This is a genomic window from Rhodococcus sp. USK10 (assembly GCF_019378875.1).
GTDB lineage: Bacteria > Actinomycetota > Actinomycetes > Mycobacteriales > Mycobacteriaceae > Rhodococcus_F > Rhodococcus_F pseudokoreensis.
In genome coordinates this window covers 1305560-1362851 of record NZ_CP076048.1, presented here as the reverse complement: position 1 = coordinate 1362851, position 57292 = coordinate 1305560, and the positions used below count along the sequence as shown (strand labels likewise).

Here is a 57292-nt window from a genome sequence, read left to right as displayed (position 1 = left end):
GCGGCGGGGGAGAGCACCTCGAACCGGGCGCCGGTGATGCCGTCCGCGAGGACCTGCATGACCGACGGCGGGGTGGACGGATCCTCCTCGCCCGCGATCACCAGTGTCGGTGCGCTGATCCGGGCGAGGTCGGCGGTGAAGTCCCAGTCGGCGAGGGCGTCGCAGCACGCGGCGTATCCCTCGGGCGACGTCGACGCGATCATGTCGCGGTAGTGCCGGACGAATTCGGGGTCCCGCTTGGCCAGGCCCTCACTGAACCAGCGTGCGACGACGGCATCGGCGAGCGACTCGGGGCCGTCGGCGCGCGACGCGGCGGCCCGTTCGATCCATCCCTGCGGTTCGCCGAACTTCGCGGCGGTGCACAGCAGCGACAGCGACAGCACCCGCCGCGGGGTGTTCGCGCCGAGCCACTGGGCGATCGCGCCGCCCATGGACAGTCCGACGAAGTGGGCGGCGTCGACTCCGAGGGAGTCGAGCAGGGCGAGAACGTCCTCGGACAGTTCGCGGACGGAGTACGGCCCGTCCGGTGCGGGCGACTCGCCGTGGCCCCGCTGATCGACGGCGACGACCCGGCATTCGTCGGACAGCGCCGCGATCTGCGGGTCCCACATGGACCGGTTGGAGCCGAGCGATCCGAGCAGGACGACGACGGGGGCGTCGGCCGCGCCGCTGCGGGGTCCGGAGATTTCGTGTGCGAGTGCGACTGTCATCGCGTTCCTTCCCGGCCGCGGGCCACTGTCTCCAGTGCGCGGTCGACGATGTCGTGGGCGTGGCCGAGGTACCCGGCAGGGTCGAGCAGGGCGCGGATCTCGTCCGCAGGCAGGTATTCGAGGAGCCCCGGATCCTCGTCGAGACGGTGCCCGCTCCGGCAGGCGGCGGTGACGAGGTCCCGCGCGTTGTCGGTGTGGGCGGACAGGGCTCCGGTGACCCGTTCCGCGAGGAGCAGGCCGCCGGTGATGTCGAGGTTGCGGGCCATCGCGTCGGGGTGGACGTTCAGTCCGCCGAGCGAGTCGGCGATCCGCGCGACGGCGCCACCGGTGAGGCGCAGCAGGTCCGTGAGCGTTTCCCACTCGGCATGCCAGGCGCCGGCGGCGCGCTGCTGCTCGTGATCCATCGAGCCGAGGATCGTCGCGACAAGTCCCGGGGTGCGGCGGGCCGCGGCGCGGGCGGCGATCGCGGCCACCGGATTGCGTTTGTGCGGCATGGCCGAAGAACCGCCGGGCGACCCTTCGCTGACCTCGGCGACCTCGGTGGACGACAGGAACACGAGGTCGGTGGCGATCTTCGACACCGCGCCCGCGGCCGTTCCGAGCGCCGACGCGAGCAGCGCGATGCGGGTGCGGTCGGTGTGCCAGGGCACGTCCTGGCGTGCGAGTCCGAGTTCGTCGGCGAGCACGTCGGCGACGTCGAGGCCGTGCGGGTAGAGCGCGGCGGACGTGCCGGCCGCGCCGCCCAATTGCACGGGAAGGCCGTCGAGTGCGTCGAACAGTGCGCGAGAAGCCCTGTGCAGTGCGGTCATCCACCCGGCGGCGAGGACGCCGAACGTGGTGGGCAAGGCCTGCTGGCCGAGGGTGCGGCCGGCGATCGGGGTGCCGCGCTGGGCCCGCGCGAGGGCCTCGGCGCACAGCACCGCCTCGTCGAGGGACGCCAGGACGTGCGCGCCCGACCGGCGGCACAGCAGCATCAGGGCCGTATCGAGAATGTCCTGACTCGTGGCGCCCTTGTGCACGTGGCCTCCGGGCACCCCGGCCTCGGTGGCCGCGACCTCGCTGCGGAGCAGTTTCACCAGCGGGATCACCGGATTGCCACCCGCGGCCGACGCGTCGCCGAGGGCCCCGACGTTCACGGAGCCGTCGGCGACGATGCGCGCGAACACGGAGGAGATCGCGTCGGCGGACGCGGCGGGGATGACGCCGCACTTCGCCTCCGCCCGGGCCAGTGCCCCCTCGACCTCGACCATCGCGGTGACCCACGCCCGGTCGGAGAGCAGCGCCGACAACTCGCCGGCACCGAACGTCGGATCGAACAGGGCACCCCGGGAGGTCTCCGGAGAGTTCACACGCGACACCTTTCTGGGTTTGCGGCCGATTACAGGGCGAAGAACGGGGTTTCCCGTCCGTCCGTGTTCTGCACGTGGATCGTCAGGTGGTATCCGCGATCGGTCTTCTCCGCGATCAGCTTGGGGCGGTCGGCTTCCGGGACTGCGGCGAGCACGGGGTCCGACGCGTGGGCGTCCGTGTCCTCGGGGAAGTAGAGGCGCGTGTACAGGCGCTCGAGCATGCCGCGGGCGAACAGTCCGACGTTGATGTGCGGGGCCTCGACTGCGCCGTCCTCGGCGGGGAGGGTGCCCGGTTTGACGGTGTGCACCACGATCGTGCCGCTCTCGTCGGCGAACACGCGTGCCAGGCTGCGGAATCCGGCGGGGGTCGCCTCGGCGGCACCGCGCGGGTCGGCAGGACTGTCGAACCGTCCCGCGGCGTCGGCTTGCCAGGTTTCGATCATCGCGTCGCCGATGGGCTGATCGGCGCCGTCGATGACGTTGAAGGACACGGTGATTCGTCCGGGAGCATCCTCGGGGACGGCGTCGCCGCTGTTCTCCCACGTGGGGAACAGGCCGATGTGGACGTACGGTCCGACGGTCTGGGACGGGGTGACACCGAACGGCACCTCGTCCTGGCTCCGGGCGAAAACCGGGTACCGCGGGGCGTCCGGGTTCTGGGTGTCGATCATCAGTGGCCTTCCGCATCTTCGAACGGGGTCGCGTCCTGGCCGCGCAGGACGATGTCGAACTTGAATCCGACGGCCCAGTTCTCCCGGGTCTGGTCGTAGTCGAACGTGCTGATCATCCGCTCGCGCGCCGCTTCGGGCACCGAGTTGTAGATCGGGTCCTGGAAGAAGAACGGATCGTCCGGGAAGTACATCTGCGTGACCAGGCGCTGGGTGAACGCCTGACCGAAGAGCGAGAAGTGGATGTGCGCGGGCCGCCACGCGTTGTGGTGGTTGCCCCACGGGTACGCGCCCGGCTTGATCGTCGTGAACTCGTAGTGGCCCTGCTTGTCGGTCAGGCAGCGCGCGACACCGTTGAAGTGGGGATCGAGCGGCGCGGGCCAGGAATCGTTCTTGTGACGGTAGCGGCCGCCGGCGTTGGCCTGCCACACCTCGATGAGGGTGTCGGGGATGGGCTTTCCGGCGCTGTCGAGGACCCGGCCGTGGACGATGATGCGCTGACCCTGGGCCTCGCCGCCGTTGGCGCGGGTCATGTCGTTCTCACCCTTGGTGACGTCGGCGTCACCGAAGACCGGACCGGTGATCTCGCCGAGTCGCTGCGGGACCAGGATCAGGTCGTTCTTGGGGCTGCGCAGCCGAGTCGTCTTGTACTCGGGGAACAGCAGCGGGGCATTGGCTTCGTGCCCGGCTTGGTAGTGGGCTGGCAGATGCAGCATGGAAGAAGATCCTCACGTTCTCGATGTGAACAGTCGGCCGCTATTCGCACATAGTAGTCGCGTTCTGTGATGGGGCCAACAGGCGGGGCGCAATTTGTTCGCAATGTGGATGGGTGTTCACTACTCGAACATTTTGCGGTAGCCTGGGTCACATGGTCAACAAAGTCTTCGCAACGGCGGCCGAGGCCGTTGCCGACGTCCCCGACGGAGCGTCCCTCGCAGTGGGTGGCTTCGGCCTCGTCGGTATCCCCTCGGTCCTCATCGACGCCCTCCTCGCACAGGGTGCGACCGACCTCGAGACGGTCAGCAACAACTGCGGCACCGACGGATTCGGTCTGGGGCTGCTCCTCGAGCAGCACCGGATCCGGCGCACCATCAGCTCGTACGTCGGCGCCAACAAGGAATTCGCGCGGCAGTATCTCAGCGGCGAGCTCGAGGTCGAGCTCACCCCGCAGGGCACGCTGGCCGAGCGCATGCGCGCCGGGGGAGCGGGCATCCCCGCCTTCTATACCCCTGCCGGTGTCGGAACACAGGTCGCCGACGGCGGTCTGCCGATCCGCTACGACGGCAAGGGCGGCATCGCGGTCGCCAGCAAGCCCAAGGAGACCCGCGAGTTCGACGGGGAGGCCTTCGTTCTCGAACGCGCCATCCGCACCGACTTCGCGCTGGTCCACGCGTGGAAGGGCGACCGGCTCGGCAACCTCGTGTACCGCGAGACCGCCCGCAACTTCAACCCCGACGCCGCGGGCGCCGGTCGTATCACCATCGCGCAGGTCGAACACCTCGTGGAGCCCGGCGAGATCGACCCCGCCGAGGTGCACACCCCGGGCATCTTCGTCCAGCGCGTGGTCGAGGTCGGCAAGCAGGAAACGGGAATCGAGAACAGGACGGTGCGGGCATGAGCTGGACGCGTGACGAGATGGCGGCCCGGGTCGCGGCCGAACTCGAGGACGGACAGTACGTCAACCTCGGCATCGGCATGCCGACCCTGATCCCCGGCCACATCCCGGCGGGCAAGGACGTCATCCTCCATTCGGAGAACGGCATCCTCGGCGTCGGGCCGTACCCCACCGAGGACGAGGTCGACCCCGAACTGATCAACGCGGGCAAGGAAACCATCACCGTGGAGGCCGGCGGCGCATTCTTCTCCTCGTCCGACTCCTTCTCGATGATCCGCGGCGGCAACGTCGACGTGGCCGTTCTCGGCGCGATGCAGGTCAGTAGCCACGGCGACCTGTCCAACTGGATGGTCCCCGGCGCCATGGTCAAGGGAATGGGCGGCGCGATGGACCTCGTCCACGGCGCAGGCAAGGTCATCGTGATGATGGATCACGTCACCAAGAAGGGTGAGCACAAGATCCTCGAGGAGTGCACGCTGCCGTACACCGGCAAGCGCTGCGTCCAGAAGATCGTCACCGACCTCGCCGTCATCGACGTCACCCCCGACGGACTGCGGCTCGTCGAGACCGCACCCGGTCACAGCGTCGAGGACGTCCAGGCGGCGACCGGCGCGAAACTTCTCGTCGACGCCACCGTCTAGAACAGGCCACCCGTCCCCCCCCCGACACGAACCACGGGCGGCGGCCGGTCGTTCCGGCGCGCAGCCGTCATTGGCCCGTACCCTCTGGGCATGGGTGTGAGCGTGCGGGCCGCGATCAAATCCGACATCCCCCAACTGACGCGGGTCCTCGCGGACGCGTTCTTCGACGACCCCGTCATGGTGTGGATGTGGCCGGATCCCGAGCGCAGGCGGCGCGGCCTGCCGAGACTGTTCGGGGTGGAGATCCGCCACCACCATCTCGCCGGCGGCGGTGCCGAGGTCGCCGAGGGCGACGACGGCGTGATCCGTGGTGCCGCCATGTGGGATCCGCCGGGCGGCTGGAAGCAGTCGACGTGGTCTTCGCTCGTCAGCCTGCCAGGCCTGATCCGCGCGTTCGGTCCGCGATTGGGCGTCGGTGCCGCGGTCAGCGGAACCGTCGAGGACGCGCACCCGGTCGATCCCGTGCACTGGTATCTGGCGACGATCGGAACGTCGAGCGCCGGGCGGGGCGGCGGCTACGGAACAGCGCTGCTGCGGTCGCGGCTCGACCGGTGTGACGCCGACGGGATCCCGGCGTACCTGGAGTCGAGCAAGAAGGACAACATTTCGTACTACCAGCGGTTCGGCTTCGACGTCACCGGTGAGATCCGGATCCCGGACGGCGGGCCGACGCTGTGGGCGATGTGGCGGGAGCCCGTCCGCGCGAACCCTTAGGCTAAGCTCGGCAAGCCTTACCTAAGTGGATCGGACAACCTGGTAGACGAGAGGGTCGCCGCATGAACGTGGGACAACAGAGGATCGGCGTCAGCCGACGCGGATTCCTCCTGGGTACCGGGGGAGCGCTGCTCGCGTTCGCCGCGGCCTGCAGCAGCTCGGACAGCGGCGACAGTGGCAACGGCAACGCGCCCGACGGCCCCGTCGTCGCCCACAAGTACGGCGAGACCCAGGTGCCCACGGACCCGCAGCGCATCGTCAGCGTCGGCTACAACGATCAGGACACGATCCTCGCGCTCGGCGGCCCCCTGGCCGGCACGTTCGACTGGTACGGCGACTACCCCTACGGCGTGTGGCCGTGGGCGCAGGACCTCCTCGGCGACGCGAAGCCGGAGATCGTCGGCACGGCCTCCACCAACATCGACTTCGAGAAGGTCGCGGCCGCCGCCCCCGACCTCGTGGTCGGCACCTACTCCGGCCTCACCCAGGCCCAGTACGACAAGCTCAGCGCCATCGCGCCGACGGTCGCGCAACCCAAGGAGTTCGCCGACTACGGCGTCCCGTGGCAGGACCAGACGCGGATTCTCGGCGACGCGCTCGGCAAGAAGGACAAGGCCGCCGAACTGGTGTCCGGTGTCGAGACGCAGTTCGCCGACGTCCGGGCCGCCAACCCCGCGTTCGCGGGCAAGACGGTCCTCGTCGGTGCGCTCAAGGGGCCGGGGCAGTTCGGTGTGTACGGCCCGGAGGACCCGAAGGTCCGCTTCTTCACCGAACTCGGTTTCGTGAACCCCCCTGTGACGGAACAGATCACCGGCAACTTTGCAGAGATCAGCACGGAGCAACTGTCGCTCGCGAACGTCGACCTCCTCGTCTGGTATGCGGGCGGCGGCTACGGCGACAAGCTGCGCGCGGAACTCGACAAGACGCCGATCTATCAGGAACTCGACGTGGTGAAGGCCGGCCGCACGATCACGCTCGAGGACGCCGCCGCCGAGGCGATGGCGTGGAGCACCGTACTGAGCCTGCCGTACGCGTTGAACGAGATCCCGCCGCGGGTCGCGCCCCTGCTCGCCTGAGACGCGGATGTCCGACGGCGTGAGCCCGGTTCGTGATACCAACGACTCGTGACCGCCATTCCTGAACTCCACGCCGGAACTCCGTTCGACGACCTCGACGACTATCTCGCGCTCGGTCGCGTCGGCGGCCTCGCGCTGTCGGCGGACGGGCGAAGGCTCGTCGTCGCGCAGTCGACGCTCGACGAGAAGTCGACGAAGTACGTCACCGCCCTGTGGGAGATCGATCCCACCGGCGAGTTCGCGGCGCGTCGGCTCACCCGGGGACGCACCGGGGAGTCCAACGCGACGTTCACCAGCGACGGCGACCTGCTCTTCACGTCCTCCCGGCCGACGCAGGACGAGGACGACCTCCCCGACGACCTGTGGCGACTGCCCGCGCGGGGCGGCGAAGCGGTGATCGTCGCGCGACGCGGCGGCGGCATCACCGGGGTGCGTGCCGCACGGTGCGCCCCGCGGTTCGTCGTCACCACCGGCGTTCTCGGTGGATCCGGCGACGCCGCCGACGACGAGCGGGTGCGTGCCGAGCGCAAGGAGAAGAAGGTCTCGGCGATCCTGCACACGGGCTACCCGATCCGCTACTGGGACCACGATCTCGGTCCCGACGTGCCGCACCTGCTGTCCGCCCCGCTGGACGCGCTCGCGGAGAACGGTCACGAGCCGCAGCTCACCGATCTCACACCGATGCCGGGTCCGGCGCTGCGGGAGGCGAACTACGCGCTGAGCGACGACGGCGCGTTCGTCGTGACGTCGTGGACGGTTCCCGGTCCGCTGGCATCGATCCGGAACATCCTGGTGCGCGTCGACACCGAGACGGGGGCGCGCACCGTCCTCGTCGACGACGGCGACGCCGACCTGTCTGACCCGGTGATCTCCCCGGACGGACGGCACGTCGTGTTCACGCGGGAATCGCATGCGACACCCGACTCCGCGCCGCGATTCACGCTGCACCGGTACAGCTTCGACACCGGCACCGTCACCGACGTGGCGCCCGGGTGGGACCGGTGGGCCACGTCCGTGGTCTGGTTGTCCGATGGCTCGGGTCTCCTCGTGACCGCCGACGACCGCGGGCGCGCACCGATCTTCCTCCTCCGCGACGGCGCGGACCCCACGCCGGTCACGACCGACGACTCCGCATACACCGACCTGCAGATCGCTCCGGACGGATCCACGGTGTTCGCGCTGCGGGCGTCGTACGCGGCGCCGCCGCACCCGGTGCGCATCGACATCACCACCGGCGCCGTGTCGCTGCTGAAGGCGCCCGCGGACCTCCCCGAACTCCCGGGCACGCTGACGGAGGTCGAGACGGTCGCCGCGGACGGCGCAGTGGTGCGTGCGTGGCTCGCGGTGCCGACCGGTGCCTCCGCCCACGCGCCGGTGCCGCTCGCGCTGTGGGTGCACGGCGGCCCCCTGGGTTCGTGGAACACCTGGTCGTGGCGGTGGAACCCGTGGCTGCTGGTGGCGCGGGGATACGCCGTGCTGCTGCCGGATCCGGCTCTGTCCACCGGCTACGGACAGGAGTTCGTCGAACGCGGCTGGGGCAAATGGGGCAAGGCGCCGTTCACCGACCTCATGTCGATCACCGACGCCGCGGTGGCGCTGCCCGAGATCGACGAGAAGCGCACCGCGGCGATGGGCGGATCGTTCGGCGGATACATGGCAAACTGGATCGCCGGCCACACCGACCGGTTCAAGGCGATCGTCACCCACGCGAGCCTGTGGGCGCTGGACCAGTTCGGCCCCACCACCGACGCCGCCTGGTACTGGCAGCGGGAGATGACCCCCGAGATGGCGGTGGAGAACTCACCGCACCTGTACGTCGCGGACATCGTGACGCCGATGCTGGTCATCCACGGCGACAAGGACTTTCGCGTCCCGATCGGCGACGGGCTGCGGCTGTGGTTCGAGCTGCTGTCCGAGTCGGGGCTGCCCGCGGACGACGACGGGGTCACCGACCACCGCTTCCTCTACTTCCCGGACGAGAACCACTGGATCCTCACCCCGCAGAACGCGAAGGTCTGGTACCAGGTGGTGCTGTCGTTCCTCTCGGAGCACGTGCGGGGCGAGGACGTCGCGCTGCCCGAGATCCTGGGCACGTAACCGATTCGCAGGGGCCGCGCCGAGGTGGTGTCACGCCCGCCTCTCGCGGCCCCGGTCGAATTCCTTGCCGCCCCACACCCCAGACTGAGCGGTCGCCCTGGCGAAGAGTTCACAGCGGATCCGCAGCGCGCAGTGCAGGCACACGTCGCGCGCGTACGCGAAATCCTCGGTCGGGAAGGGGAACCACCGGTCCGGCTCGGGGTCTTCGCGGCACGCCGCGTCGACCCACCCGGCGGGATCGTCGGAGACGGGCAGCAGTGTGGACAGGGTCGTGTCCAGGACGTCGGTCATCGGGAGATCTCCCCTTTCCGGGAGAAGTCGGTCGGTGGAGGCGGAATGCCCGGGGATCTCGCGGCTACACCGCCGCGAGATCCCGCCAGATCTGCCGTTGCGCCTTCTCGATGTGCCGCGGCGCCTTCGGCTCCCACAGGAGCGGCATTCCCGCCTCCTCCGGTGTGCGATCGGCCTTCCTCTGGTTACAGGGGGCGCAGCACGCCACGAGGTTGGCCCACGTGTTCGGGCCGCCGCGGCTCCTCGGCAGCACGTGATCGATCGTCGTCGCGAACGGTTCGGCGCAGTAGCCGCAACGATTGCGGTCGCGACGGAACACGCCCGCGAACGTCGCGCGACTGCTCTCGGTCACCAGCACGGAGTGCTGGACGTACACGTACCGCAGCAGACGGATGGTCTGCGGCAGGCTGATCTCGACGTGCTGCGACCGGATCGGGAACGGCGGCTCCCGATCGGCGACCGTCTCGGCCGCGCCGACACCGATCAGCACTACTGCGCGTTCCGCGGGAATCTCACAGAGCGCCTCATATGTGACGTTGAGGACCAGCACGGCCGCGCGTGACCAGTTGCGGGCGTCGAGGGTGGTCGAGGGCGGGTTACGGGATACGTACCTCACGGGTGTTCTCGGTTCTGTCGTCGGTTCGTGGCGGTGGAGGCACGCCGGGCGACGGTCGTCGATTCCTGCGTGTCAGGCGGAGCGCTGGGTCTTCGCGGCGGGCATGATCCCGTGTTCGCCTTGCCGGCAGGCCGGGAAGGAAGGGGCGTTGCCCGGGCGTGACGGGCGCAACGCGACCGCGTGGTCAGCAGGCAGTGCGCGCATCGCTACTTCCTTCCTCGAGTCGACGTGAACCGATCGGAACACGTCGAGCATGGCACACCGCTGCGCCCGCGTCCTGGCATTTTTCGCGCCGTGGGACCCGCGAACAGGGGGCCTTCGAATCGGACAAGGGTGCGCGACACGTCCGATGGATGCGGTGAAGTGGCCGTTCGATCGCTACGGTGTTCGATACGTACCCCGAATGAAGGAGACATCGTGGCACTTCCCCAGCTCACTGACGAACAGCGGGCAGCAGCTCTCGAGAAGGCCGCCGCCGCTCGTAAGGCACGCGCAGAGCTCAAGGACAAGCTCAAGTCCGGTGACATCACCCTCAAGCAGGTCCTTTCCAAGGCTGATGTCGACGACATCATCGGAAAGACCAAGGTCAGCGCCATCCTGGAGGCCCTGCCGAAGATCGGCAAGGTCAAGGCCCAGGAGATCATGGCCAACCTGGAGATCGCGCCCACCCGCCGCCTCCGTGGCCTCGGCGACCGTCAGCGCGACGCCCTGCTGGCGCACTTCAGCTGACACGTTTCCCGGGTGCCCGCCCCACGCCGTCCAGCGTCGGGGTGGGCACCCGGATGCGTTTCCCCTCATTATTGTTTCGATCGAGTGCAACCTGAGGGTTGCGCAAGGAACCGTCGATGTGCAACCGTGGCGTAGCGCATTGTCGAGAGGTGAGGATGATCATGAGCGTTGCGGATACGTCCCAGGACAGGATCGAGCGCGAGATCCAGATCGACGCCCCCATAGAGCGGGTGTTCCAGCTGGTGAGTGAACCCGGCTGGTTCATCGGCGACGGAGATCCCGGCAAGACCACCACCACACGCGAAGGCGACGTCTTCGTCATGAATTTCCCCCCGTACGGACGCTTCCCGATTCTTCCCGTGAAGTCCGACGCACCCCACTACGTCTCGTTCCGCTGCGGAGACGATCCCGCGCGGCCCCTCGTGGAGGGCACGTCCACCCTGGTCGAATTCTTCCTGTTCGAGCGGGACGGTGGCACCCTCCTGCGCGTCGTCGAGTCCGGATTCGCTGCCCTGTACCCGAGCGCCGAGCGTCGTGCGTCCGCTATCGAGGGCAATGTCGAAGGCTGGGAGATTCAACTCGCGTTCGCCAAGCGGGACGCCGAAAGCGGCCGGGGCGAATAACGCGGCGGCTGATGTGTCGACCTCGCTGACCGCAGTCGGGGGTTGCGGTCAGCGAGGTCGGTGTCCCGCCGGTTCCGGCAGGCACGCCCGGATAGTCGTCGGGTCAGCGCATTTCGTTACCACCGGCGCGCCGTCGCCGTGTCTCCGCCGATCGGCGGGGGTTTCGATGCATACTCGACATTCTCGAGTGGTTGCCGCATCGGATGCGGCAGACGAACCGGAGGAATCCCTTGAACGACCACCACGTGCAGCTCTTCTCCGAGCTGCACAGCACCGCAGGATCCCAGGCAGGCGGAGAAGACGCCGGCGAGGCGCTGCGTCCCGTCGACCCGGAGCACCGCACCGCCACTGAGGTGCACCGCGCGCTGTTCAGCGACCAGTAGCGGGGCCGCACGGTAGCCCCGTCGTGGGTCGTCGGTGCGTTCATTAGACTCGACGGGTGACCAGTGCAGCTCCAGAAAATCCCCAGAACCGTGCCGATGCCCTCCCGAAGAGCTGGGACCCCAGTTCCGTCGAGGACGATCTGTATCAGGGCTGGGTAGACGCCGGTTACTTCCGCGCGGACCCCCACAGCGAGAAGCCGGGATACTCCATCGTTCTGCCGCCGCCCAACGTGACCGGCAGCCTGCACATGGGTCACGCTCTCGACCACACGTTGATGGACGCACTGAGCCGCCGCAAGCGGATGCAGGGCTTCGAGGTGCTGTGGCTGCCCGGCATGGACCATGCGGGCATCGCGACGCAGACCGTGGTCGAGAAGCAGCTCGCCGTCGACGGCAAGACGAAGGAAGACTTCGGCCGCGAACTGTTCATCGACAAGGTGTGGGACTGGAAGCGGGAGTCCGGTGGCACCATCGGCGGCCAGATGCGCCGCATCGGCGACAGCGTCGACTGGAGCCGCGACCGCTTCACCATGGACGACGGGCTCTCCCGCGCCGTCCAGACCATCTTCAAGCGCATGTACGACGACGGTCTGATCTACCGGGCCGAGCGGCTCGTCAACTGGTCGCCCGTGCTGCAGACCGCGATCTCCGACATCGAGGTGAAGTTCGAGGACGTCGAGGGTGAGCTGGTCTCCCTGCGGTACGGCTCCCTGAACGACGACGAACCGCACGTCGTGGTCGCCACCACCCGTGTCGAGACGATGCTCGGCGACACCGCCGTCGCCGTCCACCCCGACGACGAGCGTTACAAGCACCTGATCGGGACGACGCTCGAGCACCCCTTCACCGGCCGCGACATCCCGATCATCGCGGACGAGTACGTCGACCCCGAATTCGGCACCGGCGCCGTCAAGATCACTCCGGCGCACGACCCCAACGACTTCGAGATGGGCCTGCGGCACAACCTGCCGATGCCCACCATCATGGACAAGACCGGCAAGATCGCCGACACGGGAACACAGTTCGACGGTCTCGACCGCTTCGAGGCGCGGGTCAAGGTGCGCGAGGCGCTCGCCGAGCAGGGCCGCGTGGTCGCCGAGAAGCGGCCCTACTTGCACAGCGTCGGACATTCCGAACGCACCGGCGAGTCCATCGAGCCGCGCCTGTCGCTGCAGTGGTGGGTGAAGGTCGAATCCCTCGCGAAGGCGGCGGGTGACGCGGTCCGCAACGGTGACACCGTCATTCACCCGGCGAGCCAGGAACCGCGATGGTTCGCCTGGGTCGACGACATGCACGACTGGTGCATCTCGCGTCAGCTGTGGTGGGGTCACCGGATCCCGATCTGGTACGGCCCCGACGGCGAGGTCGCGTGCTTCGGACCGGACGAGACCGCGCCCGAGGGCTGGGTGCAGGACCCCGACGTCCTCGACACCTGGTTCTCCTCCGGGCTGTGGCCGTTCTCGACCATGGGCTGGCCCGAAAAGACGCCGGAGCTGCAGAAGTTCTATCCCACAAGCGTTCTCGTCACAGGCTACGACATCCTGTTCTTCTGGGTGGCGCGGATGATGATGTTCGGGACGTACGTGTCGGAGGACGACGCGATCTCGGGCGGCAAGTCCGGACCACAGATGCCGTTCGAGGACGTGTTCCTGCACGGCCTCGTTCGCGACCAGTTCGGCAAGAAGATGTCGAAGTCGCGGGGCAACGGCATCGACCCCCTCGACTGGGTCGACTGCTTCGGCGCCGACGCGCTCCGCTTCACGCTCGCCCGCGGCGCCAACCCCGGCAGCGACCTGTCCGTCGGCGAGGACCACGCGCAATCGTCCCGGAACTTCGCGACCAAGCTGTTCAACGCGACCAAGTTCGCCCTCATGAACGGGGCGGCGCCCGCGCCGCTGCCCGCACGCGGCGAGCTGACCGACGCGGACCGGTGGATCCTCGACCGCCTCGACCGGGTGCGCGGCGACGTCGACGCAGCCTTCGACCGGTACGAGTTCAGCAAGGCCTGCGAGGCGCTGTTCCACTTCGCGTGGGACGAGGTCTGCGACTGGTACCTCGAGCTGGCCAAGGTGCAGTTCGCCGAGAACGACACGGTCGCGGCGAACACGAGGGCCGTGCTCGGCAACGTCCTCGACGCGCTGCTGCGCCTGCTCCACCCGGTCATCCCGTTCGTCACGGAGACCCTGTGGAAGGCGCTCACCGAGAACGAGTCGATCGTCGTGGCGCAGTGGCCGCAGGCAGGGGAGGCCGCGGCGGATGTGGTTGCGGCGCAGCGTGTCGAGGACATGCAGCGGCTGGTGACCGAGGTGCGCCGGTTCCGCAGCGATCAGGGTCTCAAACCGTCGCAGCGGGTGCCCGCGCGGATCAGCGGGATCGCCGAGGCCGATCTGGGCACGCAGCTCGCCGCGGTCACGTCGCTGGCCCGGCTGACGGACCCGGAGGACGGGTTCGCCGCGTCGGCCTCGGTGGAGGTGCGCCTGAGCAAGGCGACCGTCACCGTGGACCTCGACACGTCCGGCAACGTCGACCTCGGCGCCGAGAAGGCGCGGCTGGAGAAGGACCTCGCGGCCGCGCAGAAGGAACTCGCCGGGACCACCGCGAAACTCTCCAACGAGGCGTTCCTCGCCAAGGCCCCCGACGCGGTCAAGGACAAGATCCGGACGCGTCAGCAGATCGCGACAGAAGAAATCGAACGCATCACCAAGCGATTGAAGGAGCTGGAAGGCGCGTGACCTCGCCCGACTTCACGCCGGAGGAAGTCAGTCCGGTCGACCTCGCGGAGTTGACGCTGGTCGAGGCGGAACTCGACAAGCGGTGGCCCGAGACGAAGATCGAGCCGTCGCTGAGCCGGATCGCGGCGCTGATGGACATCCTCGGGTCCCCGCAGCACGGGTACCCGGCGATCCACGTCACCGGTACCAACGGCAAGACGTCGGTGACGCGGATGATCGACGCACTGCTCACCGCGCTGCACCGGCGCACGGGCCGCACCACCAGCCCGCACCTGCAGCTCGCCACCGAGCGGATCAGCATCGACGGACGCCCGGTGTCGCCGCGCCGCTACGTCGACACGTACCGGGAGATCGAACCGTACGTGCAGATGATCGACCAGCAGTCGCAGGCGGCCGGCGGCCCGGCGATGAGCAAGTTCGAGGTGCTCACCGCGATGGCGTACGCCGCGTTCGCGGAGGCGCCCGTCGACGTCGCCGTCGTCGAGGTGGGCCTCGGCGGGCGTTGGGACGCAACCAATGTCATCGACGGGCAGATCGCGGTGATCACCCCGATCAGCCTCGACCACGCGGAGTATCTCGGCGACGACCTCGCCGGGATCGCCGAGGAGAAGGCCGGCATCATCAAGAAGGGCCGCGAGGACGCTCTCGTGCCCAGTGACACGGTCGCCATCCTCGCCCAGCAGACACCGGAAGTGATGGACGTGCTGCTCCGCCGTGCCGTCGAGGTGGATGCCGCGGTCGCGCGAGAGGGCTCCGAATTCACGGTGCTCGCCCGGCAGATCGCCGTCGGAGGCCAGCAGCTGGAACTGCAGGGCCTCGGCGGTGTCTACACCGACATCTTCCTACCCCTGCACGGGGAGCACCAGGCGCGCAACGCGTCGCTCGCACTCGCGGCCGTCGAGGCGTTCTTCGGTGCCGGCCCGGAACGGCAGCTCGACCAGGACGCGATCCGGGAGGGGTTCGCCTCGGTCGTCAATCCCGGCCGGCTCGAACGGGTGCGCAGCGCCCCGACCGTCTTCCTGGACGCCGCGCACAATCCGGACGGGGCCCGTGCGCTCGCCGCCGCCCTGACCGCCGAATTCGACTTCCGCAAGCTCGTCGGCGTCGTCAGCGTCATGGGGGACAAGGACGTCGACGGCATTCTGTCGGCGCTGGAACCGGTGTTCGACGAGCTCGTGGTGACCCACAACGGTTCGGCGCGGGCGATGGACGTCGAGAATCTCGCCAACCTCGCGGTCGCCAAGTTCGGCGACGAACGCGTCGTGGTGGCGCCGACCCTCGCGGACGCGCTGGAAACGGCCATCGGACTGGCCGAGGAGGTCGCCGAGCCCGGTGAGGCAGTATCGGGAGCGGGCGTCGTGGTCACCGGATCCGTGGTGACCGCCGGTGCGGCCCGCACCCTCTTCGGAAAGGACCCAGCGTGAGCGAGCAGGACCCCAGTACCTCGGAACCGGAGTTCGGCCCGCCGACCAAGGACCCGTGGAAGGGCTTCCGCGGCGTGGTCGCGGGGTCTCTGATCCTGGAGGCGATCGTCGTGCTCCTCGCCCTGCCTGTCGTCGCGACGGTCGGCGGCGGACTCACCTGGTGGTCCGGAACGTACCTGGTGGGGCTCGCGGTGCTCATGATCCTCGGGGCCGGACTGCAGGGCCGCCCCTGGGCGATGAAGTACAACCTGTTGTTGCAGGTGGGGCTCCTGCTCGGATTCTTCGTCCACGTGTCGATCGGTTCGGTCGGAGTGGTCTTCGCGATCCTGTGGGGCTACCTCCTCTACTTCCGCCGCAATGTGCGTCAGCGAATGGAGCGGGGCCTGCTGCCGGGGCAGCGCGGCTGACCATTTAGGCTGTGCGCCGTGACTGAGCGCACCCTTGTCCTGATCAAGCCCGATGCCGTTGCCCGCGGATATGTAGGAGAAATCCTCGGTCGTATCGAGCGGAAGGGTCTGACGATCTCCGCGCTCGAGCTGCGCACCGCTCCCGGCGACATCGCCGCGGCCCACTATGCCGAGCACGAAGGCCGCCCGTTCTACCCCGGCCTGCTGGAATTCATCACGGGTGGCCCGCTCGTCGCGGCCGTCCTCGAAGGCCCCCGGGCAATTGCGGCGTTCCGTCAGCTCGCCGGCGGCACCGACCCGGTCGAGAAGGCCGTTCCGGGCACGATTCGCGGTGATTTCGGGCTCGAAGCCCAGGAGAACCTCGTCCACGGCTCCGACTCGGTCGAGTCCGCCGAGCGTGAGATCGCCCTCTGGTTCCCCCAGCTCGCCGCCAACTGACCCACCCTCTCCACCCACCCCTCGATCCACCGACCTGCCCTCCGGGCCGGCGGCGCCATCGTGAACGGAACTTGTTCCAGAACGATACGTGCGCCGCTGGCACGGACCGCGGCCCACGTGTGGGATACTGAGGGTGGTCGGACCGCAATTTGTGCACCACGTGGCTTCGACCGGATGACACCACGGCTCGATGCCCTTCATCGCTGCCCCTGCGTCAACAGGAAATACCTGGGCGTATCGGCACGCTGGATGATCAGGCGCTCGCACCGCGGACCACGGCCATCCGCAAGGCACTACATGGGTGTGCAGTGAAAACGGACACTGCACGCGCTGTGTGGAGCGAGACCAGACAATCTCGCGCTCACATCTGGGGCGCGAGTACACATACTGCGCCCTCGCGTGGCCGCGTGACACTCCCAGACAGGGGAGTGGACGCGCCCGGGGGCTGAGGAGACTACGTGGCCGATCAAGCGCCGCCCACAAATTCAGAGCCGAACGATACGGCCACCGCCGGGAGCGCGGTTCCCGCTCTTCCGGAGAAGATTCGCGTTCACGCCCTCGCGAAGTTGCTGGGCGTCACGAGCAAGCAGGTTCTCGCCGAGGCCGCGGCCCTCGGATTGGAACTGCGCAGTGCGCAGTCGAGCCTGCAACGCGACATCGCCGAGCGGGTATACGCCGGATTCACCGCTGCGGAGACTGCTCCTGCCGAGGCGCCCGCCGAGGTCGCACCGGAAGCTCCCGCCGAGGAGGCTCCCGCTGAGGAAGCTCCCGTCGAGCAGACTGCGGTACCGGAGGCTCCCGCTGAGGAAGCTCCCGTCGAGCAGACTGCGGTACCGGAGGCCCCTGCCGAGGAAGCCCCGGTCCAGGAAAGCCCGGAAGCCGTCGCCGAGGAGGCCGTGGTTTCCGAGCCCGACCTCGGGCACGACCTGTTCACCACCGCCGCTTACCAGGCAGAGGCGCCCGCTGCCGAGGAGCCCGCCGAGACGCCAGCCGTTTCCCAGGTCCCGCTGTTCCTGCAGCCCGACCTGGCGGCGGTCGAGACGCCGCCGCGTCGCCGGCGCAGTCGCCGGGACGCCGGAACGCCGGCACCCACAACCGAGCAGCCGCCCGTCGCGGAGTCGCGCGACGACGTCGCCGAGCCCGCGAAGGCCACGGACACCGGCACCGCCGACACCGAATCGGACGAGTCCGACGTCGACGGCGATCAGCCGCGCCGACGCCGTCGCGGCCGTCGTGGCCGTGGTCGCGGACGGGGCGAACAGCCGAACGAGCACGACATCGATACCGACACCGAGGGTGCCGAGGCCGAGGAGTCCGCGCGCGAGGGCCGCGAGGACACGGGCATCGAGAAGGGCGCGGAGACCCCGAGCCGGGAGCCCGAGGAGAAGCCGAAGAAGGAGTCCGAGGAGAAGCCCGCGGACGCCGAGCAGGCGGAAGCGGAGTCCGGGGACGAAGAGACCGGTGAGGGTGACTCCGACGGTTCGAGCCGTCGCCGCCGCCGTCGGCGCCGTCGCAAGTCCGGTGGCGAAGGGTCGGGAGACGCCACGTCCGAGGACGATCCGCCGAACACCGTCGTCCACGAGCGTGAGCCCCGCAACAAGAGCCGCTCGAAGGACGAGGTCCAGGGCATCACCGGTTCGACGCGGCTCGAGGCGAAGCGTCAGCGTCGCCGCGACGGCCGCGATGCCGGTCGTCGCCGTCCGCCGATCCTCACGGAATCGGAGTTCCTGGCACGCCGCGAGGCCGTCGACCGCGTCATGGTCGTGCGCGACCGTCTCGCCACCGGGCAACCGCACGCGACGACGCAGGTCGCCGTGCTCGAGGACGGTGTCCTCGTCGAACACTTCGTGACCACGTCGGCGTCGGCCTCGATGGTCGGCAACGTGTACCTCGGACGCGTCCAGAACGTGCTGCCCAGCATGGAAGCGGCGTTCATCGACATCGGCCGCGGCCGCAACGGCGTGCTGTACGCGGGTGAGGTCAACTGGGAGGCCGCCGGCCTCGGTGGCAACTCCCGCAAGATCGAGCAGGCGCTCAAGCCCGGCGACCAGGTGCTGGTCCAGGTCAGCAAGGACCCGGTCGGGCACAAGGGTGCGCGGTTGACCACGCAGATCAGCCTCGCGGGCCGGTTCCTCGTCTACGTGCCCGGCGGCACGTCCACCGGGATCAGCCGCAAGCTGCCCGACACGGAACGCAAGCGCCTCAAGGACATCCTGCGCGACATCGTGCCCTCGGACGCCGGAGTCATCATCCGGACCGCGTCGGAGGGTGTGAGCGAAGAGGAACTCGCCCGCGACGTGACGCGCCTGCAGGAGCAGTGGGCCGGGATCGAGGCTCAGGCCGCGAAGGCGGAATCCGGCAAGTCCGGCAACCCGCAGGCCCTCTACGAGGAGCCCGACCTTCTCGTGAAGGTCATCCGCGACCTGTTCAACGAGGACTTCTCCAAGCTCGTGATCGAGGGCGAGAAGGCCTGGTCGACGGTCGAGTCGTACATCAAGTCCGTCGCGCCCGACCTCATGCCGCGGCTCGCGCAGCACACGTCGGACAACGGTGTCGACGTCTTCGAGGCGCACCGCATCGACGAGCAACTGGCGAAGGCGCTCGACCGCAAGGTCTGGTTGCCGTCCGGAGGCACGCTCGTGATCGACCGGACCGAGGCCATGACCGTGGTCGATGTCAACACCGGCAAGTTCACCGGTGCCGGCGGAAACCTCGAGGAGACCGTCACCCGGAACAACCTCGAGGCTGCCGAGGAGATCGTCCGGCAGATGCGTCTGCGGGACATCGGCGGCATGATCGTCGTCGACTTCATCGACATGGTGCTCGAGTCGAACCGCGACCTGGTGCTGCGACGCCTGACCGAGGCCCTTGGCCGCGATCGCACCCGCCACCAGGTGTCCGAGGTCACGTCGCTCGGGCTCGTGCAGATGACCCGGAAGAAGCTGGGCACCGGCCTCGTCGAGGCGTTCTCCACGACGTGTGAGCACTGCCACGGCCGCGGCATCATCGTCCACGCCGAGCCGATCGAGGTGAAGACGTCCGAGGACACCGGTGCACGCGGGTCTTCCCGCGGCGGCGACTCCGGCGGCTCCCGCAAGAAGCGGGGACGCGACAAGTCGTCCGGCGGGGACACCCCGCAGGCTCCCGCGCACGAGGAGACCCCGACGGTGGACGCCACCGTGAAGCGGGCTCACCCGGTCGCTCTCGCGATGGCACACCACCATCACGAGGAGGAGGCTGCGCACAAGGCGGGGACTCCGGCCTCGGACAAGGCAGACCTGCCCGGGATCGAGGAGGCCGTGGCCGAGGCGCCCGCAGCGGTGGCTGCGGAAGCCGTCGTGGCGCCCGAGGCCGAGGTAGCCGTCGTCGAAGAGGCTGTCGTCGAGGAAGCCGTGGAAGCTGCGGTCGAGGCGCCTGCTGTCGAAGCGGCACCGGCCGAAGCGGCTCCGGTCGCCGAGACCCCGGAGCCCGTCGTGGAAGGCGCACCCGAGCCCACCCCGGAACCCGAACCCGCACCGGAGCCGGTTGCCCCGACGCGGCGCAGGAGTCGCCGGGTGTCGAGGGCAGCGGCAGCGCCGGTGTCCGAAACCCCCAGCGCCGGGACCGTGTTCGTGATTCCGACGCCGGAGTCCGGCGCGGAGCACGCACCGGAACCGGAGCCGGCCATGTCGGCTTCGACCGTGAGCGGACCGGCGGCGTCCTCGCCGGACGGCGCGGATCCGCAGGCAGCGCCGCGCAAGCCGCGTCGTCGCCGGGCCGCGGCACGTCCGGCAGGCCCGCCGGTCGACGCCGACCACTGATCAGGGAACGCGGGAAGGCAATCGACGCCGGTTTGTACGGAACGGTTGCCTTCCTGTAACCTTGACCAGTCGCTACTCGGCGATGAAGGTCAGCTGTGCCCTCACCTGTGAAGGCTGCGCGATCTCGACCGAGCTAGCCGTCACACCAGACCAGTCGCGCACACTGTGGCGCGAGCAAGTTCGAAGAAGCAAGGGGTAGCCCTCCGATGGCAACGTACGCGATCGTCAAGACCGGCGGAAAGCAGTACAAGGTCGCTGTTGGTGACCTCGTCAAGGTCGAGAAGATCGAGGGTGAGCCCGGCACTGCTGTCTCGCTTGCTCCCGTTCTCGTCGTCGACGGATCCGACCTGACGACCGACGCCGACAAGCTGGCCAAGATCTCGGTCACGGGTGAGGTCGTCGAGCACACCAAGGGCCCGAAGATCCGGATCCACAAGTTCAAGAACAAGACCGGCTACCACAAGCGTCAGGGCCACAGGCAGAAGCTGACGGTCCTCAAGGTCACCGGCATCAAGTAACTAGAGCTTCAGAGCTGATTTCACCCGAGGAGGGTCAAGAAAATGGCACATAAGAAGGGTGCATCCAGCTCCCGTAACGGTCGCGATTCAAATGCTCAGCGACTCGGCGTGAAGCGTTTCGGCGGCCAGTCCGTCAGCGCCGGCGAGATCCTGGTGCGTCAGCGCGGAACCCACTTCCACCCCGGCGTCAACGTCGGTCGTGGCGGCGACGACACGCTCTTCGCTCTCTCCGCCGGTGCCGTCGAGTTCGGCACCAAGCGTGGACGCAAGACCGTGAACATCGTTCCGGCGGCGGCAGAGGTCTAGTCCTGCCGCGAGTATGCATCGTCCCGTGAGGGACGTTTCAAGCTCCCAATAGGGGCGGACCTGGGTCGAGATACCCGGTCCGCCCCTATTGTTTGTTTCAGAGTTGTTTGCTTCAGAGTGAGATCAACACAATTGACTGAGGAAGGATCCGGCAGTCATGTCCCGATTCATTGACCGCGTCGTGCTGCACGTCAGCGCCGGAAAAGGCGGCAATGGCTGCGCCTCCGTACACCGGGAGAAGTTCAAGCCGCTCGGCGGCCCGGACGGCGGCAACGGTGGGCGTGGCGGTGACGTCGTGCTCGAGGTGGACGGCAACGTCCACACCCTCCTCGACTTTCATTTCCACCCCCACGCGAAGGCCACCAACGGCAAGCAGGGGATGGGGAGCAACCGCGACGGCGCCCAGGGCGACGACCTGATTTTGAAGGTCCCCGACGGCACCGTCGTCCTCGACAAGGACGGCCGGATCCTCGCCGACCTCATCGGTGTCGGCACCCGCTTCGAGGCCGCCCAGGGCGGCCGCGGCGGGCTCGGTAACGCAGCCCTTTCGTCGAAGGCGCGCAAGGCGCCGGGCTTCGCTCTCCTCGGTGAGGAGGGTGTCGAGCGGGAACTGGTCCTCGAACTGAAGTCCGTGGCCGATGTCGGGCTGGTCGGATTCCCGTCGGCGGGCAAGTCCTCACTCGTGTCCGTGCTGTCGGCGGCGAAGCCGAAGATCGCCGACTACCCGTTCACCACCCTCGTGCCGAACCTCGGCGTCGTCTCGAGCGGCGACACCACGTTCACCGTGGCCGACGTGCCCGGGCTGATCCCCGGCGCGAGCGACGGCCGCGGACTGGGACTGGACTTCCTGCGTCACCTCGAGCGGTGCGCCGTGCTGGCCCACGTCGTCGACTGCGCGACGCTGGACCCGGGCCGCGACCCGATCTCCGACATCGATGCACTCGAGGCGGAACTCGCCGCGTACAAGGGCGCGCTGTCCGGCGACACCGGCCTCGGTGACCTCGCGGACCGCCCCCGCATCGTGATCCTGAACAAGGCGGACGTTCCGGAGGCGGCCGAGCTCGCCGAAATGGTGACCCCCGACCTCGAGGCCCGCGGATGGCCTATCTTCACGATCTCGGCCGTCAGCCGAGAGGGGTTGCGCCCGTTGACGTTCGCGCTGGCGAAGCTGGTTGCGGACTACCGTGAGGCGCACCCGAAGGCCGAGCCGAAGCGTCAGGTGATCCGCCCGGTGATCGCCAACGAGAACAGCTTCAGCGTCATCGCCGATCCCGAGATTCCCGGTGGGTTCATCGTCCGCGGCACGCGGCCGGAGCGCTGGGTGCGGCAGACGCAGTTCGACAACGACGAGGCCGTGGGCTACCTCGCGGACCGTCTCGCGCGGCTCGGTGTGGAAACCGAGCTCGTCAAGCAGGGTGCGGAGCCCGGCGCGTCCGTCACGATCGGCAACGTGAGCTTCGACTGGGAACCGCAGACCCCCGCCGGTGTCGATCTCACCCGCACCGGCCGCGGCACCGACCCGCGTCTGGATCAGGTGGAGCGCATCGGCGCGACCGAACGCAAGCATGCATCCAGGGTCCGTCGCGGTCTCGAAGGCCTCGACCCCGAAGACCAGTGAGCGCCACCCGGCGCACGGTCGCGTCGGCGGGCAGCATCGTCGTGAAGATCGGATCGTCGGCGCTGACCAGTCTGGTCGGCGGGCTCGACGTCGGTCGGCTCGACGCGCTGGCCGACGCGATCGAGGCACGGATGCGTGCCGGTTCCGACGTGGTGGTCGTGTCGTCCGGCGCGGTGGGCGCGGGTCTGGCCCCGTTGGGGCTGACCAAGCGGCCGCGGGACCTGGCGACGAAGCAGGCCGCCGCGAGCGTCGGCCAACTCGCGTTGGCCCACGCCTGGGGCACCTCGTTCGCCCGGTACGGGCGCACGGTGGGGCAGGTGCTGCTCACCGCGGACGACATCGCCCGCCGCGCGCAGCACCGCAACGCGCAGCGCACCCTCGACCGTCTGCGGGCCCTGCACGCGGTCGCGATCGTCAACGAGAACGACACCGTCGCTACGGCTGAGCTGCGATTCGGTGACAACGACCGGCTCGCGGCACTCGTCGCGCACCTGGTCGGCGCCGATGCGCTCGTCCTGTTGTCGGATGTCGACGGGCTGTACGACGGCGACCCCCGCAAGGGGAATGCGACGCTGATCCCCGAGGTGAACAGCCCCGAGGATCTGGACGGGGTGGTCGCGGGCTCGGGCGGCGCCCTCGGCACCGGCGGGATGGCGTCCAAGCTGTCCGCAGCCCGCCTCGCGGCCGATGCCGGTGTTCCGGTGCTGCTCGCCGCCGCCTCGGACGCCGGAGCGGCACTGCGGGACGCCAGTGTGGGGACCGCGTTCGCGGCCCGGCCGTCCCGGTTGTCGGCGCGGAAGTTCTGGGTGCGGCACGCCGCCGACGAGCAGGGGATCCTGCACATCGACGAGGGCGCGGTCCGGGCCGTCGTCACCCGGCGGCGGTCGCTGCTGCCCGCGGGCATCACGGCGGTGTCGGGACGGTTCTACGGCGGCGACGTCGTGTCACTCCTCGGCCCGGAGGAACGTCCCGTGGCCAGGGGAGTGGTGGCCTACGACTCGGCCGAGATAAACGACATCCTCGGCAAATCGACCCAGGAACTGCCTGCCGAGATGCAGCGGCCCGTCGTCCACGCCGACGACCTGGTACCGCTCTAGAAGGTCAGGCGGGCAGCGCGGACGACGCGTCGAGCAGCGCGGTGAGGGCTTCCGAGCAGCCGGCGTGCACGGTGACGGTGGCGAACTCGTCGCCGCGCGTCGCCCCGCGGTTGACGATCGCGATGGGGATTCCGCGTTTGGCGGCGTGCCGGACGAACCGCAGTCCCGACATGACGGTGAGGGACGAACCGGCCACCAGCAGTGCCTCGGCCTCGTCGACCACGTCGTAGGCGGCCGCGACCCGTGGTTTCGGGACGGACTCGCCGAAGTACACGATGTCGGGTTTGAGCATGCCTCCGCACGCCTCGCAGTCGACCATCCGGAAATGCTCGGTGCTGGTGACGACCGCGTCGGCGTCCGGTGCGATCTCCACTCCCTGTGCGGCGGCGACGGTTTCGGCGAAACCCGGGTTGGCGCACTCGAGCCGGTCGGCGAGCGTCGCCCGGGAGATCAGTGCGTTGCACGTCAGGCAGCGGACCTGGGCGTACGTGCCGTGCAGGTCGATCACCCGGCGACTGCCGGCCTTGGTGTGCAGGAGGTCGACGTTCTGGGTGACGACCGCGCACGCGACCCCGGCCCGTTCGAGCCCGGCGAGGGCGCGGTGGCCGGTGTTGGGGCGGGCGGCGTCCATATGCCGCCAGCCGAGGTGGTTCCGTGCCCAGTAGTGGCGGCGGAAATCGGGGTCACCGGTGAACTGCTGATACGTCATGGGATTGCGCGGGGGTGAATCCGGGCCGCGGTAATCGGGGATCCCGGAATCCGTCGAGATGCCGGCGCCGGTGATCACACACAGGCGCCGGCCCCCGAGTATGTCGATCAGTGGGGCGAACACGCACTCCAGAATAGCGCCGGTTCAGTACCCGACGACGGGATCGATCAGAGCGGTGAGATTCTCGCCTGCGACGAAGCGGGTGACGTTCAGCGCCACGTGCTCGGCGAACGCCGGGGGACGGACCGCAGGCGGGTTGGAATCGTGCGGGGTGATGATCACATTCGGCAGATTCCACAGCGGGTGGCCGTCGGGGAGGGGTTCGGGATCGGTGACGTCGAGTCCTGCTCCGCCGATCGTGTTGTCCCGCAGCGCTTTCACCAGTGCATTGGTGTGGACGAGTGAGCCGCGCGCGACGTTGATCACCCACGCGGTCGGCTTCATCTGCGCGAACTCCGCCGCCCCGACCAGATGATGGGTGGCGTCGGTGGCGGGCGCCCCGAGCACGAAGTGGTCCGCCCGGGCCCACACCTCGCCCAGACGGGTGGTGGGGAGCGTCTCGATCGCGCCCGGCACCGGGCTTCCGGAACGATTCACCGCGATCACGTCGGCGCCGACACCGGCGAGCATCGGGATCAGCGCCCGGCCGATACCGCCGGCGCCCACGATCGCGACCGTGGTGCCGCGCAGGGTGCCGACCTTCGAGAAGAACTCCTGCTGGCGCCAGGTCTTCGCCTCGAGGTGCTCGGGCAGTGCCCGCACGCCGGCCAGCAGCAGCGTCAGCGCGTGCTCTGCCACGGTCGCGGCGAACGCGCCCGCCGCCGACGTCCACAGCACGGTGGAGTCGGGTCTGATCACCTTCGCGGCGAACCACTCCTCCACACCCGCGGAGTTCAACTGCACCCAGCGGATGTTCTCGGGAAGCGGATCCGGGAACCCGATCGGACCGGTGGTCCAGACCAGGGCGTCCGCGGACTCGAGGGGTGCCACACGGGCACCGCCCCGGCGCACCGCATCCTCGAGGAGCGGGTCCGGGGCGGGTCCGATGGCTATAGCTGGAACAGCAGCGTCGTCGGCCATGGGTCGAACTTACGCGGGAACCTCGATCAAGGGGTAGACACCGTTTTCGTCGTGGACCTCACGGCCGGTGACGGGCGGGTTGAACACGCACAGCATGCGCATTTCCGTCTCGGGCTCGACACGGTGACGCTCGTGACCGTTGAGCAGGTACATCGAACCGGGGCCGAGTTCGTAGACCTTGTCGTTGTCGAGGTCGATCAACTTGCCGGTTCCCTCGACGAGCCAGACGGCCTCGACGTGGTTGGCGTAGTGGAACTCGTTGACCGAACCGGCTTTGATCGTGGTCTCGTGGAACGAGAAGCCCACTTTGTCGCCGCCGAGGATGATGCGCTTGCTGCGCCAGTTGCCGTCCTCGCTGGTGATGTCGCGCTCGGTGTCGGTGATTTCTGCGGTGGTGCGAACGATCATGTGTGTCAGTCCTCTCTCTAGCTGCAGACCTTGCCGGTGGCGTCGGCGAGAATGGCCAGGCCGTGGTTCAGTTCCTCGTCGGTGATGGTGAGCGCCGGCAGGAGCTTGACCACCTCGTCGGACGGTCCGGACGTCTCCGCGAGCAGTCCCTCGTCGAAGGCGAGCTTGCAGACCTTGCCCGCGTGCTCCGGCTCCTCGAACACGAGGCCCTGGACGAGGCCGCGGCCGCGGGTCGAGACGGAACCCTCGAACTGGTTCGCCAGCTCGGTGAACGCCTGGTGGATCTTCTCGCCCTTGGCCAGCGTCGACTTGTGCAGGGTGTCGTCGGACCAGTAGTGCTCCAGGGCGACCTTCGACGTGACGAACGACGGGTTGTTGCCGCGGAACGTGCCGTTGTGCTCGCCCGGGCCCCACACGTCCAGCTCACGCTTGAACAGGGTCAGCGCCATCGGGAGGCCGTACCCGCCGATGGACTTCGACAGGCAGACGATGTCCGGGGTGATGCCGGCGATCTCGAAGGAGAAGAACGGCCCGGTGCGACCACAGCCCATCTGGACGTCGTCGACGATCAGCAGGATGTCGCGCTCGGCGCACAGGTCCGCGAGGGCGCGCAGCCACTCGGGGCGGGCGACGTTGACGCCGCCCTCACCCTGCACCGTCTCGACGATCACGGCGGCCGGACGGTTCAGGCCACTGCCCGAGTCGTCCAGCACCCGGGAGAACCAGTGGAAGTCCTCGGTGACGCCGTCGAAATAGTTGTCGAACGGCATCGGGGTGGCGTGCACCAACGGGATTCCGGCGCCGGCACGTTTCATCGAGTTACCGGTGACCGACAGGGCGCCGAGCGTCATGCCGTGGAAGGCGTTGGTGAAGTTGATGATCGACGAACGACCCGTCACCTTGCGTGCCAGTTTCAGGGCGGCCTCGACCGTGTTGGTGCCGGTGGGCCCGGGGAACTGGACCTTGTAGTCGAGACCTCGCGGTTTCAAGATCTTGTCCTGGAAGGTCTCGAGCAGGTCGCGTTTGGCCACGGTCGACATGTCCAGACCGTGCGTGATGCCATCGCCGACGATGTAGTCGACGAGCGCCGACTTCAGGACCGGGTTGTTGTGGCCGTAGTTCAGCGAACCGGCGCCGGCGAAGAAGTCGAGGTAGTCGCGGCCGTTCTCGTCGCGGATCCACGATCCGGACGCCGACTCGAAGACGGCCGGCCAGCCGCGGCTGTAGCTGCGAACCTCGGACTCGAGGCTCTCGAAAATGTTCGTATCGAAATTAGTCATGTTATTGCATTCCTCCGGGGCATGCTCTTAGCCGATGGTGTACAGATCTTCGGCTTCGTGTCCATCGGGAAAATCGTTGGGGGAGAACAGTTCCTGCTTGTTGATCGCCGTATCTCGGCGACGCGCCAATGCTGTGAACAGCGCGATCGAAGCCTCGTTGTCGGGGCTGATCGTCGTTTCGAGATGGGTAATCCCTTCGGGTGCAAGCCGATCGAGCAGTGCACTCAGCATGCGACCTGCAATTCCCTTGCCGCGCTGGTCGGCGTCTACGGCAACCTGCCAGACGAACAGCGTCGCAGGGGATTCTGGGCGGATGAAACCCGATACGAATCCCACGACGCGCTCGTCGACGACTGCGACGACCGACGATCGGCTGAAATCTCTACACCACAACAGGTATGCGTAGCTCGAATTGAGATCGAGCACTTCCGTGTTCCTGGCGATCTCCCAGAGCCGGACTCCGTCAGTGATCTCTGGACTTCTGAACAACACCGCGTCCGGCGCGGTGGTCGGGATGGCACTCTTCTGAACAGGCGTCATTGGAAATTCGAACCTAACAACCATCCCCTTCGATTTCACGTGCCTCGCGAAATTGGACAGTTCAGGCGGCAGGGCTTTGCAGGTGAGACGTGCAAAGTGATGCTGATCACATTATGTAACTTTTGGGTGAACCGCAAGCGACACACTCCGCCTATTTGAGACTCGCGAGCGCGAAGGGGAGGACTGACGCGGCACCCGCCGCGCGGACCGTCCGGGCGGCCATCGTGAGGGTCCAGCCGGTGTCGGTGAGGGTGTCGACGAGCAGAACCGGTCCGGTGCCCTCGGGAACGCCCGGGGCCTCCCAGGCGTCGACGAGCCCGGCCACCCGGTAGGCGGAGTTGGCCGCGGACACCGGCGGGTGCTCAGGGCGCAGCCGCAGAACTCCCAGGTCGGTGAGGCGTCCCACAGTGGCGAGTTGCCCCGCGATCGACGCCGACAGCAGCGGGTGGGTGGCTGATTCGACGGCCATCACGGCCGTCGGCCGCTCGGCCCAGTCCCAGGACGCCAGCACCTGGATGCAGGCCTTCAGGACGGCGTCGGGCGCCGGTCCGTCCGGGTCGTCGAGCAGGGAGCGCAGGCGCTGACCCCAGCCCAGATCGGACAGCCGGCCCAGCACGCGACCCGGCTCGGGACCATCGGAGATCTTGCCGGACAGCTTCACGCCAAGCTTCGCGAGGCCCGTGGGCCACTGTTTGCGGGGCGCCAGATCCACGCCTGGCCGCTCGAGGCGCGCTCTGGTCTGTTGCACCGCCTCGGCGTCGACAGTCGCGTCGTGGCGCTCTCCGGTGCAGTTGTCGCACCGGCCGCAGTCGGACGTGCCCGCTGCCAGACCCGGGTCGTCGAGCTGCTCGCGCAGGAACGCCATCCGGCACGTGGTGATCCGCTGGTACTCGATCATCGCCTGCTGCTCGGATTCGCGGGCCCGCTCGAGACGCTCGTACCGGTCGGCGTCGTACGTCCACGGCTCCCCGGTGCCCACCCAGCCGCCCCGCACCCGGCGCACCGCGCCGTCCACGTCCAGGACCTTCAGCACCATCTCCAGCCGGGTGCGGCCGAGCTCCACGAGTGGCTCGAGAGCCTGCGTGGACTGCGGCCGGTCGGTGTCGAGGACCTCGATCACCCGGCGCACCACGTGCTCGCGGGGGAACGCGACGGACGCGAAATAGCTCCAGATCTGCTTGTCCTCGGATCCGGGCAGCAGGATCACCTCGGCGCGGTCGGTGGACCGGCCTGCACGCCCCACCTGCTGGTAGTAGGAAATCGGCGACGACGGCGCACCGAGGTGCACGACGAACCCCAGGTCGGGCTTGTCGAACCCCATCCCGAGCGCGGACGTGGCCACCAGCGCCTTCACGCGGTTGCCGAGCAGGTCCTGCTCGAGGGTCTCGCGCTCGCCGGCATCGGTCTGCCCGGTGTATGCGGCGACCGTGTGCCCCCGCTCGGACAACAGGCTCGCCAGATCCCGGGCCGCCGACACGGTGAGCGCGTAGATGATGCCCGAGCCTGGCAGGCTGTCGAGCTTCTGGGCGAGCCACGCGGCACGGGCGGTGGCCTCCGGAATCTGCACGACCGACAGGTGCAGCGACTCTCGCTCGAGGCCGCCGCGCAGCACGAGGGTTTCCGCGCCGCCCACCCCGAGTTGCGTGGAGACGTCGGAGACGACGCGGTCGTTCGCCGTGGCCGTGGTGGCAAGCACGGGAATGCCCTCGCCCAACTCGGCGATCAGCGTGCGGATCCGCCGGTAGTCGGGACGGAAGTCGTGACCCCAGTCCGACACGCAGTGCGCCTCGTCGACCACGACGAGGCCGGCATCGGCGGCGAGGGAGGGCAGGACCTGGTCGCGGAAGTCGGGGTTGTTGAGACGCTCGGGGCTGACCAGCAGCACGTCGAGTTCGTTGTCCGCGACCCGTGCGTGGATGTCGTCCCACTCGGTGACGTTCCCGGAGTTGATGGTGGCGGCGCGCACACCGGCGCGCTCGGCGGAGGCCACCTGGTTCCGCATCAGCGCCAGGAGCGGCGACACGATGACCGTGGGACCGTGCCCGTGTGCCCGCAGCAGCTTCGCCGCGATGAAGTAGACCGCCGACTTGCCCCAGCCCGTCCGCTGGACGACGAGCGCCCGTCTGCGGCCCACGACGAGCGCCTCGATCGCCGTCCACTGGTCGTCGCGGAGGGTGGCGTGCTCGCCTGCCAGCTCGCGGAGCAGCCGTTCGGCCTCGTCACGGAGTGCGGGTTCGGTGGCGGTCGTCATGCCCCCATGGTGCACGACCGGGGTGACACGGACGGTCCAGGCGAGCGCCTGGGTGCTCAGCCGGGAAGTGCCGCCTCGATCTCGGCGAGGGTGGGCGAGGACGTGGAGGCGCCGCGGCGGGTGGTCGCGAGTGCGCCCGCCGTGCACGCGAACGGGACGGCGGTAACGGGGCCGCCGCGCCACGACACGCTGAGGGCGCCCGCGAAGGCGTCGCCCGCGCCGGTCGTGTCGACCACCTCGACCGCCGGGGAGTCGGCGTGGAGCACGGCGCCGTCGCGGCCCGCGTAGTCCGCGCCCGACGACCCCAGCGTGGTGACGACGTGGGCGACGGCGCCGGTGACCTCGGCGCCGAGTTGCGCGGCCTCGGTCTGGTTCACCAGCAGCACGTCGATCAGCTCCACGAGCTCAGGCGGAAGTGGCTGCGCCGGTGACGGATTCACCATCACGACGGTGCCGTGGGCCGCGGCGTGCGCCGCCGCGGCCACCACGGTGCCCAGTGGTATCTCGAGTTGGCAGAGCAGGACGTCGGCGTCCGCTATCGCCGCGAGTTCGGCGGGCGTCAGGTCCACCACGGTGCTGTTGGCGCCCGGGACCACGACGATGCTGTTCTCGCCGGCGGCGTCGACGGTGATCGCCGCGATCCCGCTCGGCCCGTCGACCTCCCGCAGGTACCGGGTGTCGACCTCGGCGTCGACGAGGGCCTGCCGCAGGTCGAGGGCGAACACGTCGGAGCCGACCGCCCCGATGAACGTCACGGCCCCGCCCGCCCGCGCCGCGGCGATCGCCTGGTTGGCGCCTTTGCCGCCGGGGGTGGCGGCGAAGGCGCTGCCCAGGATCGTCTCCCCGGGCCCGGGCAACCGCTCGGTCGCCGTCAGTAGATCCATGTTGACGCTGCCGACCACGGCGACCCTGGGAGCGGACATATCCCGAGACTAGCCCGCGTCGGCGGCCGCCGTCTCCTGTGCGGACGCGGCGGAGGCCTCGCTCTTGCGGCGGAGACGCTTCAGGATGCGCCGGGCCTCGGCGTCCGTGGACACGGCGGGCGGCGAGCCCTCGAGGGGCTTGCGGGCGGTCTCCGAGATGAGCAGCACCGCGATCCCGCCGACGACCGCCGCACCCATCATGTACATCGGCGCGACGAGATCGCTGCCCGTCGCGTCCTGCAGCGCCGTGAGCACCAGGGGAGTGGTGCCACCGAAGATCGACACCGCGAGGTTGTATCCGATCGCCAGGCCGCCGTAGCGGATCCCGGTCGGGAACAGCGCGGGAAGCACGGACGGGAACACGCCGACGAACAGCAGCAGCAGGCCGCCGAGGATCGCGAGGCCGAGGAAGACGGTGAAGTAGTGGCCGACCCCGATCAGCAGGTACGCCGGCAGCGACAATGCGAAGAACCCCACGAAACCGGCCAGTAGCAAGGGTTTACGACCGACCCGGTCGGACAGCTTTCCGACGAAGCTGATCGCCACCATCATGATGAGCATCACGATGATCATGAGGACGAGACCGTGCGATTCGTCGTAGCCGAGCGTGTTCGACAGATACGTCGGCATGTAACTGAGCAGACCGTAGTGCGCGATGTTGTAGGTGGCGACCAGGATCACGCACAGCACCAGCGGACGCCAGTTCTCCACCAGCGTCTCGCGCAGTTTGCGTCCCGTGGATTCGTCTGCGAGCGAACGCTCTTCGGCCTGCTCCATCTGCTGGAACGCAGGCGTCTCCTCGAGCCGCAACCGCAGGTAGAGGCCGATCAGGCCCAGCGGACCGGCGAGCAGGAACGGAATCCGCCACGCCCAGTCGACCAGGGCGTCGGCGCTCACCACAGTGCTGATGATGGTGACCAGCCCCGCGGCCGCCACATACCCGGCGAGGGTGCCGAATTCGAGGAAGCTCGCGAAGAACCCGCGGCGCTTGTCCGGTGCGTACTCGGCGACGAACGTGCTGGCGCCGCCGTACTCGCCACCCGTGGAGAATCCCTGCACGAGCCGGAACAGCACCAGCAGGATCGGTGCGGCGAGCCCGATGGATCCGTAACTCGGGATCAGGCCGATGGCGAACGTGCTGCCCGCCATCAGGATGATCGTGGTGGCGAGCACCTTCTTGCGACCGATCCGGTCGCCGAGCGGACCGAAGAACAGTCCACCGAGGGGGCGGACGACGAAGGCCGCGGCGAAGATCGCGAACGTCGACAGCAGCTGTGCGGTGCCGCTGGCCTCGGGAAAGAAGACCTTGCCGATCGTGGTCGCCAGGTAGGCGTACACGCCGAAGTCGAACCACTCCATGGCGTTACCGAGCATGGTGGCCTTGACGGCGCGTTTGACGGAGGCTTCGTCGGTGACCGTGACATCAGGTGATTCGGCCACCTCGGCCGACGTGATCGAGTGATCTGGTGCATTCATGTCTTGCGCTCCCCAGCGCAGTTATCACCCGCACGGGGCACGTACCTGATGCACGCATCTTTTCGTCGCCCGCACGGCGATTGCTGGTCGGGTTCGGCAACCCACGGCCCTTCGGCGCGATGCGGCCCCCGCCGATCGGCTCTGGCTCGAGGGTAGGTCCCGCTCCCCGGACGGTGGAGCGGGACTACCAGCTGTAAGAGCGATTACCGTAGCAAAGGATATGGGGGCTTGTCGGCCCGAGACTCAGAACGCGCGGGCGTACTGCGCCGGAATCTGCGGTGTCACCTGGGCATTCAATGTGCGTGCCGCTTTTCGCGGCCAGTACGGGTCCCGGAGTAGTTCCCGTCCGAGGAACACGGCGACGGCCTCTCCCGACTCCACGATCTGCTCGGCCTGCTCCGGCTCGGTGATGAGCCCGACCGCGGCGGCGGGAAGCAGGGTCTCGTTCTGGATGCGGCGGGCGAACGGAACCTGGTAGCCGGGACCGACCGGGATCCGCGCGGACGCGACGCCGCCGCTGGAGACGTCGACGAGGTCCACGCCCAGGTCGGCGAGCGCCTGCACGAGGGCGACGGTCTGGTCCGGCGTCCAGCTGTCCGCGTCGAGCCCGGGCTCCTCGGACAACCAGTCGGTGGCCGACACCCGGACGAAGACCGGCAGTTCGGCCGGCCACACGCCGCGCACCGCCTCGACGACCTCGAGCAGGAGTCGGATGCGGCCCGCGAAGCTGCCGCCGTACTCGTCGGTGCGGTGATTGCTGACCGGGGAGAGGAACTGGTGCAGCAGATAGCCGTGTGCCGCATGGATTTCCACCACCTTGAAGCCTGCGCGCGATGCCCGCTCGGCGGCGGCGGCGAAATCCGCGACCACCTTCCGGATGTCCTCTGCCGTCGCCGCCGCCGGCGGGGTGTGGTCGCCGAAACCGATCGCGCTCGGCGCCACCGTTCGCCACGACAACCGATCGTCGTCGTCGAGGCTCCTTCCGCCGCGCCACGGGACGTGCGCGGACCCCTTGCGCCCGGCGTGCCCGAGCTGGATGCCGGGTACCGCGCCGTAGTCCTCGAGCTGCGCGTTGATCTGCGCGAAGGCCTCGGTCTGGGTGTCGTTCCAGATGCCGAGGTCGGCGGGGCTGATGCGGCCCTCCGGGCTGACGGCCGTCGCCTCGGTGAGGATCAGGCCCGCACCGCCGATGGCCCGCGTCACGAGGTGCGTCCGGTGCCAGTCGCCCGGCACTCCCACGTCGCTGCCGGTCACGTCGGCCGAGTACTGGCACATCGGCGCCATCCACACTCGATTGGGGACGGTGATTCCGCGGAAGGTGATGGGTTCGAACAACACGCTCACTGTTAGCACTCCTGCCTCTGATGGTCTCGACCAGTCGCAACCTGCGCGAGGGACGAAATCATTCCCGCCTTCCCGCTCCGCGGGAGATCCAGCCCTGTATATAGGCTGTCTTCATGACTGCAGTGACTTCCACCTCGTCGGCCGGTGCCACGGTGGATACCCGTGAAGCCGTCCACGCAGCGGCCCGTCGCGCCCGCACCGCGTCGCGGGTCCTCGCGCTGCTCACCACCGCGCAGAAGGATGCGGCGCTCCACGCGGCGGCCGACGCCGTGCTCGCCGCCTCCACCGACATCCTCGCCGCCAACGCCGCCGACATCGAGGCGGCCAGGGCGTCGGGCACCGAGGACTCCCTGCTCGACCGGCTGCGGCTGACCGCGGAAAGGATCGAGGGCATCGCGTCCGGCCTGCGTCAGGTGGCCGGTCTGCCCGACCCGGTCGGTGAGGTGGTGCGCGGGTCCACGCTCCCCAACGGTCTCGAACTGCGTCAGCTGCGGGTTCCGCTCGGCGTGGTGGGCATGGTGTACGAGGCTCGGCCCAACGTCACCGTCGACGCGTTCGGACTGGCCCTGAAGTCGGGAAACGCGGCCCTGCTGCGCGGGTCCTCGTCCGCGGCGAAGTCGAATGCGGCGCTGGTCGTGGCGCTGCGGGCGGCACTGGCCGCGCAGCAGTTGCCGGAAGACGCGGTGCAGTTACTGCCGAGCGAGGACCGCTCCAGCGTGACGCACCTGATCCAGGCCCGCGGGCTGGTGGACGTCGTGATTCCCCGCGGCGGGGCCGGACTGATCAGCGCCGTGGTGCGCGACGCGACCGTTCCGACGATCGAGACGGGCGTCGGTAACTGCCACGTCTACGTCCACGCGGCGGCCGACCTGGAGATGGCCGAACGGATCCTGCTGAATTCCAAGACACGGCGGCCGAGTGTCTGCAACACCGCGGAGACCGTGCTGGTCGACGCCGCGATAGCGGAGACGGCGGTGCCGAAGCTGCTGCAGGCCCTGCAGATGCACAGTGTGACCGTCCACGGGGACCTGCCCGGGCTGGTGCCCGCGACGGAGTCGGACTGGTCGGAGGAGTACCTCACGCTCGACGTGGCGCTCAAGGTCATCGACGACCTGAACGCCGCGGTCGAGCACATCGACCGCTACGGCACCGGCCACACCGAGGCCATCGTGACGTCCGACCTCGCGGCCGCCCGCGAGTTCACCGCCCGGGTCGACGCCGCCGCCGTCATGGTCAACGCCTCCACCGCCTTCACCGACGGTGAGCAGTTCGGATTCGGCGCCGAGATCGGGATCTCCACGCAGAAACTGCACGCCCGCGGCCCGATGGGGCTGCCCGAACTGACCTCCACCAAGTGGATCGTGTGGGGAGACGGGCACACCCGCCCGGTCTAGACCCCGCCGGACTCCCTTACCGTCAAGCCCCTCTGAAAGGAGCGAGCGTGGACCGCGCACTGCCCACCACGACGCCGTTCTTCGCCAGCGTCGACGACGTCATCGCTCGGCTCGCCGAAACCGGTTACCTGTCCGACAAGGGCACCGCGACCGCGGTGTTCCTCGCCGACCGGCTCGGAAAGCCCCTGCTCATCGAGGGTCCCGCCGGAGTCGGCAAGACCGAACTCGCCCGCGCCGTGGCCGAGACCACCGGCGCCGAACTGGTGCGGTTGCAGTGCTACGAGGGCGTCGACGAGGCCCGCGCCCTGTACGAGTGGAATCACGCGAAGCAGATCTTGCGCATCCAGGCGGGTAGCGACCACAGCTGGGACGCCACCAAGGCGGACGTCTTCTCGGAGGAGTTCCTGCTGTCGCGGCCGCTGCTGACCGCCATCCGGCGCGAGGATCCGACGGTGCTGCTGATCGACGAGACCGACAAGGCCGACGTCGAGATCGAGGGCCTGCTTCTCGAGGTGCTCAGCGATTTCGCGGTCACCGTCCCCGAACTGGGCACCATCACCGCCACGCGCAAGCCGTTCGTCGTCCTCACCTCGAATGCCACCCGCGAACTGTCGGAGGCGCTCAAGCGCCGCTGCCTGTTCCTGCATCTCGACTTCCCCGACGCCGAACTCGAGCGGAGGATCCTCGCGAGCCGGGTGCCGGAACTGCCCGAGGCGGTTGCCGAGCAGCTGGTCAAGACGATCCGCGTGCTGCGCGGCATGCAGCTGAAGAAGCTGCCGTCCGTGGCGGAGACCATCGACTGGGGTCGCACGCTACTGGCGCTCGGGCTCGACACTCTCGACGACGACGCCGTGCGCGCGACGCTGGGTGTCGTTCTCAAGCACCAATCCGACCAGCTCCGCGCCGCCGCCGAGCTGCGACTGAACTGAAGGACTCCCCATGGCTGCTGGTGGTCCCCTCGCGTCCCGGTCGAAGCCGGGCGGTCCCGCGGCGCCACACGGGCTGCCGGGGCATCTCGTCGACTTCGTCGAAGCGCTACGCCGGCGCGGGATCACGGTCGGACCGTCCGAGACGGTCGACGCCGGACAGGTGATGTCGGTCCTCGACCTGCTGGACCGCGAATCCCTGCGGGAGGGCCTGGCGTGTGCGTTGCTGCGGCGGCCCACCCACCGGCCCACCTTCGACGCGTTGTTCGAACTCTGGTTCCCGGCGGCGGTCGGGAACCGGGCGGCCGGGGCGATCGACACGAGCCTGCCGCGGAACGCGAAGGGCGACATCGACTACGAGGCGCTGCGCGAGCTGATCGTCGACCTCCTCACCGACGGGTCGCCGGAGGCGATCGAGCTCACCGAGTTGCTGACCGCGCAGATGGTCGAGGAACTGGGGCAGTACCAGTCGGCGAACGGCCCGTCGTTCTCCGCGTACCAGGCGCTGCGGGACGTCGCACCGGAAACTCTGCTGAAGAAGATCCTCGACGGGCTCCTCGGCAATCAGCAGGACACCGGGGCCCGGACGACGGAAAGCTACGAATCGGAGGTGGCCAAGCGCACCGCCGCCCAGCGGATCGCCGACTTCCGCAAGATGATCGAGAAGGAGACGCGGCGCCGGTCGGCCGAGAACCTTGGCAAGGAACGGGTGGCGTCGTACGGCGTCCCCCGACTGGCCGAGGAAGTCGACTTCCTGCGCGCCTCCGACGCCGAGTTGACCGCGCTGAAGCGCAACGTCACCCCGCTCGCCCGGCTGCTCGCCAGCCGGCTGGCCGTGCGGCGCAGCCGGGCGAGTGCCGGTTCGATCGACCTGCGCCGGACCCTGCGCAAGTCGATGTCCACCGGCGGCGTGCCCATCGACCTCGTCCAGCGCAAACCCCGGCGGGCGCGCCCCGAACTCGTCGTGATGTGCGACGTGTCGGGCTCGGTCGCCGGATTCAGTCACTTCACGCTGCTGCTCGTCCACGCGCTGCGCGAACAGTTCTCCCGGGTGCGGGTGTTCGCGTTCATCGACACCACCGACGAGGTCACCCGCTTCTTCGACGCGGGAGCCGACCTCGGCAGCGCCATGTCGCGGATGATCCGGGAAGCCGACCTGGTCGGTTACGACGGGCACTCCGACTACGGCAACGCGTTCGGGGTGTTCGCCGAGCGGTTCACCCAGAGCATCACGTCCCGCACGTCCCTGCTGGTGCTCGGCGACGGCCGCAACAACTACCGCGACCCGAACCTGGAGGCACTGGCCCGACTCGTATCGGTGGCGAAGCACGCGCACTGGCTCAACCCGGAGCCCCGCGGCCAGTGGGGATCGGGCGACTCGGCGGCCAAGGTGTACAACGAGGTCATCAGCATGCACGAATGCCGATCCGCTCAGCAGCTGGCGTCGGTGGTCGCCGGATTGCTGCCGGTGTGAGCACGTAAGCTCGACACTCGTGGAACAGGGAGCAACGGGCGCGCGTCGGCGCCGCCTGGGAGTCATGGGCGGCACCTTCGACCCCATTCATCACGGTCACCTGGTGGCAGCCAGCGAGGTGGCCGACCGATTCAGCCTCGACGAGGTGGTCTTCGTGCCCACCGGCAGGCCGTGGCAGAAGCAGGGCAAGGGCGTCAGCCCAGCCGAGGACCGGTACCTGATGACGGTCATCGCCACCGCGTCCAACCCGCGGTTCTCGGTCAGCCGGGTCGACGTCGACCGCGAGAAGGTCACCTACACCGTCGACACCCTGCGGGATCTGCGCAGCTACCACCCGAACGCCGAGCTGTACTTCATTACCGGTGCGGACGCCCTGGCGAGTATCCTGTCCTGGCAGGACTGGGAGGAACTGTTCTCGCTGGCGAAGTTCGTCGGGGTGTCGCGTCCGGGATTCGATCTCAACACCGAACATCTGGCCGGGCACCTGGATGCGTTGCCGGAGGACGCGGTCACGCTGATCGAGATCCCGGCTCTGGCGATCTCCTCGACGGAATGTCGGCGGCGCGCCAGTCGCCATCGTCCTGTGTGGTACCTCGTGCCGGACGGTGTGGTCCAGTACATCTCCAAACGGAACCTGTACCGGCCACCGGACTCCGAGCGCCTCGACGGCGCGACGACGATGTCCGAACCGGCCCCGGACAAGACCAAGAGTTAGACAGCACTTTCCGAACGAACTGGGAGAACATCGCGTGAGCGCAACGACCGAAGCCATCGAGATGGCACGCATCGCGGCAGTGGCTGCCGACGAGAAGCTGGCCTCCGATGTGGTGGTGCTCGATGTTTCCGAGCAGCTGGTCATCACCGACTGCTTCGTCATCGCCTCCGCCCCCAACGAGCGCCAGGTGAACGCGATCGTCGAGAACATCGAGGATCGGCTGCGTGAGGCAGGTCACAAGCCGGTGCGTCGCGAGGGCACCCGCGAAGGCCGTTGGGCACTGCTCGATTTCGTGGACGTCGTCATCCACGTCCAGCACAACGAGGAACGCAACTTCTACGCCCTCGACCGGCTGTGGAAGGACTGCCCGGCCGTGCCGGTGGAGGGTATCGGCCAGCAGGGACCGGCCGGCGCGAACGGTGCGGGCGCCCCCGAGGCCGCCGGTGCGGGCGGCGCAGAGGCTGAGGAGTCCGAGCTGTGACGGATGCTCCCCGTGCCCCGCGGCGACTGATACTGCTCCGCCACGGACAGACCGAGTACAACGCCGACAACCGGATGCAGGGCCAGCTCGACACCGAACTGTCGGAGCTGGGGCGGTCGCAGGCCCGCGCCGCCGCCACCGCCCTCGTCGGTCGCCGACCGATCTCGATCGTGTCCTCCGATCTGCGGCGGGCCTACGACACCGCGGTGGAGGTCGGCGACAACGCCGGGCTGCCGGTGCAGATCGACGAACGCCTCCGTGAGACGCATCTCGGCGACTGGCAGGGGCTCACGCACCTCGACGTCGACGCGCGCGCACCCGGCGCCCGCGCCGCGTGGCGCGGCGACGCGACGTGGGCACCGCCCGGCGGCGAGTGCCGCATCGACGTCGCCCGCCGCAGCAAGCCGGTGGTCGCGGAACTCGTCGAGAAGCACGAGGACTGGGCCGAGAAGCCGGTGGTCCTGGTCGCTCACGGCGGATTGATCGCCGCGCTGACCGCCGCCCTGCTGGATCTGCCCGTCGACCGCTGGCCGGTGCTGGGCGGACTGGGGAACACCAGCTGGGTGCAGCTGAGTGCATATGGGAACCCCGATTCGCTCAGCTGGCGCCTCGACGTGTGGAACGCTTCCGCGAGTGTGGCCAGTGACGTCCTCTGAGGTGGATGCCGGTTCCGGGGAACGCCCCGTCCTGCTCGTGCTCGCCGACTCGCTGTCGTACTACGGCCCCAAGGGCGGACTGCCGTCCGACCACCCCGGCATCTGGCCCAATATCGTTGCCCGTCAACTCGGCTGGGATGTCGAGTTGGTGGCGCGGATCGGCTGGACCAGCCGCGACGTGTGGTGGGCGCTGACCCAGGACCCACGGGTGTGGTCCGCGGTTCCCCGCGCCGGCGCCGTGGTGTTCGCCGTCGGCGGCATGGATTCGCTGCCGTCCCCGCTCCCGACGGCGCTGCGGGAGCAATTGCGCTACGTACGCCCGCCTGCACTGCGGCGCGTCGTGCGGAGCGGCTACCAGTGGCTTCAGCCCCGGCTCGCCCCGCTGGGGTGGCCGGTGGCGTTGCCGCCGCGGCTGAGTGTCGAATACCTGGAGAGCTCACGGGCGGCGCTCGAGTACATGCGCCCCGAATTGCCGGTCATCGGGACCCTGCCGTCCGTGCACCGCAGCGAGGCCTACGGCAAGGTGCACGCGGGGCGTCCCGGTGCCGTCGCCGCCATCACCGCATGGTCGGAGGAGAAGAACGTGCCCCTTGTCGACCTCGCGGAGGCGGTGCGCGCCAACGTCTTCAGTGATGACGGCAATCCGGACGGCATCCACTGGGGCTGGGACGGGCACACCGAGGTGGCCGCGGCGATGCTGACCGCGATCCGCGCGGCGGCTGTCGTGCCGGACTCCGTCGAGGGTGCGGTTCCGGCCGACCCGGTGTCGAGCGGAGCCGAGTAGTCCGATGCCCGTCGTCGTCGTCACCGATTCTTCGGCATCGATCCTGCCCGAACATGTCGAGCAGTACGGAATCCGGGTGGTCCCGCTCCACGTCCTCAGCGGCGGCCGGGACTTCCGGGAGGGAATCGACGAGGTCCCCGAGGACCTCGCCGGGGTCACCACGTCGGGTGCATCGCCGAGCGAGCTGTCCGAGGCCTACGCCGAAGCGCTGGAACTGAGTGAGGGCGCAGGCGTTCTCGCGGTCCACATTTCGCGGCAGCTGTCCGGCACGTGGGAGGCGGGCCGCCAGGCGGCGCAGGAGTTCGACGGCCGAGTGCGGATCGTCGACTCCCAGTCCGCCGGAATGGGATTGGGATACCCCGTGCTCGAGGCGGCGCGGGCCGCGGAGGCCGGTGCAAACCTCGAGACGGTGTACCGGCGGGCGGTCGACGTCGCGAGCCGTGGACGCTGCCTGATCGTCGTCGACCGACTCGACCAGTTGCGTCGCGGAGGGCGGATCGGCACCGCCGCCGCACTGCTCGGTACCGCACTGGCGATGAAGCCGGTGCTGCATCTCGTGGACGGCAGACTGGTGCTGAAGGAGAAGACGCGGACCTCGACCAAGGCCATGGCCAGGATGGTCGACGCCGCGGTGGAGCAGGCAGGCCTGGACAGGACGGCCGTCGCTGTGCATCACATGCACGCCCGGCAGCGCGCCGAGGCGGTGGCGCAGCAACTGAAAGACCGGATTCCGCAGGTCAGCGATCTGGTCGTCACCGATTTCAGTTCGGTTCTCGGTGCCCACGTCGGGGAGGGCGCCATCGGCATCGTGCTGTGCCCGGAACCCGCATTGCAGGACGAAAACCACGATTCATCCACAACTTCGCACTGATCCACAGGCCGATTCGAATGCCGGGTCGGCGCCGCGATCCTGAGGGTGCCGTACTCTAGCGTCGCGTCCATGGGCATCAGGGAAGAACGTTCGAGAGGCCGGACCCGGCTCGCGTTCCTGACGTCGGGGGAACGCGAAGCGCTGCCGCCCGACACTCCGGCGGCACCGGAGTGGCTGGCCGAGCCGGGTGAGGCCCGCCTCGACGGCGACGAGACGTGGTCCGCTGCGCGCCGAGTCGGCTTCTCGTTGCCCGACCGGTGGCGGGACGCACGATTCGACCCCGGGCGGTCCGGGGCGATCGCGCTGATCGTGGTGGGAATCGTCGTCGCCACGGTAACGGTGCTGGCGGTGCGCAGCGATCGGCCGGCGACGCAGGCCGTTCCGTCACTGCCCGCAGCGGGTGTTCATTCCTTGAATCCGGCGCCGGAACCGACAACTCCCGCCGCCGCGGCGGCGCCTGCACCCGCACCGGCGGAGGAAATCGTCGTCAGCGTGGTGGGGCTCGTGACCTCGGCGGGCCTCGTCCGGCTGCCGCCGGGCGCCCGGGTCGCGGACGCGCTCGCCGCCGCCGGGGGAGTGCGCGCCGGTGGCGACACCCTCGGATTGAATCTGGCGCAACGGCTTTCGGACGGCGATCAGGTGCTCGTGGGCGCCGCGACCACCCAGGCGCCACCGAGTGCGGTGGGCGGCACCTCCGCGGGATCGCCGGGAACCGCGGGCGCGGCGACCCCCGCGGCCGGTGGACTGGTGAACCTCAACACGGCGACGGAGACGGAACTCGACGCCCTTCCCGGTGTCGGACCCGTCACGGCGGCGGCGATCGTGGCGTGGCGCACGACGAACGGCAGGTTCACCGACATCGCACAACTGGGGGAGGTGGACGGGATCGGGCCGGTGCGGCTGGAGAAGTTGCGCGCCCAGACTACCATCTGATGTCCGAGAGCGAGCCGCGGCTCCTCGACCTCCGGCTGCTCCCGTTCGCCGGGATCTGCTGGGCGGCAACGCTGATCGGCATACTCGGAGGCTCCCGCGCGGCATGGATGCTCCTGGCGACCCTGTCGGGGGCGGCTGTACTGCTCGCCGCCTATTGCGCCCTGCGGTCACCGCGGCGATGGACGGCGGGGACGCTCGCGCTACTGCTCTTCGGGTCGTGCTGCGCGGCAGGGGTGGCCTGGCGGGTTCAGGCCGCGGAACGGCACCCGATGGCCGAACTCGCCCGGAACGAGACGTGGGTCACGCTGGTCGTCACCCCCGTCGACGACCCCCGGGAGATCGCCGGCTTCGGACGGCACGTCCTCGTGAACGCGACCGTCGTCGAGATCCGCCGGGCCGGCGAGACGATCCACGCGGGCGGCGCGGTGGTCCTCCTCGCCCCGGCGGACGGGTGGCTCGGGCTGCTGCCGGGACAGGACGTGGTGTTGCGCGGGCAGCTGAGCCCGCCGCGGCGCCGGGACCTGAGCCTGGCCACGGTCCGGGTGTCCGGACCGCCGGTGGAGGTCGGTCCCGCGCCCGCACACCAGCGATGGGCCGGCGCCCTGCGAACCCGGTTCGCCGCGGCCGCCGCCGTCCTGCCCGCCGACGAGGCCGGACTGCTGCCGGGGCTGGTGGTGGGCGACACCTCCGCGCTCCCGCGGGAGGTGAAGGACGACTTCACCGCGACCGGACTGACGCACCTCACGGCGGTGTCGGGGGCGAACGTCAGCATCCTGCTGGGAGCGGTGCTGCTCATGGTCAGAGGCGTGGGGCTCGGTCCGCGGGCAGGCGCGGTGCTCGCCGCCGCCGCACTGATCGCGTTCGTGGTGGTCGCGCGGCCGTCACCCAGCGTGCTCCGGGCCGCCGCGATGGGCTCGGTCGCCCTGCTGGCGCTCGTGACGGGACGGCGGAAACAGGCGATGCCCGCGCTGGCGGCGGGTGTGATCGCCCTGTTGGTGTGGGCACCGGAACTGGCGGTGAACTTCGGCTTCGTTCTGTCGGCGACAGCCACCGCCGGGCTGATCGTGATCGCGCCCGTGTGGGTCGACGCGCTGGTGGTCCGCGGGTGGCCGCGGGCGGTGGCGGAGGCGGTGGCGGTGTCCGTCGCCGCGTTCGCCGTGACGGCGCCGATCGTGGCCGCGATGGCAGGCACCGTGAGTCTGGTGTCGATCTGCGCGAACATCCTGGTGGCACCCGTGATCGGAGTGATCACCGTGACGGGCGCGATCACCGCGCTGATCGCCGGCATCAGTGTTCCCGTCGCGGAAGTGGTGGTGCGCGTGACCCAGTGGCCGCTGTGGTGGTTGGTGACCGTGGCCGAGCGGGGCGCGCGGATCCCCGCGGCCTCCGTTCCGGTGCCCTCGGGGCCCGCCGGTGCGGTACTCGTCCTCGGTGCCGTGCTGGCGATCGGTGCGGCGCTGCGCAGCCGCGGAACCCGGCTGGTGCTCGTGGGAATCGCGATCGGGGTGGTGGTGCTGTGGGCGCCGATCTGGCCGTCGTCGCTGGGTCGCCTTGTGTGAATGCGCCCGGATCCGGGAAACCGTCGCAGAACGCGAGGGAAGGGACGACGACATGCAGGTGGGGTTCAAGCTGATGGCCGAGACGTTCGATCCGCGCGAGATCGTGCGGCAGGCGGTGGAGGCCGAGCGGGCCGGCTTCGACTTCGTCGAGGTGAGCGATCACTACCACCCCTGGCTCTACAGTCACGGTCACTCGGGATTCGTGTGGTCGATGCTCGCTGCCGCTTCGGCGCGGACCGAGCGGATCGGTCTGGCCACCGGTGTCACCTGCCCGTTCGTTCGGTACCACCCCGCGATCGTCGCGCAGGCCGCGGCCACGACCGCCGTCCTCAGCGACGGCCGGTTCACCCTGGGCCTCGGCTCGGGGGAACGGCTGAACGAACACGTCGTCGGCGGTGGCTGGCCGTCGGTGACCGTCCGGCACCAGATGCTGCGTGAGGCGATCGACATCATCCGCCTGCTGTGGTCGGGTGGCTACCACTCGTACGAGGGCAAGCACCTCACCCTCGACGACGCACGCGTCTTCGATCTCCCCGTCGTGCCCCCGGCGATCGCGGTCGCGGCGGGCGGCGCGCAGGCCGCCGACATCGCCGCGGAACTCGGTGACGGACTCTTCGCGACCGAACCCGACCCGGATCTGGTGCAGGCCTACACCGCGGCCGGTGGGTCGGGCCCGAAATACGGGGAAGTTCCCCTCGCGTGGGCGCCCGACGAGGAATCCGCGGTCGAGTCGGCGCACCGATTGTTCCGGTTCGGGTTGACCGGATGGAAGGTTCAGGCGGAACTGCCGAATCCGATCAACTTCGAGGCCGCGTCGTCGTCGGTCCGCACCGAGGACGTCCGGGATGCGATGGCGTGCGGGCCGGACGTCCGGCGGCACCTCGAGGTGGCGGGCCCGTTCGTCGATGCCGGGTTCGATCGTCTGGCGCTGATCAACGCGGGACCGGACGTGGACGGGTTCTTCGCGTTCTTCGCCGACGAGCTGAGCGAGTCGCTGCGGGCACTGACGCCGGCGTGACACCCGTTGTAGTACAGCAGCTTTCGTGACCAGTCTCCGGTGAAGGATGGGTGAGAGGGTGGCCGGCGGCGCGCTCTCCGGACCGGGGAGGGGTGATTTCTGTATCGTTTCGAATTCGATTCCCGATGTGCGTATGAGACACCCGAACACCGACTACCATCCGGTGGCAGATGTCGAGGGCGAACGGTCTTGGAACACACCCGCATTGGAGGGCGAGATGTCGGAATCGGAGCGGACGGATCTCGACGTGGACGACGAACTCGACGCCGGACAGGTGTGGAGAGCGCAGCGGGTCGTCGCTGCTCAGTCACTCGACGCCGAAGACTGCCGCATGCTGCTGTCCATGCTCGGTATCGCGGGTAACCCCGATTCGCCGGGGCCGGACTGACAGCGGTCAGGTCATCTTCCGGTGGTGGTGCGCCACGATCTCCTGCGCCACCGTCGCCAGTTTGATGTTCATGTCCTGTGAGGTGGTGCGGAGAATCTCCATCGCCTGGGTCTCGGAAATGTTGTGGAACGCCATCAGCAGTCCCACCGCCTTGCCGATTTCACGGTTGCTCACGAGGCCGGCCCGCAGCGTCTCGGCCTCGAGGTGCTCGTGCACCGCCGCAAGCGCCACCGCCGCGAAAGACGCGAGCATGATGCCCTGCTCGACGGACGTGGTGTTCAGGGCTCCCGGCGTGTCGGAGAACAGATCGAGGGCGCCGACCTTGCGTCCCAGGATGACGAGGCGGAAGCCGGCCGCCCCTCGCACCGGCGTTTCGGCCAGCACCCGCCGCGAGAGCCGCGGCCATTGCGACGACGTGGACAGGTCCGTTTCGAACTGCGGAGTGTCGCTGACGATGGCGTCGACGCACGGCCCCTCGTTCTCGACGCGCTCGAACTCGTCGACGCGGGCGGCGACGTCGTCGCTGGCCGCCACCGTCACATAGCCGGACCCCTGCCGGAGCATCAGGCTCGCGTGCTGACAGCCCTCGACGAGTAGCGGCGCGGCATCGCAGATGGCTTGGTGGACCTGCCCGAAATCCTGGCCCGCGTAGAGAAGGTCGGCGAGGGTCGCGAACGTCACGGCAGACTTGCCGACAGCCTTCGAGCGCGTCGTATCGGGGACTGTGTCGCGCATCGGTTCCTCCAGCGTGCGAGCATGGGCCCAGCTCATTGATTCAGTCTGCCAGAGCGGGCGGTCGTCGCCGCTCCGAGCCGGAAGAATTCGCGAACGGACTCCGGGTGCGGCCGGCCCGGGCCAAGATGACGTCATGGTTTCGCACACCGAGAACCCACTCGTGGCCGTCGACCAGGGCATGCTGCGCGGCGTCCACGCCGGCGGCGTTCTGTCGTGGAAGGGCATTCCCTACGCGGCGCCGCCGATCGGCGAGTGGCGGCTCCGCGCGCCGCGCGCGCCCGAACCTTTCGACGGGGTGCGCGACTGCTCCAGGTTCGGTCCGATCGCGCCGCAGAACGAGCACGGGCCGCTGCCCATCGATCCCGGTCTGACCATCGACGAGGACTGCCTCACCCTGAACGTCTTCGCGCCGGCCGCGGATGCGGGGCAACCACGGCCGGTGATGGTGTGGATCCACGGCGGGGCCTATTACCTGGGTTCGTCCGGGCAGCGCATGTACGATCCGGCTCGGCTGATCGAGCGCGGCGACGTCGTGGTGGTGACATTCAATTACCGGCTCGGTGCGCTGGGGTTCCTGGACTTCTCCGCGTTCTCGACCGACGAGCACCCGTTCGACACCAACCTCGGCCTCCGCGATCAGATCGCGGCCCTGACCTGGGTCCGGGACAACATCGCGGCGTTCGGCGGCGACCCGGGCGACGTCACCCTGTTCGGGGAGTCGGCCGGCGGCGGCTCGGTCACCACGTTGATGACGTCGCCGCAGGCGGAGGGGCTGTTCCACCGCGCGATCGCCGAGAGTTCGCCTGCGACGTCCGTGTACGGCAGTGCGCGAGCCGAGAGCATCGCCGAGTCGTTTCTCGAACTGCTCGACATCGCGCCCGCCGACGCGGGCCGTCTGCGCGACCTGCCCGTCGGCGTACTGACGAAAGCGTGCATCGAACTCGTCCAGCAGGTGCCCGCGCGGGTCCCCGGCACCCTGGCGGTCGCCCCGACCGTCGACGGGGACGTGGTCCCGCACTACCCGGTGGCGGCGTTCCGCAAAGGCCTCGCGCATCGGATTCCGCTGCTGATCGGGACGAACAAGGACGAGTCCTCGATGTTCCGGCTGATGAAATCGCCCCTGATGCCGATCACCCCGGACGCCGTCCATCAGATGTTCGTGGCGATCGCCGCCGACCATCCCGACCTTCCCGCCGACGAGGAGCAGGAGGTGGCCGCGGCGTATCCCGACTACCCGAAGAAACGCTCGGCGATGGAGATCTCGCGGGACGCCGCGTTCCGGATGCCGACGCTGTGGATCGCGGAGGCGCACAGCCGTGTCGCGCCTACCTGGCTGTACCGATTCGACTACGCCACACCGTTCCTGCGCGCCGCTCGGATCGGTGCCACCCACGGCACCGAGGTGCCCTATGTGTTCGGCAACTTCGGTGTCGTCCCGCACGACCCCACGTTCAAGCTCGGTGGGCACCGGACCGCCGGTCACGTGTCGGAGCGGATCCAGCGCCGGTGGCTGTCCTTCGCCACCGAGGGCACACCGGACGGAACCGGAGCGGAGACCGACTGGCCGAGGTACGACGAGGTGGACCGCACGACCCTGCTGATCGGCCGATCCGATGCGGTCGCCGACGATCCGGACCGGGAACTCCGCCGGGCGTGGGGTGAGGAAGTCATCGGCTTCACGTGAACGGCGCCCGGTTTCGTCTCCGCCGAACTCGGGGATACCTGCTGAATGAGCGCTGCAGCAACGGAATCGGATCGCGACCTCAGCGTGGGGGTCGAGGAGGAGTTCTTCCTCGTCGACGAGTCCGGTCACCTCTCCTCCTCCGGACCCGACGTGGTCGCGGAGGCCGGTCACGACATTCACGGGCTCCAGCGCGAGCTCGCCCGGTGCCAGATCGAGACGGCGACGGGCGTGTGCCACACCGGGGAGGAACTGCATGAGGAATTGCGCAGCCTGCGACGCCGGCTGATGAAGGCCGCCGCGGGCCGTGACCTGTTGCTGGTGCCCAGCGGAACCTCCCTGATCGCCGAGGGGCTGCCCCCGGCGATCACCCCGAGCCCGCGGTACGAAGCGATGGCCCGCCACTTCGGGTCGATCGTGGACACGGTGACCACGTGCGGCTGTCACGTGCACGTGGGGATCCCGAGCCGCGACGTGGGTGTGCTGGTGAGCAACCAGGTGCGCAGCTGGCTTCCGGTGCTGCTCGCGCTCGCCGCGAACTCGCCGTTCCACAGCGGGCACGACACCGGGTACCACAGCTGGCGGCACATCATGTGGTCGCGGTGGCCGTCGGCGGGACCGCCGCCGCACTTCGATTCCGCGGACGAGTACGAGTCGTCGGTCGGTGCCATGATCGGGACCGGCGCTGCCATGGACCGGGGAATGATCTACTGGCACGTCCGGCTCTCCGACAAGCAGCCGACCATCGAGGTCCGGATCGCGGACGTCGCCATGACCGCGGCGCACGCGGCGCTCTACGCGGTGGTCGTGAAGGGTCTCGTCGGGTGGGCGCTGCGCTCGATCAGGGACGGCCACTCCGTACCGTGGCTGCGGGTCGAGTTGCTGCGGGCGCAGTTGTGGCGTGCGGCCCGGGACGGACTCGACGGGGAATGCACCAGTCCGGCGGCCGATCGGTCCCTGCCGATCCGCCGGCACCTGGAGTTGCTGAACGAGTGCGTGGCCCCGGGACTCGGCGCGAGCGACCGGGCCTTCCTCGAATCGGGCCTCGACACCGTGTTGCGGGACGGCACAGGCGCCGAGCGGCAACGGGCCGAGTTCGCGCGCGTCGGCACCCTGGCGGCGGTCGTCGACCTGCTGACCCGCGAAGTGATCAGCTGAGCGGTGGCGGTGGAGTCAGCTCGGTGAGACCGGCCGCGGTGGTGGAGCCGAGGTAGCCGGGGTGCAGGAGCCCGGTGGATCCGGGTCCCGCGAGCAGGGCGCCCGCGCTGGAGTCGGGTCCGGTGCGCAGCGGACCGGGATCGTCGATCAGCGCCTCCACGGTCGCGGTGTCGGCGAGGCTGAGGTCGATGCGCTGCCCCTCGGGCTGATACACGGCGAGGACGACCGGTTCGGGATAGTGGGCCGCCGTGCGGCGCATCACCTGGAATGCGGGATCGGTGCCCAGTGCGAGCACGGTGACGTGAGCGAACGACGCGAGCCGGTCGGCGACCGCGCGGCCGGAGTCGCTGCGCCACGTGCGCCCGTACAGGCTGAGCGCATCGGACAGGTGACGCTGCTCGGTGTCGGCTCGCGGGCTGCCGCCGGCCGGGTCGAGAAGCGACCGCCACTGGTGTTCGTAGACGCCGCACGCGGTCTCGAAGTCGTCGTCGGCGCCGTTTGCCGTGCCCACTCCGAGGACCGGCTCGAGGGCGGATCGGCCACCGGCGAACACGGCCTCGGCGTGCCCCGAGACCGAGCAGCGGGCCACCAGTTGCACCGACCACCGGAGAAGCAGCCCGTCGCGGCAGGTGTACCGGAAACTCAGTTCGTACCGTTGCCCTGCCGAGCGGTCGTCGTCGAGGTCGATCGTGTGCGCGAAGCCCTCGCGGGTGACGCCGTCCACCTCGGATTCCGCGGTCATATCACGAGTGTCCACCGCCGACGCCCTCGCTGCGCGGGGATCGGCGGTGTTCGGCGTGCTGGGCCCGGTTCCGGGGTGTCGGCGGACGTGTCTGCCCCACGTGGCACGATCTTCGCGTGAGCACTCCAACTCAGCTCGAACAGCTCCATCTCGTCCTCGGTGACGAGGAGTTCCTCGTCGAACGCGCGGTCGCACACGTCGTCGGCCAGGTTCGCGCGAGCGCGAACGTGGCCGCAGGCGCGGACCTTCCCGTCAACCGGTTGCGGGCGGGCGACGCCGGGGCGGCCGAACTCGCCGAACTGCTCAGCCCCTCCCTGTTCGCCGAAGACCGCGTGGTGGTGCTCGAGGCGGCCGCCGAGGCGGGCAAGGATGCGGTGGCACTGGTCCTCGACGCCGCGGGCGACCCCCCTCCGGGCGTCGTCCTGGTCGTCCTGCACTCGGGCGGTGGACGTACCAAAGCGATGACCGGGGCCCTGGAGAAGCTCGGGGCCGTGGTGCACCCCTGCGCCAAACTGAAGTCCGGCGAGCTCATCGGATTCATCCGCGGCGAGTTCCGCACCCTCGGGGTCCGGGTGTCGCCGGACGTGGTGCAGAGCGTGTTCGAGGGAGTCGGCTCGAACCTGCGCGAACTGGCCGCCGCGTGCTCGCAGCTCACGGCGGACACCGGCGGAAAGATCGACGTCGCCGCCGTGCAGCGGTACTACTCGGGCAAGGCCGAGGTGAGCGGATTCGATGTGGCCGACAAGGCCGTCGCCGGCGACACCGCGGGCGCGATCGAGGCGCTGCGCTGGGCGATGCTGCGGGGCGTGCCCCATGTGCTGCTCGCGGACGCACTGGCCGACGCGGTGCACTCGATCGCCCGGGTCGCCCCGGCCGGGCGCGGCGACCCGTTCCGGATGGCGTCGGAACTGGGCATGCCGCCCTGGAAGATCAAGAAGGCGCAGGCCCTCGCGAAGGGGTGGACACCCACGTCGGTGGGGGAGGCGCTGCGCATCGTCGCCGCCCTCAACGCCGACGTCAAGGGCGCGGCGGCCGACGCGGACTACGCCGTCGAGAGTGCCGTGGGACGCGTCTCCCGGCTACGCCAGATCTGACTGACAGCGCCACGAAGGGGACGGAGACACGACAACAGCCGCTCGATCCGAGGATCGAGCGGCTGTTGGAGAGCCTACGACGGAAGAACCGTCAGATCTTGTTGACAGCCTGCGCGAGAGCAGACTTCTTGTTTGCAGCCTGGTTGGCGTGAATGACGCCCTTGCTGGCTGCCTTGTCGAGCTTGCGGCTGGTGGCGACGAGGAGCTCGTTGGCCTTGTCCTTGTCACCGGCCGCCGCAGCCTCGCGGAACGAGCGGATCGCCGTGCGCAGCGAGGACTTCACCGACTGGTTACGGAGTCGGGCCGCCTCGTTGGTACGGATCCGCTTCACCTGGGACTTGATGTTGGCCACGCGTAAAATCCTGTCGTCTTAAGCTGGTTACGGTCGAGAAAGCTCTGGGCGCACACATATGCACCGACAGGCGAGATTACCAGTGATCGGTGTCCGATCTCAAACCGGCGCCGGACGCGCCGACAAATCCTGCAGCTGTGCTGCTGAACGGGGGTACATGTAGCAGCATGTCTGGGATGACGCCCCCAGCATCGAAGTCGTCAACAATAACGAAGACGTCGGCAACCTCGAAAGCCCCCGCCCGAAAAACGGGGGGCGGCACACAGCCGGGTGCGAAGGCTGCGGGAACCCCGCCGCGGCCCCGGGTGACCGCCCGGCCGCGCAAGCCCGCGGAACCCGCCCACGTGTTCGACGGGTACACCGACATCGGGCGCTACGGGTTGGCTTTCGACGAGATGTTCGACCGCGACGGCACCGTCCGCCCGCCCTACAAAGGGGTCTTCAAGGCGCTCGAGCCCGCAGACCGGGCCGACCTCGCCGCCCGATCCGACGCGCTGGGCAGGGCGTTCATCGACCAGGGTGTGACGTTCTCGCTGTCCGGTCAGGAACGGCCCTTCCCCCTCGACCTGGTGCCCCGGGTCATCGCGGCGGCGGAGTGGACGCGTCTCGAGAAGGGCATCAAGCAGCGGGTGCAGGCGCTCGAGATGTTCCTCGACGACGTGTACGGGGAGCAGCGCATCCTGCGTGACCACGTGCTGCCGAAGCGGTTGGTCACCTCGTGCGAGCACTTCCACCGGGAGGCGTCGGGGATCGTCCCGCCGAACGGGGTGCGGATCCACGTCGCCGGAATCGACCTCGTCCGCGACGAGAACGGGGTGTTCCGGGTGCTCGAGGACAACCTGCGGTCGCCGTCGGGAGTGTCCTACGTCATGGAGAACCGCCGCACGATGGCGCGGGTGTTCCCCGACCTCTTCATGTCGCACCGCGTGCGCTCCGTCGGGGACTACGCCTCGCACCTGCTGCGGGCGCTGCGCGCGTCCGCCGCCCTCAACGAGGCCGACCCGACCGTCGTCGTCCTGACCCCGGGTGTCGCGAACTCCGCGTACTTCGAGCATTCGCTGCTCGCGCGCCAGATGGGTGTCGAACTCGTCGAGGGCCGCGACCTGTTCTGCCGCGACAACATGGTCTACATGCGGACGACCGAGGGCGAACGCCAGGTCGACGTCATCTACCGGCGCATCGACGACGACTACCTCGATCCCATGCACTTCCGGCCGGACTCCGTGCTCGGGGTCGCCGGTGTGCTGAACGCGGCCCGCGCGGGCAACGTCGTCATCTCGAGTGCCGTCGGGAACGGGGTCGGCGACGACAAGCTCGTCTACACCTACGTTCCGCAGATCATCGACTACTACCTCGGGGAGAAGCCGCTGCTCGCGAACGTCGACACGTTCCGCTGCTGGCTCGACGAGGAATGCGAGGAGGTGCTGGACCGGGTCGACGAACTGGTGATCAAGCCGGTGGAGGGTTCCGGTGGCTACGGCATCGTCTTCGGCCCCGACGCGTCACCGAAGGAGCTGAACACGATCACGAGGAAGATCAAGGCCGACCCCCGCGGGTGGATCGCGCAGCCCGTCGTCCAGCTGTCCACAGTGCCCACCAAGGTCGGTGACGAACTGGTTCCCCGGCACGTCGACCTGCGTCCCTTCGCCGTGAACGACGGCGAGGACGTCTGGGTGCTGCCGGGCGGTCTGACCCGCGTGGCCCTGCCCGAGGGATCTCTCGTCGTGAATTCCAGCCAGGGCGGCGGCAGCAAGGACACGTGGGTGCTCGCGAGCAGGAGCTCCGACGAGGAGCGGGAACTGGCGGGTGAGGAGCTGGTGGCCGAACCGGCGCAGTCCGCCGAGGCCGAGCAGGGGCCCGAACTCAGCACGACCCAACTTCAGCAGCAACAACAGCAACAGCAACAGCAACAGCACGGCCGGCAGCAACAGGACCGCGGAGGTGATCGCTGATGCTGGCCAGGAACGCCGAATCGCTGTACTGGATCGGCCGGTACGTCGAGCGGGCCGACGACATGGCCCGCATTCTCGACGTCGCCGTGCACCAGCTCCTCGACGACGCGTCGGTGGACCCGGACCGCACGTCCCGGTTGCTGCTGCGGGTGCTCGGCATCGAGGCACCCGACACCGAACTCGACGTCCGATCGGTGACCGAACTGGTGGCGTTCAGCCGCAACCAGGTGGGCTCGATCATCGATTCGCTCGCGAGCGCCCGAGAGAACGCGCGCGGTGCCCGCGAGGTCACGTCCAGCGAGATGTGGGAGTGCCTCAACACCACATACAACGGCCTCGCCGAGCGGGAGCGCGCGTCCAAGCGTCTCGGCCCGCACGAGTTCTTCCGGTACGTGGAGGAACGCGCGGCGATGTTCGCGGGTCTGGCCGACTCGACCATGAGCCGCGACGACGGGTACCGATTCCTGCTGCTCGGCCGCTCGATCGAACGCGTCGACATGCTCGCGCGGATGCTGCTGTCCCGCGCCGGCGACCGCCCGTCCTCGCCGGCCTGGGTGACGGTGCTGCGCTCCGCGGGAGCCCACGACACGTATCTGCGCACGTACCGCGGCGCGCTGGACGCCAACCGGGTGGTCGAGTTCATCCTGCTGGACCGGCTGTTCCCGCGGTCGGTGTTCCACGCCATCCGGCAGGCGGAGTTGTGTCTCGCCGAACTCGACCACCAGCCGGACAGCCGCGTCGGGCCTCGCGCGGAGGCGCAGCGCCTCCTCGGCAGGGCCCGGAGCGAACTCGAGTTCCTGCCGCCCGGCGTGCTCCTCGAGGATCTCCAGGATCGGCTCGCGGGACTGCAGGAAACCTGCCGCGAGCTCGGAGAAGCCATCGCGCTGCAGTATTTTCACGCCGCGCCGTGGGTGGCGTGGACCGATGCACGGGCCGTCGGCGGCGAATCCGTCGTGGAGGGAGAGCTGTGAGCTGGCGAATGAGAGTCGTGCACACCACTGGGTATGCGTACGACGCACCGGTCACGTCCTCGTACAACGAGGCGCGACTCACCCCCCGCGGTGACAGCAGGCAGACGGTGATCCTGAACCGGGTGGAGACGACGCCGGCGACGCGGTCGTACCGCTACACCGACTACTGGGGCACCGCCGTCACCGCGTTCGATCTCCATGCGCCGCACAAGGAACTCGAGGTCACCGGACTGTCCGTCGTCGAGACCGAACCGTTCTGGGAGCCGGAGGAGAAGGCGGACTGGGACGAACTGGCGAGCCCGCCGCTCACCGACCGGTTCAACGAACAGCTGAGCAACACCACGTTCGTTCCGCGCAGTCGCAAGCTCGACACCATCGCGCGGGACCTGCGCAAGGGACGCACCCCCGACGAAGCCGTTGTCGCGGCGGCGGACTGGGTGCACCGGGAGATGGATTACGTCCCGGGGACGACGGGCGTCCACACATCCGCGGTCGACGCCTGGGCCGAACGGCAGGGCGTGTGCCAGGACTATGCGCACCTGACTCTGGTTCTGTTGCGCAGCATGGGAATTCCGAGTCGCTACGTGTCCGGCTATCTGCACCCGAAACCCGATGCGGCGGTGGACGAGACGGTGGCGGGGGAGAGCCACGCGTGGGTGGAGGCGTGGACCGGGGCGTGGTGGGGATACGACCCGACCAACGCCGTGGCGGTGAACGAACAGCACGTGTCCGTGGGCATCGGACGGGACTACGCGGACGTTCCGCCGCTCAAGGGCATCTTCTCCGGTGGCCGGGCAACAGATCTCGAAGTCGTCGTGGAGATCACCCGCCTGGCGTAAAGTGCCACCCAGATCTATCTGTGGAAAGCAGGACTAACGATCCATTTCGACGAAGGTGGGTTCAATGTCTCCAACCGCACAGGAATACGTAGAAGTCGAACCGATCTCGGATCTCAAGAAATACGTAGCAGAGGCGGTCGGCACGTTCCTGCTGGTCTTCGCGGCGGTGGGTACGGCGGTCTTCGCCGGGGCCAAGGTCGGGAACCTCGGTGTGGCACTGGCATTCGGACTGACCCTGCTCTTCCTCGTGTACGCCATCGGTCCCATCTCGGGCTGCCACGTCAACCCGGCCGTCACCGTGGGGCACCTCGCGCTCGGCCGGTTGTCCGTGGTGAAGGCGGGCCTGTACATCGTTGCCCAGGTCATCGGTGGTCTCGTCGCCGGTGTGGTGGTCTACACGATCGCGCAGAGCCTGCCGTCGTACAACCGGGCGGACGACGGTCTCGGCGCCAACGGCTGGGGCGCGCACAGCCCGTCCGCCATCAAGGGCCCGCTCGGCGGGGTCATCGAGAACGGTTACGGCATCGGCGCCGCGATGATCGTCGAGGTCCTCCTCACCGCGCTGCTCGTGTTCGTGGTTCTCGCGTCCACCGACCAGATCTCCGACGTCCCGCTCGCCGGGGTGTCGATCGGATTCACGCTCGCCGTGATCCACCTCGTGTCGATCCCGATCGACAACACGTCCGTCAACCCGGCCCGCAGCCTCGCCGTGGCGCCGTACCAGAACGGCGCGCTCGCGCAGGTGTGGTTGTTCATCGTGTTCCCGCTGATCGGCGGCGCGGTGGGCGCGCTGGTCTACCGGTCGCTGTTCGGCCGGTACGACCGACTGCAGAGCTGAGTACCGACCTACCCGGGCCGGGTGCCCGGGGCCTGCGGGCCGCAATTCTCACGTGCGCGGTCCTCGCGTTCACCGGAACGGTCCCCGCGACCGCGACCGCCGAGGACGTGCCGCGGCCGGGACCGTCGTACGTCGCCCTCGGCGACTCCCGCGCGGCCGGGCCGCTCATCGAATTCTCGGAGCACCGCGACCTGTGCCTGCGATCGCCGGACCTGAACTACCCGGCGAAGCTGGCGCGGCTGATCGGCGCCGCCACGTTCACCGACGTCACGTGCTCCGCCGCCACACCCGCCCATGTGATCAGCACCGCGCAGTTCGTGGGGACGCGCTTCGCCCCGCCGCAGATCGATGCCCTGCGGCCGGACACCGACGTCGTGACGCTCAGCATCGGCGGCGGCGGTTCCAATCACCTGCCCGTGTCGGTGCGCTGCGGCGCCCTCGTCCCGGGCGCGGACGCCGGGTGCCGTGACAACCCGCGGGCGGAACAGCTCACGGTCGAGGGGATCGCGAAGATGGCGCCGCAAGTCGACGCGGTGGTGGCCGCGATCGTGGCGAAGGCCCCGCACGCCGAGGTCTATCTGATCGGGCACGGCGGTTCCGTCGGACGACGCGGCTGCTGGCCGAACCTGCCCGTGTCCGACGCGGACGCGGTCTGGCTCGAGCGGTACTTCGAACGGTTCAACCAGATCTACGTCGACGCCGCCGCCAGGTACGGAGTGCACTACATCGACATCGCGAAGGCCGCCGTGGACGGCGGGCACGACGCGTGCGCGCCGACGGGGCAGCGGTGGTTCGAGGGGATGCTGCCGCAATCACCCGCCGAACCGGCACATCCCAACGCTCTCGCGATGACCGCGATCGCCGAGATGGTCGCCGACGACCTGGGTCGGTGACCGCGTCACTGCCAGCTGAAGTCCTTGCGCAGACGCTGCGCGACGATCTCGAACTTGTCCCGGTCCATGACGGCGCCCTCGCGGCGGATCCCCGCCTCCGGCACGTCCAGCACCCGGTCCAGCCGGATCCAGCTCGCACGGCCCTCCGCGTCCCACGACCCCGAGCCGACCGCGATCCAGTCCCGGTCCCCGTCGTGCTTGCTCTGCGACGACAGCATCAACCCCAGCAGGGTGTCGCCGTCGCGCCCGACGACGAGCACAGGCCGGTCCTTACCCTGACTCGCGTCCTCCTCGTACGTCACCCACGTCCACACGATCTCGCCGGGATCCGCGCGACCGTCCAGGTCGGGGGAGTACTCCACCTTCCGTGCCCGATGGGCGGTCGGGGCGGAGTCTGCGGTGACCGGACGACCCGGCGCCGGCTTCGGCGCGGCGGCCGTCGATCCGGTCAGGACACCGGCCGCGCGGTCCAGCGCGCCGGACTTCTGCAGCTGCGCCAGAAGCTGCGGTCCCTTGTCCCGTGCAAGTCGGCCCAACGTCTTCCCGATGCTGCTCCACGTGCTCGCCATGGCCGCCGAGCTTAGTGCGTGTATGCCGCAGCAGCCGCAACGCGGTGGCTTGGATATCCTGACAGGTGACAGTGGCCCGGAACCGGGCCGGTGCCGGTCCAGGTAAGGGGTCCCCCATCAGCAGCTTCGCCGACAAGACGTTCACGGATCCTGCCCGGATCCGGAATTTCTGCATCATCGCGCACATCGATCACGGCAAGTCGACGCTGGCCGACCGCATGCTTCAGCTCACCGGTGTGGTCGAGGAGCGGCAGATGCGTGCCCAGTACCTCGACCGCATGGACATCGAACGCGAGCGCGGCATCACGATCAAGGCGCAGAACGTCCGGCTCCCGTGGAAGGTGGGCGACGAGGAGTTCGTCATCCACCTCATCGACACCCCCGGGCACGTCGACTTCACGTACGA

At 69.0% G+C, this 57292-nt stretch carries 57 protein-coding genes (2 of these 57 cut by a window edge); 38 read left to right on the top strand and 19 right to left on the bottom strand.

Annotated elements, in window-relative coordinates:
- The 4 genes in view from pcaD to pcaH are tightly spaced (at most 29 nt apart) and all read right to left on the bottom strand, a layout consistent with a single transcriptional unit that may run on beyond the window.
- On the bottom strand, positions 1–710 hold the 5' portion of the coding sequence (gene pcaD / locus I1A62_RS13260; protein ID WP_219458863.1) for a 3-oxoadipate enol-lactonase. It extends 484 nt beyond the left edge of the window; the window shows 710 of its 1194 coding nt (coding positions 1–710); it begins with the start codon at positions 708–710; its stop codon lies beyond the left edge, outside the window.
- Positions 707–2059, bottom strand: a complete 1353-nt coding sequence (gene pcaB / locus I1A62_RS13255) for a 3-carboxy-cis,cis-muconate cycloisomerase (RefSeq protein ID WP_219458862.1) — start codon at positions 2057–2059, stop codon at positions 707–709. The genes pcaD and pcaB overlap by 4 nt, the downstream gene beginning before the upstream one ends.
- Before the next feature lie 29 nt (positions 2060–2088).
- Complete coding sequence (gene pcaG, locus I1A62_RS13250) at positions 2089–2730, bottom strand: protocatechuate 3,4-dioxygenase subunit alpha (RefSeq protein WP_124391193.1); 642 nt, start codon at positions 2728–2730, stop codon at positions 2089–2091.
- Positions 2730–3443, bottom strand: coding sequence for a protocatechuate 3,4-dioxygenase subunit beta (gene pcaH, locus I1A62_RS13245; RefSeq protein WP_124391194.1), 714 nt, complete (start codon positions 3441–3443; stop codon positions 2730–2732). Before pcaH ends, pcaG begins: the two co-directional genes overlap by 1 nt.
- Positions 3444–3595: 152 nt before the next feature.
- On the opposite strand from pcaH, the gene I1A62_RS13240 reads away from it, so the two are divergent.
- From I1A62_RS13240 to I1A62_RS13220, 5 genes are all read left to right on the top strand, one after another.
- Positions 3596–4345, top strand: coding sequence for a CoA transferase subunit A (locus I1A62_RS13240; RefSeq protein WP_087559495.1), 750 nt, complete (start codon positions 3596–3598; stop codon positions 4343–4345).
- Positions 4342–4983 (top strand): 3-oxoacid CoA-transferase subunit B, encoded by a 642-nt coding sequence (locus I1A62_RS13235; protein WP_124391195.1) that lies wholly within the window; start codon positions 4342–4344, stop codon positions 4981–4983. The genes I1A62_RS13240 and I1A62_RS13235 overlap by 4 nt, the downstream gene beginning before the upstream one ends.
- A 90-nt stretch (positions 4984–5073) precedes the next feature.
- A complete protein-coding gene (locus tag I1A62_RS13230; RefSeq protein WP_124391293.1) occupies positions 5074–5697 on the top strand; it encodes a GNAT family N-acetyltransferase in 624 nt (207 codons plus the stop codon).
- A 62-nt stretch (positions 5698–5759) separates the two neighbouring features.
- Positions 5760–6773 (top strand): iron-siderophore ABC transporter substrate-binding protein, encoded by a 1014-nt coding sequence (locus I1A62_RS13225; RefSeq protein WP_219458861.1) that lies wholly within the window; start codon positions 5760–5762, stop codon positions 6771–6773.
- 48 nt (positions 6774–6821) lie between these two features.
- Positions 6822–8870: a prolyl oligopeptidase family serine peptidase gene (locus tag I1A62_RS13220; protein WP_219458860.1), complete on the top strand. Its 2049-nt coding sequence runs from the start codon at positions 6822–6824 to the stop codon at positions 8868–8870.
- A 30-nt stretch (positions 8871–8900) separates the two neighbouring features.
- Here the strand turns inward: I1A62_RS13220 and I1A62_RS13215 are convergent, their stop codons facing one another.
- Both I1A62_RS13215 and I1A62_RS13210 read right to left on the bottom strand, forming a co-directional pair.
- Positions 8901–9161, bottom strand: a complete 261-nt coding sequence (locus tag I1A62_RS13215) for a WhiB family transcriptional regulator (protein WP_124391198.1) — start codon at positions 9159–9161, stop codon at positions 8901–8903.
- Positions 9162–9225: 64 nt separating this feature from the next.
- Complete coding sequence (locus I1A62_RS13210) at positions 9226–9777, bottom strand: HNH endonuclease (protein ID WP_124391199.1); 552 nt, start codon at positions 9775–9777, stop codon at positions 9226–9228.
- A gap of 417 nt (positions 9778–10194) precedes the next feature.
- Between I1A62_RS13210 and mihF the strand changes: the two genes are divergently transcribed.
- The 12 genes from mihF to proB all read left to right on the top strand — a co-directional run bounded on the left by mihF (position 10195) and on the right by proB (position 23852).
- Positions 10195–10506 carry an integration host factor, actinobacterial type gene (mihF, locus tag I1A62_RS13205; RefSeq protein ID WP_005248100.1) on the top strand — a complete coding sequence of 104 codons (312 nt, stop codon included), beginning with the start codon at positions 10195–10197 and terminating at the stop codon, positions 10504–10506.
- A 155-nt stretch (positions 10507–10661) separates the two neighbouring features.
- A complete protein-coding gene (locus tag I1A62_RS13200; RefSeq protein WP_219458859.1) occupies positions 10662–11129 on the top strand; it encodes an SRPBCC family protein in 468 nt (155 codons plus the stop codon).
- Between the two features lie 230 nt (positions 11130–11359).
- Positions 11360–11512, top strand: coding sequence for a hypothetical protein (locus tag I1A62_RS46335; protein ID WP_009474026.1), 153 nt, complete (start codon positions 11360–11362; stop codon positions 11510–11512).
- 56 nt (positions 11513–11568) lie between these two features.
- Positions 11569–14244 carry a valine--tRNA ligase gene (locus I1A62_RS13190; protein WP_219458858.1) on the top strand — a complete coding sequence of 892 codons (2676 nt, stop codon included), beginning with the start codon at positions 11569–11571 and terminating at the stop codon, positions 14242–14244.
- Positions 14241–15668: a folylpolyglutamate synthase/dihydrofolate synthase family protein gene (locus I1A62_RS13185; RefSeq protein WP_218270085.1), complete on the top strand. Its 1428-nt coding sequence runs from the start codon at positions 14241–14243 to the stop codon at positions 15666–15668. Before I1A62_RS13190 ends, I1A62_RS13185 begins: the two co-directional genes overlap by 4 nt.
- Positions 15665–16075: a DUF4233 domain-containing protein gene (locus I1A62_RS13180; protein ID WP_124391204.1), complete on the top strand. Its 411-nt coding sequence runs from the start codon at positions 15665–15667 to the stop codon at positions 16073–16075. The genes I1A62_RS13185 and I1A62_RS13180 overlap by 4 nt, the downstream gene beginning before the upstream one ends.
- Positions 16076–16093: 18 nt before the next feature.
- Entirely contained in the window at positions 16094–16513 is a 420-nt protein-coding gene (gene ndk / locus I1A62_RS13175; protein ID WP_087559506.1) for a nucleoside-diphosphate kinase, read from the top strand.
- Positions 16514–16971: 458 nt separating this feature from the next.
- Positions 16972–20313, top strand: coding sequence for a translation initiation factor IF-2 N-terminal domain-containing protein (locus I1A62_RS13170; RefSeq protein ID WP_219458857.1), 3342 nt, complete (start codon positions 16972–16974; stop codon positions 20311–20313).
- A gap of 206 nt (positions 20314–20519) precedes the next feature.
- The gene (gene rplU / locus I1A62_RS13165) at positions 20520–20831 is read left to right on the top strand and encodes a 50S ribosomal protein L21 (RefSeq protein WP_005248081.1); all 312 of its coding nucleotides are present in this window, start codon (positions 20520–20522) and stop codon (positions 20829–20831) included.
- Between the two features lie 42 nt (positions 20832–20873).
- Positions 20874–21137: a 50S ribosomal protein L27 gene (rpmA, locus tag I1A62_RS13160; protein ID WP_012688267.1), complete on the top strand. Its 264-nt coding sequence runs from the start codon at positions 20874–20876 to the stop codon at positions 21135–21137.
- A 157-nt stretch (positions 21138–21294) separates the two neighbouring features.
- Complete coding sequence (obgE, locus tag I1A62_RS13155) at positions 21295–22755, top strand: GTPase ObgE (RefSeq protein WP_124391207.1); 1461 nt, start codon at positions 21295–21297, stop codon at positions 22753–22755.
- A complete protein-coding gene (gene proB, locus I1A62_RS13150; RefSeq protein WP_206010703.1) occupies positions 22752–23852 on the top strand; it encodes a glutamate 5-kinase in 1101 nt (366 codons plus the stop codon). The genes obgE and proB overlap by 4 nt, the downstream gene beginning before the upstream one ends.
- A gap of 4 nt (positions 23853–23856) precedes the next feature.
- On the opposite strand, the gene I1A62_RS13145 is transcribed toward proB, so the two are convergent.
- The 9 genes from I1A62_RS13145 to I1A62_RS13105 form a co-directional block, all read right to left on the bottom strand.
- Positions 23857–24684, bottom strand: coding sequence for an NAD-dependent protein deacetylase (locus I1A62_RS13145; protein ID WP_219458856.1), 828 nt, complete (start codon positions 24682–24684; stop codon positions 23857–23859).
- 21 nt (positions 24685–24705) lie between these two features.
- A complete protein-coding gene (locus I1A62_RS13140) occupies positions 24706–25641 on the bottom strand; it encodes a D-isomer specific 2-hydroxyacid dehydrogenase family protein (RefSeq protein ID WP_124391211.1) in 936 nt (311 codons plus the stop codon).
- 9 nt (positions 25642–25650) lie between these two features.
- Complete coding sequence (locus tag I1A62_RS13135; RefSeq protein WP_012688262.1) at positions 25651–26049, bottom strand: ectoine synthase; 399 nt, start codon at positions 26047–26049, stop codon at positions 25651–25653.
- A gap of 17 nt (positions 26050–26066) precedes the next feature.
- On the bottom strand, positions 26067–27329 hold the full coding sequence (ectB, locus tag I1A62_RS13130; protein ID WP_124391212.1) for a diaminobutyrate--2-oxoglutarate transaminase: 1263 nt from the start codon (positions 27327–27329) through the stop codon (positions 26067–26069).
- Positions 27330–27356: 27 nt separating this feature from the next.
- The gene (gene ectA, locus I1A62_RS13125; RefSeq protein ID WP_009474013.1) at positions 27357–27869 is read right to left on the bottom strand and encodes a diaminobutyrate acetyltransferase; all 513 of its coding nucleotides are present in this window, start codon (positions 27867–27869) and stop codon (positions 27357–27359) included.
- A gap of 151 nt (positions 27870–28020) precedes the next feature.
- Positions 28021–30120 carry an ATP-dependent DNA helicase RecQ gene (locus tag I1A62_RS13120; protein WP_124391213.1) on the bottom strand — a complete coding sequence of 700 codons (2100 nt, stop codon included), beginning with the start codon at positions 30118–30120 and terminating at the stop codon, positions 28021–28023.
- A gap of 56 nt (positions 30121–30176) precedes the next feature.
- On the bottom strand, positions 30177–31043 hold the full coding sequence (locus I1A62_RS13115) for a ribokinase (RefSeq protein ID WP_124391214.1): 867 nt from the start codon (positions 31041–31043) through the stop codon (positions 30177–30179).
- Positions 31044–31052: 9 nt separating this feature from the next.
- Positions 31053–32519 carry an MFS transporter gene (locus I1A62_RS13110; protein ID WP_124391215.1) on the bottom strand — a complete coding sequence of 489 codons (1467 nt, stop codon included), beginning with the start codon at positions 32517–32519 and terminating at the stop codon, positions 31053–31055.
- Positions 32520–32762: 243 nt separating this feature from the next.
- A complete protein-coding gene (locus tag I1A62_RS13105) occupies positions 32763–33863 on the bottom strand; it encodes an NADH:flavin oxidoreductase/NADH oxidase (protein WP_219458855.1) in 1101 nt (366 codons plus the stop codon).
- A 113-nt stretch (positions 33864–33976) separates the two neighbouring features.
- On the opposite strand from I1A62_RS13105, the gene I1A62_RS13100 reads away from it, so the two are divergent.
- The 12 genes from I1A62_RS13100 to I1A62_RS13045 all read left to right on the top strand — a co-directional run bounded on the left by I1A62_RS13100 (position 33977) and on the right by I1A62_RS13045 (position 45062).
- Positions 33977–35257: a glutamate-5-semialdehyde dehydrogenase gene (locus I1A62_RS13100; RefSeq protein WP_124391217.1), complete on the top strand. Its 1281-nt coding sequence runs from the start codon at positions 33977–33979 to the stop codon at positions 35255–35257.
- A gap of 47 nt (positions 35258–35304) precedes the next feature.
- Positions 35305–36186 carry a MoxR family ATPase gene (locus tag I1A62_RS13095; protein WP_124391218.1) on the top strand — a complete coding sequence of 294 codons (882 nt, stop codon included), beginning with the start codon at positions 35305–35307 and terminating at the stop codon, positions 36184–36186.
- A 10-nt stretch (positions 36187–36196) separates the two neighbouring features.
- Positions 36197–37657 carry a VWA domain-containing protein gene (locus I1A62_RS13090; RefSeq protein ID WP_124391219.1) on the top strand — a complete coding sequence of 487 codons (1461 nt, stop codon included), beginning with the start codon at positions 36197–36199 and terminating at the stop codon, positions 37655–37657.
- A 19-nt stretch (positions 37658–37676) separates the two neighbouring features.
- On the top strand, positions 37677–38372 hold the full coding sequence (gene nadD, locus I1A62_RS13085) for a nicotinate-nucleotide adenylyltransferase (RefSeq protein ID WP_124391220.1): 696 nt from the start codon (positions 37677–37679) through the stop codon (positions 38370–38372).
- A gap of 34 nt (positions 38373–38406) precedes the next feature.
- Positions 38407–38853 (top strand): ribosome silencing factor, encoded by a 447-nt coding sequence (gene rsfS, locus I1A62_RS13080; RefSeq protein ID WP_124391221.1) that lies wholly within the window; start codon positions 38407–38409, stop codon positions 38851–38853.
- Positions 38850–39509, top strand: coding sequence for a histidine phosphatase family protein (locus tag I1A62_RS13075; RefSeq protein WP_219458854.1), 660 nt, complete (start codon positions 38850–38852; stop codon positions 39507–39509). Before rsfS ends, I1A62_RS13075 begins: the two co-directional genes overlap by 4 nt.
- Entirely contained in the window at positions 39496–40293 is a 798-nt protein-coding gene (octT, locus tag I1A62_RS13070; protein ID WP_219458853.1) for a diglucosylglycerate octanoyltransferase, read from the top strand. The genes I1A62_RS13075 and octT overlap by 14 nt, the downstream gene beginning before the upstream one ends.
- A gap of 4 nt (positions 40294–40297) precedes the next feature.
- Complete coding sequence (locus I1A62_RS13065; protein WP_124391224.1) at positions 40298–41164, top strand: DegV family protein; 867 nt, start codon at positions 40298–40300, stop codon at positions 41162–41164.
- 69 nt (positions 41165–41233) lie between these two features.
- Positions 41234–42097 carry a ComEA family DNA-binding protein gene (locus tag I1A62_RS13060; protein ID WP_219458852.1) on the top strand — a complete coding sequence of 288 codons (864 nt, stop codon included), beginning with the start codon at positions 41234–41236 and terminating at the stop codon, positions 42095–42097.
- Positions 42097–43656, top strand: coding sequence for a ComEC/Rec2 family competence protein (locus I1A62_RS13055; RefSeq protein WP_219458851.1), 1560 nt, complete (start codon positions 42097–42099; stop codon positions 43654–43656). Before I1A62_RS13060 ends, I1A62_RS13055 begins: the two co-directional genes overlap by 1 nt.
- 52 nt (positions 43657–43708) lie before the next feature.
- A complete protein-coding gene (locus I1A62_RS13050; protein ID WP_219458850.1) occupies positions 43709–44674 on the top strand; it encodes a TIGR03557 family F420-dependent LLM class oxidoreductase in 966 nt (321 codons plus the stop codon).
- Between the two features lie 217 nt (positions 44675–44891).
- A complete protein-coding gene (locus I1A62_RS13045; protein WP_179220305.1) occupies positions 44892–45062 on the top strand; it encodes a hypothetical protein in 171 nt (56 codons plus the stop codon).
- A gap of 6 nt (positions 45063–45068) precedes the next feature.
- Here the strand turns inward: I1A62_RS13045 and I1A62_RS13040 are convergent, their stop codons facing one another.
- Complete coding sequence (locus I1A62_RS13040; protein ID WP_124391227.1) at positions 45069–45797, bottom strand: ANTAR domain-containing protein; 729 nt, start codon at positions 45795–45797, stop codon at positions 45069–45071.
- 133 nt (positions 45798–45930) lie between these two features.
- Here I1A62_RS13040 and I1A62_RS13035 point away from each other — a divergent pair, with 133 nt between their 5' ends.
- Positions 45931–47481: a carboxylesterase/lipase family protein gene (locus I1A62_RS13035; protein WP_219458849.1), complete on the top strand. Its 1551-nt coding sequence runs from the start codon at positions 45931–45933 to the stop codon at positions 47479–47481.
- 45 nt (positions 47482–47526) lie between these two features.
- Complete coding sequence (locus tag I1A62_RS13030) at positions 47527–48636, top strand: glutamate--cysteine ligase (RefSeq protein ID WP_124391229.1); 1110 nt, start codon at positions 47527–47529, stop codon at positions 48634–48636.
- Here the strand turns inward: I1A62_RS13030 and I1A62_RS13025 are convergent.
- On the bottom strand, positions 48629–49378 hold the full coding sequence (locus I1A62_RS13025; RefSeq protein ID WP_124391230.1) for a hypothetical protein: 750 nt from the start codon (positions 49376–49378) through the stop codon (positions 48629–48631). The two genes, I1A62_RS13030 and I1A62_RS13025, sit on opposite strands and share 8 nt — an antisense overlap.
- Positions 49379–49494: 116 nt before the next feature.
- Here I1A62_RS13025 and holA point away from each other — a divergent pair, with 116 nt between their 5' ends.
- Positions 49495–50472 carry a DNA polymerase III subunit delta gene (holA, locus tag I1A62_RS13020; RefSeq protein ID WP_219458848.1) on the top strand — a complete coding sequence of 326 codons (978 nt, stop codon included), beginning with the start codon at positions 49495–49497 and terminating at the stop codon, positions 50470–50472.
- A gap of 91 nt (positions 50473–50563) precedes the next feature.
- On the opposite strand, the gene rpsT is transcribed toward holA, so the two are convergent.
- Complete coding sequence (gene rpsT / locus I1A62_RS13015) at positions 50564–50824, bottom strand: 30S ribosomal protein S20 (RefSeq protein ID WP_012688238.1); 261 nt, start codon at positions 50822–50824, stop codon at positions 50564–50566.
- Positions 50825–51129: 305 nt separating this feature from the next.
- Here rpsT and I1A62_RS13010 point away from each other — a divergent pair, with 305 nt between their 5' ends.
- From I1A62_RS13010 to I1A62_RS12990, 5 genes are all read left to right on the top strand, one after another.
- Positions 51130–52776, top strand: coding sequence for a circularly permuted type 2 ATP-grasp protein (locus I1A62_RS13010; protein ID WP_219458847.1), 1647 nt, complete (start codon positions 51130–51132; stop codon positions 52774–52776).
- Positions 52776–53747 carry an alpha-E domain-containing protein gene (locus tag I1A62_RS13005; RefSeq protein ID WP_072946595.1) on the top strand — a complete coding sequence of 324 codons (972 nt, stop codon included), beginning with the start codon at positions 52776–52778 and terminating at the stop codon, positions 53745–53747. Before I1A62_RS13010 ends, I1A62_RS13005 begins: the two co-directional genes overlap by 1 nt.
- A gap of 8 nt (positions 53748–53755) precedes the next feature.
- Positions 53756–54586, top strand: a complete 831-nt coding sequence (locus I1A62_RS13000; RefSeq protein WP_072946596.1) for a transglutaminase family protein — start codon at positions 53756–53758, stop codon at positions 54584–54586.
- A gap of 64 nt (positions 54587–54650) precedes the next feature.
- Complete coding sequence (locus I1A62_RS12995; protein ID WP_124391234.1) at positions 54651–55424, top strand: aquaporin; 774 nt, start codon at positions 54651–54653, stop codon at positions 55422–55424.
- Between the two features lie 107 nt (positions 55425–55531).
- Entirely contained in the window at positions 55532–56317 is a 786-nt protein-coding gene (locus I1A62_RS12990) for an SGNH/GDSL hydrolase family protein (protein ID WP_124391235.1), read from the top strand.
- A 5-nt stretch (positions 56318–56322) separates the two neighbouring features.
- Here I1A62_RS12990 and I1A62_RS12985 read toward each other — a convergent pair whose 3' ends face one another.
- The gene (locus I1A62_RS12985; protein WP_206010721.1) at positions 56323–56886 is read right to left on the bottom strand and encodes a type II toxin-antitoxin system PemK/MazF family toxin; all 564 of its coding nucleotides are present in this window, start codon (positions 56884–56886) and stop codon (positions 56323–56325) included.
- Between the two features lie 65 nt (positions 56887–56951).
- Between I1A62_RS12985 and lepA the strand changes: the two genes are divergently transcribed.
- Positions 56952–57292, top strand: partial view of a translation elongation factor 4 gene (gene lepA / locus I1A62_RS12980; RefSeq protein WP_206010722.1) — the beginning only. It continues 1552 nt past the right edge of the window; 341 of the gene's 1893 nt are visible here — the first part of the coding sequence; it begins with the start codon at positions 56952–56954; its stop codon lies off the right edge, out of view.

Bases quoted from the DNA above. Each gene is read 5' to 3' on its own strand.
- I1A62_RS13120 (WP_124391213.1), bottom strand. From the start codon at position 30,120: ATGACGACCGCCACCGAACCCGCACTCCGTGACGAGGCCGAACGGCTG.
- I1A62_RS13050 (WP_219458850.1), top strand. From the start codon at position 43,709: ATGCAGGTGGGGTTCAAGCTGATGGCCGAGACGTTCGATCCGCGCGAG.
- I1A62_RS13030 (WP_124391229.1), top strand. From the start codon at position 47,527: ATGAGCGCTGCAGCAACGGAATCGGATCGCGACCTCAGCGTGGGGGTC.
- I1A62_RS13215 (WP_124391198.1), bottom strand. From the start codon at position 9,161: ATGACCGACGTCCTGGACACGACCCTGTCCACACTGCTGCCCGTCTCC.
- I1A62_RS13000 (WP_072946596.1), top strand. From the start codon at position 53,756: ATGAGAGTCGTGCACACCACTGGGTATGCGTACGACGCACCGGTCACG.
- obgE (WP_124391207.1), top strand. From the start codon at position 21,295: ATGTCCCGATTCATTGACCGCGTCGTGCTGCACGTCAGCGCCGGAAAA.
- I1A62_RS13225 (WP_219458861.1), top strand. From the start codon at position 5,760: ATGAACGTGGGACAACAGAGGATCGGCGTCAGCCGACGCGGATTCCTC.
- I1A62_RS13100 (WP_124391217.1), top strand. From the start codon at position 33,977: ATGACTGCAGTGACTTCCACCTCGTCGGCCGGTGCCACGGTGGATACC.
- pcaH (WP_124391194.1), bottom strand. From the start codon at position 3,443: ATGCTGCATCTGCCAGCCCACTACCAAGCCGGGCACGAAGCCAATGCC.
- I1A62_RS13200 (WP_219458859.1), top strand. From the start codon at position 10,662: ATGATCATGAGCGTTGCGGATACGTCCCAGGACAGGATCGAGCGCGAG.
- pcaG (WP_124391193.1), bottom strand. From the start codon at position 2,730: ATGATCGACACCCAGAACCCGGACGCCCCGCGGTACCCGGTTTTCGCC.
- ectA (WP_009474013.1), bottom strand. From the start codon at position 27,869: ATGACGCCTGTTCAGAAGAGTGCCATCCCGACCACCGCGCCGGACGCG.
- I1A62_RS13115 (WP_124391214.1), bottom strand. From the start codon at position 31,043: ATGTCCGCTCCCAGGGTCGCCGTGGTCGGCAGCGTCAACATGGATCTA.
- I1A62_RS13040 (WP_124391227.1), bottom strand. From the start codon at position 45,797: ATGCGCGACACAGTCCCCGATACGACGCGCTCGAAGGCTGTCGGCAAG.
- rpmA (WP_012688267.1), top strand. From the start codon at position 20,874: ATGGCACATAAGAAGGGTGCATCCAGCTCCCGTAACGGTCGCGATTCA.
- rplU (WP_005248081.1), top strand. From the start codon at position 20,520: ATGGCAACGTACGCGATCGTCAAGACCGGCGGAAAGCAGTACAAGGTC.
- ectB (WP_124391212.1), bottom strand. From the start codon at position 27,329: ATGACTAATTTCGATACGAACATTTTCGAGAGCCTCGAGTCCGAGGTT.
- I1A62_RS13240 (WP_087559495.1), top strand. From the start codon at position 3,596: ATGGTCAACAAAGTCTTCGCAACGGCGGCCGAGGCCGTTGCCGACGTC.
- I1A62_RS13055 (WP_219458851.1), top strand. From the start codon at position 42,097: ATGTCCGAGAGCGAGCCGCGGCTCCTCGACCTCCGGCTGCTCCCGTTC.
- I1A62_RS13060 (WP_219458852.1), top strand. From the start codon at position 41,234: ATGGGCATCAGGGAAGAACGTTCGAGAGGCCGGACCCGGCTCGCGTTC.
- I1A62_RS13045 (WP_179220305.1), top strand. From the start codon at position 44,892: ATGTCGGAATCGGAGCGGACGGATCTCGACGTGGACGACGAACTCGAC.
- I1A62_RS13140 (WP_124391211.1), bottom strand. From the start codon at position 25,641: ATGGCCGACGACGCTGCTGTTCCAGCTATAGCCATCGGACCCGCCCCG.
- I1A62_RS13035 (WP_219458849.1), top strand. From the start codon at position 45,931: ATGGTTTCGCACACCGAGAACCCACTCGTGGCCGTCGACCAGGGCATG.
- I1A62_RS13090 (WP_124391219.1), top strand. From the start codon at position 36,197: ATGGCTGCTGGTGGTCCCCTCGCGTCCCGGTCGAAGCCGGGCGGTCCC.
- I1A62_RS13005 (WP_072946595.1), top strand. From the start codon at position 52,776: ATGCTGGCCAGGAACGCCGAATCGCTGTACTGGATCGGCCGGTACGTC.
- I1A62_RS13135 (WP_012688262.1), bottom strand. From the start codon at position 26,049: ATGATCGTTCGCACCACCGCAGAAATCACCGACACCGAGCGCGACATC.
- I1A62_RS13025 (WP_124391230.1), bottom strand. From the start codon at position 49,378: ATGACCGCGGAATCCGAGGTGGACGGCGTCACCCGCGAGGGCTTCGCG.
- I1A62_RS12985 (WP_206010721.1), bottom strand. From the start codon at position 56,886: ATGGCGAGCACGTGGAGCAGCATCGGGAAGACGTTGGGCCGACTTGCA.
- I1A62_RS12995 (WP_124391234.1), top strand. From the start codon at position 54,651: ATGTCTCCAACCGCACAGGAATACGTAGAAGTCGAACCGATCTCGGAT.
- I1A62_RS13110 (WP_124391215.1), bottom strand. From the start codon at position 32,519: ATGAATGCACCAGATCACTCGATCACGTCGGCCGAGGTGGCCGAATCA.
- I1A62_RS13230 (WP_124391293.1), top strand. From the start codon at position 5,074: ATGGGTGTGAGCGTGCGGGCCGCGATCAAATCCGACATCCCCCAACTG.
- I1A62_RS13235 (WP_124391195.1), top strand. From the start codon at position 4,342: ATGAGCTGGACGCGTGACGAGATGGCGGCCCGGGTCGCGGCCGAACTC.
- I1A62_RS13065 (WP_124391224.1), top strand. From the start codon at position 40,298: ATGCCCGTCGTCGTCGTCACCGATTCTTCGGCATCGATCCTGCCCGAA.